This is a genomic window from Patulibacter defluvii, assembly GCF_034096925.1.
Lineage (GTDB): Bacteria > Actinomycetota > Thermoleophilia > Solirubrobacterales > Solirubrobacteraceae > Patulibacter > Patulibacter defluvii.
In genome coordinates, this window is record NZ_JAWZSQ010000030.1 from 1 (window position 1) to 53,404 (window position 53,404).

The window sequence follows — 53,404 nt, forward strand, 5'->3', positions numbered from 1 at the left end:
ACGGCCGCCCCGGCCCGACCGGCGAGGCCGGCCGCGACGGCGCGCCCGGCGCGAAGGGCGAGGTCGGTCCCGACGGCGCGACCGGTCCGGCCGGCCCCGACGGGCCGATCGGCCCGATCGGCCCCACCGGTCCTGTCGGGCCCGCCGGCGCGACGGGCGACCGCGGCGAGCGGGGCGAGCCCGGCCCGACCGGCGCCACCGGTCCCGCGGGCGCCACCGGCCCCCAGGGCGCGACCGGTCCCGCGGGCCCCTCGGGTGGCACCCGGCTGGTCGACGCCGACGACGTCGTCCTCGGCACGATCGTGGCCCTCGACCGCGTCGGGGCGACGGTCCTGACCTCGACCGGGTACCAGGTGACGATCCCCTTCACCGGCACGTTCCGCCCGGCCCAGATCTACTACACCGGCGACTGCGCCACGGCCAGCCCCGGCACGGCGTACCTGAACGACGGCAAGGGCGGCAACGTCACGCCGCCGGAGCACATCGGCGGCAAGTGGCTGGTCTACTCCGGCAGCCTCGGCAGCCTGATGCGTCCGGCGACCGTCAGCCAGGGGACGGCGGCCAACGAGGCGTTCACCTCGGCGACGATCGACAACCCCGCCTGCGGAACGAGCGCGGGCAACCGCTCCGGCTGGAAGCTGGAGCCGATCGGCAACGCCGCCGCCGGCCTGCCGGCGACGATCGCGCGGCCGCTGACCGTCCGCTGAGCGCGGGGCGGGTGGCGCGACCGCGACGGCCGCGCCACCCGCCCCGCTACCGCGGCACCGCGGTGACGACGATGTTGTCCCGGTAGTGCCCGGTGCGGCGGTCGAACGGCCCGCCGCAGGTGACCAGGACCAGCTTGCGGCTGCCGCTGCGGGTGAAGATGCTCGCGGGCAGCTGCTCCTTCGCCAGCTTGCGGACGCCGGTGACGCGGTAGCGGACCGTCCGGCCGCCGCCGCTGACCGTCACCGTGTCGCCGCGACGGGCGCTCTTGAGGCGGAAGAACGCGCCGGTGCCGCGCTTGGCGCTGTCGACGTGGCCCGCCAGCAGCACGGTTCCGGTCTTCGACGCCAGGTCGGCGCCATCGGCCCACCAGCCGGCCCGCTTGATGTCCTTCGGGACCGCCAGCGCGCCGCTGGCCAGGTCGATCCCGACCGCCCCCAGCGACGCCCGCACCCCGAGCCGGTCGATCCGGACCTGGGTCGGCGCGACCGCGCGCGGCGCCGGGGTGGCGCGGATCTCGGCCACCCGCTCGCCCTCGCCGCGACCGGTCAGGATCAGCGGCCGGCTGAGCGAGGTCTCGGCCTCCTCGGCGCAGGCGGTCTCGGTGCCGGTGACCGCCTCGCTGCCCGCGATCCGCTCGCGGTAGGTGTAGAAGCCGGCCTTCTCCAGCCGGACCTTGGGCGAGGAGACCTCGCCGTCGCCGGCGACGTCGACCGTCCCCTTCCAGTACGGGGTGCCGCTGCAGCGGATCGCGCTGCGGGACGAGAACGGCCCGAACAGCTCGGCCTCGATCCGGGCCGGGGTCTGGCCGAGGCCGGTGACCTTGATCCGGTCGAAGATCGACGAGCCGGGACGGGTGACCGCGTGCGAGACGACGGTCGTGACCTGCGGCTTGGCGCGGGCGATCGTGGTCTCGGCGGCCTCGCCACAGGCGGTCTGGACGCCGTCGTAGGCGTTGGTCCCGACGATCGCCTCGCGGTACGTGTACCAGCCGGCCTTCTGGAGCTTGACCGGCGCGGTCTTGTAGCTGCCGTCGCCGTCGGCGCTGAAGCTGCCGGTCCAGTAGGGCGTGCCCTCGCAGCGGATCGCGTCGCGGCTGGGGAACGGGCCCCACAGCTCGACCGCGACGTCGGCCCGCAGCTTGCCGAGGCCGGTGACGACCGCGGTGTCGGTGACCTCGCTGCCGACCGCCGTGTCCTGGCTGCTGATCTGGGTCGTGATCTGCGGGTGGCCGCGGACGATCGTCGTCTCGGCGGCCTCGCCGCAGGCCGTCTCGGTCGGACGCACGAACTCCGAGCCGGTCAGCCGCTCGCGGTAGGTGTAGTAGCCGGGCACCGTCAGCTGGGCCGGCTCGGTGACGTACTGGCCGTCGGCCGCCGCGGCGAAGCTGCCGGACCAGACCGGCGGGCCGTCGCAGGTCAGCTTGTCGGCCGCCGGCAGCGGGCCGTAGAGGGCGGCCGCGACGGTCGCCGACTGGCCGGCCAGGCCCTCGACCCAGACCGTGTCGGTGACCGATCCGGGGCCGTTCAGCAGCTGGTTGCTGATCTGGGTGTGGACCCGCGGCTGGACCTCCACCCGCAGCGTCTCGCTCGGCTCGGCGCAGGGGGTGGTGACCCCGAGCACGTCGTCGGTGCCGGGCACGATCAGCTGGTAGCCGTACCAGCCGGGCGCGTTCGGGGTCACCGGCGGGGTGACCGAGTCGCCGTTGCCGGCCACGTGGGTGACCTCGGCGACCGGAGCGCCCTCGCAGCGGATCGCCTCGCGGGTCCCGGCCGGGCCGTAGAGACGGACCGTGATCGGCGCCTTCCAGTCGGCCGGCGCGCCGCTGATCGTGACCTTGTCGGTGCTCTGGCCGCCGAGCAGGACCGAGGTCGGGGTGGCGGCGGTGGTCACCTTCACCTGGGCCGGGGCGACCGGCGCGGTGCGGGCGGCGGTGACCGGGGCCGACGCCGGGACCACCAGCCGCTGGCCGCTGCGGGCCGAGGCGCCCTTGGTCGGCACGTACAGCTCGGGGGCCGTGGCGGCGAGGGTCGCCTTCGCGTTCAGCCGCAGGCCGCCCTTGGCGTCGTTGGGGGTGACGTTCAGGCGGGCGACGCCGCTGCGGCCGGTGTTGATCGTCCGCGGCAGCCCGCTGGCCCCGCCCGAGCCGGCCAGGTCGACGGCGACGTTCGGCACGGTCGCGCCCGACGCCGACAGCACCCGCACGGTCGGCTTGACCGCGCGGCCGACGGTCAGCCCGCCGGAGGGCAGGTCGACCTGGACCTTGTAGGGGCCGGCGTAGCGGCGGGCGTCGCGGGCGATCCGGGCGTAGAGCGAGCCGACGCCGATCGCCTTCGGATCGACCTCGCCCGGCGCGCCGTCGCCCATCAGCCCGTGGACGTAGAGCATCACGGCCGCCTGCTGGTTGCGCTGGCGCGAGCGCCCGTGGTTCCAGAGCGCGTAGGCCATCTGGCGCAGCTTCGCGCTCGAGATCGCCTGCCGCTCCTTGCTCTTGAGGCCGGCGGTCGAGCGCCGCTGGTAGCCGAACCGCTTCGACGGATACCAGAACCGCAGGTCGATGCAGAAGGCCCCGTCGGTGACACCGTCGATCGCGCCGCGGAAGTCCCCGAACCAGCGGGTGCCGTAGCGGTAGCGGGCGTACTTGCCGACGCCGGTGGTGCCGCAGGTGTTGCGGCCGGCGCTCGCGCAGGGGTCGTTCTGGTTCGGTGGCTCGGCGGCCGACGCGACGGCGGGCAGCGTGGCGAGCGCGAGCAGGACGAGCAGGAGGGACGACAGCAGCGGACGGCGCACACACGGAGTCATACCGCAGCCGGGCCGCGAGCGGGCCGAACGCACCGCCGCCGCGGTCGTCCTATCGTCCGCGGAGCCATGAGCACGCAGACGGACTTCACCAACCTGTACGCGATCTACGCCTCGTTCAAGGCGGCGCGCGGGCACCGGCGGGTCCCGAACGGCGACCCCGCCCTGCGGGCCGAGCTGGCCGCCGAGGCCGAGGCCGCGCTGACCGGCGGCGAGGCGATCCTCCGCGGCAGCTACTCGACCGTCGGCTTCCGGGCCGAAACGGACGTCCTGCTGTGGATGATCGGGCCGAGCGCCGACGCGCTCCAGGACGCGCTGGTGGCCTTCAACCGGACCCGGCTGGGCCAGGCGCTCGACCCCTGGTGGACCTCGATCGGCGTCCACCGCGAGGCCGAGTTCAACAAGGCCCACGTCCCGGCCTACCTGGAGGGGACGCCGGCGCGGAAGTACATCTCCGTCTACCCCTTCGTCCGCTCGCTCGAGTGGTACCTGCTCGCGCCGGACGAGCGCTCGGCGATGCTGCGCGAGCACGGCATGATGGCGGCCGGATTCAAGGACGTGCGGGCGAACACGATCAGCGCCTTCGCCCTCAACGACTACGAGTGGCTGCTGGCCTTCGAGGCCGACGAGCTGACCCGGATCGTCGACCTGATGCGCGAGCTGCGCGGCGCCCGCGCCCGCGCCCACATGCGCGAGGAGCTGCCGTTCCTGACCGGCATCCGCAAGTCGCTGGCCGAGGTCGTGGCCGACCTGCCGTAGGCGGCCGTTCAGCCCGCCAGCGCCATCGCGGCCAGGGCGATGGCGTAGGGCAGGGCCATGCAGAGGGCGACGCGGGCGCGCATCGGCGACACCGTACCCGTCACCCGCGCGAGAAGGGCAACTCGGCGGTCAGCCACGAGACCAGCTGGCCCGGGTTGCGGGTCTGGATCCAGACCCGGCCGGGGCCGCGGAACTCGAAGACGAAGCCCTCGCCGCTCTTGACCGACTGGATCAGGCCCGAGGTGACCTTGCGGAGCGAGAACTCGACGCCCTCCTCGTAGGCGACCATGTGGCCGGAGTCGACGACGACCGACTCGCCGGCGCCCAGCTCGAGGACGTCGATCGCCCCGTAGGCGGCGGTCAGCAGCTGGCCGCGGCCCTCGGCCCGGACCAGGAAGCCGCCCTCGCCGCCGACCAGGTTCTTGAAGCCGCCCCACTTGGCGTCGATCGTCACGCCCTCCTCGGCCGCCAGGTAGGCGCCGCGGGCCAGGTTGACCGCCCCGTCGACGTCGAGCACCAGCAGGTCGCCGGGCAGCCGCGCCGCGACGTCGACCCAGCCGCCCTGCGCGGGCGCGGTGAAGGTGCTGACGAAGAGCGACTCGCCGCCGAGGATCCCGCGCTTGAAGGCGCCCTTCAGGCCCCCGCGCATCTTCGACTCGACCTCGACCCCGGCCGAGGTGGCCATCATCGCGCCCGACTCCGCGTTCAGGGCCTCGCCACCGGCGAGGGTCAGACGGGCGGCGGCGAAGCTCGGGGCGTGGCGGATCGCGATCTCCATGGCGCGGCACGCTACCCGAGCGACCTCGCCGGTCGCCCTACGCGCGGCCGGCGAGCGCGTCGTGGAGGACGTCGATCGACTGCTCCAGCTGCTCGATCGTCGCGTCGTCGACCTTGGCGATCCCGACCCGCGCGTTCAGCCAGGCGTTGATCTCGCGGTGCGAGGCGCGGCGGCTGCGGCCGAGCTCGGCCACCAGCCGGTGGCGGGCGTCGCGCAGCCGCTGGCGCTGCTGCCAGAGCGGCACGTCCTGGACCGCCGGCGGGGCCGCCACCGCGCCGGGAACGGGCGCCGCGGCCGTCGCCGGCGCCGCCACCGGGACGATCGGCTCCGGGGCCCGGATCGGGGTCGCGCCGCCGAACAGGTCGAGCTGCGCGGCCGGCGCCATGTCCGCCTCCAGCGCCTGCCACTCCGGGGCCAGGCCGGCCTCGTCCTCGGTCCGGTTGGCCTGCTCCAGCGCCCCGTCGTCGAGCATCGCGTCGGGATCGACGTCCGACTTGCGGCGCAGCAGCGGCACCAGCTCGCGGTCGATCTCCGCCGCGTGCGCGCGCAGCGTCGGCTCGGCCGGCAGGTAGAGCCATGAGCTCTCGATCGGCCGCCCGGGCACGGTCCGCACGAAGCGGCCGACGATCTGGCGGAAGATCATCGCCGTCTTCGCCGTCGTCGCGTAGACGCCGACCCGCAGCCGCGGGATGTCGACGCCCTCGCTGACCATGTTGACGGCGACGATCCACGGCTCGCTCGAGTCGGTGAACTCGGCCAGCCGGCGGTGGGCCTGGGGATCGGTGTGCATCACCACCACCGGCGGCGAGCCGGTGATCTGGTGGAGCGTCGCCGCCACCGCCCGCGCGTGGTCGCTGTCGGCCGTCACCACCAGCCCGCCCGCCGTCGGGTGGTTGGTCTCGCGCAGGCCGATCAGCCGCCGGTGGGCGTCGCCGAGGATCTTCGGCAGCGCCCCGGCCAGCTCGGTCGAAATCGCCGTCCGGTAGCGCTTGGCCCGCTGGTCGCTCGCCACCTGGTCGGCGAACGAGCCCTCGACCGTCTCGTCCCCGACCCGCCACGACATCGCGCCGTCGAAGGGGATGAACGTGACCGGGCGGCAGACGGCATCGCGGACCGCGTCGGCGTAGCCGTAGGCGTAGTCCGGCTGGGCGACCCCGTCGCTGTCGTAGTCGACCCCCGGGATCGGGCTGGCGTCGGAGCGGAACGGGGTGCCGGAGAGCAGCAGCCAGCGCTTCGCGCGCCCGAGCGCGAGCGTGAAGCCCTGGCCCCAGGCCAGCTCCTCCCCCAGGTGGTGCGCCTCGTCGGCGATCACCAGCGTGCTCTCCAGGCACTGGCCCGCCCATCGCTCGGCCGATTGCGCGACCCGGGCGTAGGTCACCGCGACGCCGTGGAAGCCGGCCGGCGGGGTCAGCTCGGTGGCGTCGGGAGCGAGGTTCAGCCCCAGCCGGGCGGCGGCCGCGGCCCACTGGCGGGTCAGCGGCGCGGTCGGGCAGACGAGCGCCACCCGGTCGGCCTCGCGCGCGTAGAGCAGCCGCACCGCCTGCTCCAGCGCCGGCCGGGTCTTGCCCGCCCCGGGCGCCGCGGCGACCAGGAAGGTGCCCGACGTCCAGGCCTCCATCTTGGCCAGGACCTGCTGCTGCCAGGGGCGGAGGTTGGGGGTGGCGTTCGGAGCGGACACGCGGGGGTCGGAAGCCTGCCAGAGCGGGCGCCGGAGTTCCGTGACGGCGCGCGCGCAGCGGCGTCTGATCTTGCGGGTCCGCCCGGACGGACGGGCGCCGTTCGGCGGTCCTCCCTGCACCTGACGGGAAAGCGCGGTCCGCGATCGGCGCGAGGGTTTGCGACATGGCGCCCTCCCGCTAGGGTCCGCCCCATGGTCGCCGTGATCGTGATCGTCGTGCTCGTCGCCATCGGAGTGGCGATCGGCCTCTGGTGGTCGAGGAACCGCCAGGCCCGGCCGGCCCCGCTGGCCGCCCCCAGCGACCCCCTGGCCGAGGGCCCGGGCGGGCCGCTCGACGGGCTCGGCGTCGGCGCCGTCGTCGCCCACGGCGGCCACGACTACGTCGTCCGCGGCGAGATCCGCTTCGACGAGGACGGCTACGTCTGGTCCGAGTACCACCTCGACGCCGGCGGCGACGAGCGGACCTGGCTCTCGGTCGATCTCTCCGACGGCACCGACGTGGCGCTCTGGAAGGCGGTCGACGACGCCGGCGAGCTGGAGCCCTCGGGCTCGGTCACCTACGGCGGCCGCACCTACAAGAAGGTCGAGTCGGGCAAGGCCCGCTTCACCTCGACCGGCACCACCGGCGTGCCCGAGAGCGGCGCCGCCTGGTACGTCGACTACAAGGCCGAGGGCGGCAAGCGGCTGGGCTTCGAGCGCTGGTCGCAGGAGGGCTCGTGGGAGGTCTCGACCGGCGAGGTCGTCCCCGCCCACCTGCTCGAGATCTACCCGGCCGGCCGCGCCGGCGGAGCGACCGCGTGAGCGACGGCGCGAGCAGCGGCGGGACGTCCGCCGGCGACCCGGTGGCGGCGGCGCGGGCCGCCCTCGACGCCGCGCGCGAGGCGGCCGGCGCGGCGATCACCGCCCACGCCCAGGCGCGGGCCGAGGCCACGCGGCTGCGCGAGCGGGCGGCGGCCGGCGGCGAGCTGGAGCAGCTGACCCGGACCGCCGAGGAGCAGGAGGCGCGGGCCGCCGCGCTCGAGCCGCGGATCGAGCAGCTGCGCGACCTGGCGCGGCGGGCCGAGGTCGCCTACGAGGCGCTGCGGGCCGACGACCCGTCCGACCGGCCGGCCGCCTGAGTCCGTGCTCGTCCAGCTCGACGTCCCCTTCCGCGACGCCGCCGCCGACGACCTGGCGTGGTCGCTGCTGCCGGGCGCCTCGGCCCCGGCGGCGCTCGCCTCGGCCGAGGTCGCGCTCGGCGACCTGCGGCTGCGGCTGCACGTGCTCGGCGCCTCGCACGCGGTCGAGGTGGCCGCCGGAGACCGCCGGCTGACCGAGGTCGTCGCCTATGGCGCGCCCGACGGGCGGACGCTGGCCGCGGCGCCGGCCAGCGTCGAGCGCGACGGGCTCCGCTACCGCTTCGCCGCCACCGTCGAACGGCCCGGGCGGGCGGCGGTCGCCGCCCTCGGCGCCGAGCTGCGGGCCGACGGCGGCGGTCGCGACCGGCTGCTGGCCGCGTTCCCCGGCACGCCCGACGCGCTGACCGCGCTGCGGCTGCTGCCCGACGCGGAGCCGGGCTGGGAGAGCTGGCACCTGTACCCGGAGCGCGGCGAGGTCGTCCGCACCCGCACCACCGTGACCGTGGTCGAGGAGCCGGCGCCGTGAGCGGCACGAGCAAGTCGACGACCACGCTGGTGATCGGCGCGATCGTGGCCGTGATCGCGCTCGCCGTGCTGGTGGGGACGCTCTCCTCCTGCGGCTCGTCGGTCAAGGGCTACGTCAAGGACCACTACAGCCACGTCGGCAAGCGCGGCGGGGCCGAGCTGTACCGCAGCGACAAGCGGGTCGAGAAGGTCGTCTCCGAGATCACCGACGCCTGGAAGCCGGCCGATCGGCTGACCGATCCCGGCGGCGTCTTCCTGCGCTACTCCGACACCTTCCTGGCGATCCGGCCGCGGACCGGCGGCGGGACCGACATCGAGGTCGACGACCCCGAGCGCGGCTACGCCCACTGGTACCCGTTCGTCGGCGGCTGGTTCGGTACCTACTCGGGCCGCGCCGAGGGCTTCCGCGGCGGCGGACCGGGGAGCGGCAAGTGAGCGCGCGCGGTCGGCTGGCGGCCCCGGTCGGGCTGGCGCTGGCGCTGCTGGTGGCGCTGGTCGTGGCGCTGCTGCCGGCGGTCGCCGGGGCGCAGACGACGACGGGGACGGAGCTCGGCCAGGCCGAACCCGACGTCCAGCAGCGCGGATCCCAGGCCGTCAACGTCTACGTCGCTGAGACGACCACCGGCACCCCCACCGCCCCCGAGATCACCCCCGAGCAGGCCGGCGACGGCGTGCTGATGGCTGCCGCCGACCGGGTCGAGCTGGCGTCGAGCCTGGCCGAGGCGACCAGCGAGACCGGCGTCTGCTTCGGCTACGTGGTCCAGCTGTCCGACTCCGGCGTGCCGAAGCAGGATGCCGTCTCCAGCGCCGGCCCCAACCAGCGGGTGGCGGCCGGGCCGGAGTGCTCGAAGGGCGCGATCGAGCTGCAGGTCTCGATCACCTACACCTGCGGCTCCTGCGAATCCGAGGACTCGGCCGCGTGGAGCGTCGTCTCGACCGTCCCGGGGCTGTCGAGCAGCACGGTCCGGTCGCGGCTGGAGGACCTCTCCTCGCTCTCCTCGGGCGACCTGCTCGGCGACGACGACGACAAGGCACTGCGCAACGCGACCGCCGCGCTGCCGCTGACGCTCGACCAGGCGGTGCCGGCCGAGCCCGCCACCGCGCAGGCCGCGCCCGGCGGCGACCACCTGACCGGCAAGCCCGGGTCGGACTGGCTGCGGGCCAACGGCATCGGCTTCGCGATCTCGCTGGTGGTGCTGCTGGTCGCCCTGACCGTCGTCTTCTTCGCCTGGCGGATGCGCCGCTCCCAGCGCCGCGCGCCGCGTCGCGACGCGCGCGGCCGGTTCGCGTCGACGGCCGCTGCGCCGCCGACCGCGCCGCCGACCCCGACGTCCGACGACGGGCCGGCCGACGCCGATCCGCCGTCCTCCTCGACCCCACCCAGCGCCTGATGACCGACACGCTCAACGACCTGCTCACCGGCATCGGCTCCGCCGCGGCCTACTCCGCCGTCGGGCTGCTGGTGCTGGTGGCCGGCTTCGTGACGGTCGACCTGGCGACGCCCGGCAACCTGCGCAAGCAGATCTGGGAGGACAAGAACAAGGACCTGACCGCCGTCCTGGCCTCGGGTCTGATCGCCAACAGCGTCACGATCGTGGTCGCGATCCTCTCCTCCAACGACGAGCTGGAGAAGGGCCTGGTCGACGCGGCCGGCTACGGGCTGCTCGGCGTGGTGCTGATCGGGCTGGTGTTCAAGGTCGTCGACCTGCTGACCCCGGGCGACCTGGGCGCGATGGTCGCCCACGACGATCATCATCCGGCGGTGTGGATCACCGTCGTCACCCACCTGGCGGTCGGCGCGATCGTCGCCGCCTCGATCTCGTGAGGCCGGGCGGCGCCGCCGGCGCCGCCGTCCTCCCCCGCCCGGCGGGCGCCCGATGAGGCGCGGCGCGCGGGCGCTGCTGCTGGCCGCCGCGGGCGCGTGCGCCGCCTGCGCGCTGGTCTACGAGCTGGCGCTGGTGGCGCTCGGCGGGGTCCTGGTCGGGTCGTCGGTGACCCAGACCTCGCTCGTCGTCTCGCTGTTCGTGTTCGCGCTCGGGCTCGGGGCGCTGGCGGCCAAGCCGTTGCTGCGACGGCCGCTCGGGGCGTTCGTGGCGATCGAGACCGGGGTCGCCGTGGCGGGCGGCTTCTCGGTCCTCGTCTGCTACGCCGCGTTCGCCTACGCCGGCATCTACACGCCGGCCGTGGTGCTGATGTCGCTGCTCTGCGGGACCCTGGTCGGGGCCGAGCTGCCGCTGCTGATGGAGCTGCTGCAGCGGGTCCGGCGCCAGGACGCGGCACGGGCGGTGGCCGACCTGACGGCGGCCGACTACATCGGCGCGCTGGTCGGCGGGCTGGCGTTCCCGTTCCTGCTGCTGCCGCTGCTGGGCCAGCTGCGCGGGGCGCTGGCCGCGGGGCTGCTGAACCTGGTCTGCGCGGCGGTGATCGTGCTGGTGGTCTTCCGCGGCGACCTGCGGGGACGGCAGCGGGTCGGCGCGATCGCGGTGCTGGTGGTCGGGGCGATCGCGGTCGCCGCCGGCCTGGCCTACGCGGGACGGTTCGAGGTCTCGGCCCGCCAGCAGCTCTACGACGACCCGATCGTGGTCAGCGAGCGCACGCCCTACCAGGAGATCGACATCACCGAGAGCGCCACCTTCTCGGGCACGAAGGACGTGCGGCTGTTCCTCAACGGCGACCTGCAGCTGTCGAGCCGCGACGAGTACCGCTACCACGAGGCGCTGGTCCACCCGGCCCTGTCGGCGGCGGCCGCCCTCCGCGGTCCCGGCGGCGCGGCGCCGACGCGGGTGCTGGTGCTGGGCGGCGGCGACGGGATGGCGGTCCGCGAGGTGCTCCGCCACCGGCAGGTGCGGGAGGTGCGGCTGGTCGACCTCGATCCGGCGATGACGCGGCTGGCGCGGGAGGATCCGCGGCTGCGGCGGATGAACCGCGGAGCCCTCGACGACCGGCGGGTGACGGTCACCAACGCCGACGCGTTCTCGTGGGTCCGGCGGCTGAGCGGCGACGACGCGCGCCGCTGGGACGTGGTCGTGGTCGACTTCCCCGATCCCGACGACCAGGGCCTGGCCCGGCTCTACAGCGCCGAGCTCTACGGGATGGTGCGGACCCGCGCGCTCGCTCCCGGCGGCGTGATGGTCGTCCAGTCGGGATCGCCCTACTTCGCCCCCGACGCCTTCTGGTCGGTCGGCAAGACCCTGAGTCTGGCCGGCTGGCGCGGCCGCCCGTACCACGTCGACGTCCCGACCTTCGGCGACTGGGGCTTCTGGCTGGCGGCGCCGGCGGCCGAGCGGCGGGTCGCGCCGCCGCTGACCCTGGCCGGCGCCCCCGCCGGCCTGCGCTTCCTGCGTCCCGACGTGCTCCGCGCCGCGGCGGTCTTCGCCCCCGATCGCGGCCCCCGCGACGTCCGTCCGACCACCCTCGACCGGCCGGCGATCCTGGACTACACGCGCAAGGGCTGGGCGGACTACTAGCGGCCCCGCCCGCCCTACGCCGGCGGCACCGGCGATCCGGGCGGGGAGAAGTCGGGGAAGACCTCGCGCAGCCAGGCGCTCCAGCGCGCGTCCTCCTCGCGGGCGCGGGCGACCCCGTCGTCGCCGTGCAGGTAGGCGCGGACCGAGACCGAGGTGGTGGCGTGCTGCCAGGCGTCGAGCTCGTGGAGGCCGTCGGGCCCGCGGACGACGACCCCGGTCGGCCCGACGTGCTCGACCACGCCCTCCAGCGGCGGTCGGCCGGCGGCCGCGGCGACCGGATCGCCGACCGCGACGCCCTCCAGCCCCGCCGCCCGCAGCAGCCGTGCCGCGGCGGCCGAGCGGTCCGCCCCGACGCTGCCGATCAGGAAGACGTTGGCCGTCGGCCGGTCGGCGAAGTGGGTCAGGTACAGGCGCAGGTTGACCATCCCGCGCGCCCAGCCCTCGTCGGTGCCGCCGAGCTGGTCCTCCCAGCCCTCGCCGCCGTGGAAGAAGCCGCTGGCCAGCCGCACGACGCAGTGGCCGCCCTCCTGGGCCTCGACGACGATCTCGGTCGCCCAGACCGGCGCCGCGGGATCGTCCGGGTTCCAGTCGCGCTCCTCGTAGACGAAGCGGTGGGGCGGATCCCAGGTGGTCACCGTCCCCTCGGAGGTGCCGAACGGGCCGTGATCGGTGACGATCCGCCCGCCCTCGCGCTCCTCGACCTGCGCGGCCGTGAACCAGCCGCTGATCCCGGCCGCGGTGGCGATCGCCCGCCAGGTCTGCTCGGGGCCGGTCGGGACCTCGGTCTGCACCCGCACCACGCGCTCGGTCGGGTCGTCCTGCTCGGGGCTGCTCATCGGGGCTCCTCGCCGTCGGGATCGGGATCGGGCACGGCGTCGTCGGGCATCGGGTGGGCGGCCACCAGCAGCCGGTGCCAGCGGCCCTCGCCCTCGCGCCGGTGGTACTTGGCGGCCAGCCGCACGACGGCCTCGGTCAGCTCGTCGGCGAACGCGGCCCGGTCGGCGGGCGAGGCGAAGCGGATCTCGCTGTCGAGCGCGAACGTCACCAGCCGCCGGCGCTCCCGCCGGCCCTGGCGCGCCAGGCCGCCGACCTCGCGCACCGCCCGTGCCGCGAGCGCGATCAGGAAGGCCGCCGACAGCCGGTCGGGCGTCCGCGCCGGATCGGTGGCGGCGTCGCCGAGCGCCCCCGGCGAGACCACGTAGCCGACCGCGGTCGCCACCAGCAGCCGCTCGGTCAGGCCGCCCCAGCGGCGGGTCTCCGCCACCTCGACCAGCCCGTGGGCCTCGAGCGTCCGCAGGTGGTAGTTGACCTTCTGCCGGGTCAGCCCGACCCGCTCGGCCAGCGCCGAGGCCGAGGCCGGCTCGCGCAGCGCGGCCAGCAGCCGGGTCCGCACCGGATCGAGCGCGACGACCGCGGTCGCCGGCTCGTCGATCACGTCGACGTCATGCATCCGCTCCCGATCGAACCATTGACAAACTTTCTTGTCAAGGGCGGGAGACGAGCGCGGCCCGCCGTCCCGGGTGGTCGTCGGGCAGCAGCGGACCGGCACCGAACAGCTGCTCGCGGAGGGTCCCCCGGCGCGGCTCGGCCGGCAGCCGTCCCCGCCGGCGCAGCTCCGGCACCACCTGCTCGGCGAACTCGGCGACGCTCCGCTCACGGACCATGTAGGCGACGTTGAAGCCGTCGACGTCGGCCTCCTCCACGTAGCGATCGAGCACGTCGGCGACCTGCTCCGGCGTCCCGACCGTCACGTTGCCCTCGCCGCCGAAGGCGTACATCCGCAGCAGGTCGCGGACGGTGAACCGCCGCCCCTCGGCCGCCTGCCGCCGCTTCAGGTAGTCGCCGGTGTGCTGGCTGCTGGCGCCCTCGACGACCAGCGTCGCCAGGTCCAGCGGCTCCTCCGGGTCGCGGCCGCGGACGTCGATCCCCGCCCACTGCTGGAGGATCACCACGGCCGACTGCTCGTCGTGGTGGTCGACGTAGTCCTCGTAGCGGCGCCGGGCCTCCTCCTCGGTCCCGCCCAGCACCGGGATGATCCGGGGCAGGAACTTCAGCCGCGACCCGTCGCGCCCGAGCCCGTCGGCCCGCCGGCGGACGTCGGCCACCAGGTAGCCGGTCTCCTCGATCGAGTTCGCGTTCAGGTAGACGCACTCGGCGTGGGTGGCGGCGAAGCGGCGCCCGCGGTCCGACGACCCGGCCTGGAACAGCACCGGCGTCCGCTGCGGCGAGGGCTCGGCCAGGTGCGGCGCGCGGACCCGGAACCAGGGACCCTCGTGGTCGACCTCGTGGACCAGCTCGGGGTCGACGTAGACCCCGCGCTGCGGGTCGCGCAGCACCGCCCCGTCCTCCCAGCTGGCGTTCCAGAGCGCGTAGGCCGCGGCCAGGAACGCGTCGCCGCGGTCGTAGCGGTCGTCGTGGGGCAGCTGGTCGTCGAGCCCGTGGTTGAGCGCCGCCGCCCGCACGTTGTTCGCCACCACGTTCCACCCGATCCGGCCGTCGGTCAGGTGGTCGAGGGTGGTGAACTTGCGCGCCAGCGGATACGGGTGGTCGTAGCTGATCGACGACGTGACCGTGAAGCCCAGGTGCTCGGTGACCGCCGCCATCAGCGGGATCAGGTAGGCCGGGTCGAGCCGCGGGACGCCGCCGCTGCGCAGGTGGTGGTCGCGGGCCTCGGGGCTGTCCGCGCGCAGGGCCGGAGTGTCGGCGAAGAAGATCGCGTCGAACCCGCCGGCCTCCAGCGTCCGCGCCAGCCGCTCCCAGTAGCGCGGGTCCTCGTTCAGCCGCGGCGGGAAGTCGGGGTGGTTCCAGAGCCCGCTGTCGGCGGCCGGGCCGCCCTGCTCGACGAGGGTCAGGTGGATCTGCTTGGTCGCCATGCTCGCTCCTCTCAGGACGCGGTCGCCGCGTCGGTCCGGTCGCGCCGCCAGCCCGCGCGGTCGGCGATCGCGCGGCCGGGGTGGTCGTCGCGCAGGTGGGGCCCGCCGCCGGCGAGCTTCTCGCGCAGGGTGCCGGGCCCGTACTCGCGCTGGACCAGGCCGCGGCGCTGCAGCTCGGGGACGACGTGCTCGGCGAACGCCGCGACCGTCCCGGGCTGGATCACCGACGCGATGTTGAAGCCGTCGACGCCGGTCTGCTCGACGTAGCGCTCGATCTCGTCGGCGATCGAGGTCGGACCGCCGATCGTCAGCGCGCTGGTGCCGAAGGCGAAGACGCTGGCCAGCTCGTCGACCGACCAGCCGCCGTTCGGCCGCGTCCGCCGCAGCGACTCGACCAGCCCGCGCTGGTCGGCCTTCTCCACGAACGCCAGCAGCCGGTCCTCGCCGACCTCGGCGAAGTCGAGCCCGGTCCACGCCCCGAGCAGGGTGAAGATCCCCTCGGTCGACGAGTAGCGCAGGAAGTCGTCGTAGCGCTCGCGGGCCTCCTCGTCGCTGGCGGCGGCGATCGGCGTCAGCTTCGGGAAGAAGAGCACCGACGCCGGGTCGCGCCCCAGCCGCTCGGCGCGGCCGCGGATGTCGTCGACGATGAACTTCGTCGCCGCCGCGGTCGGGGTGTTGAGGAAGATCGCCTCGGCGTGGGTGGCGGCGAATTCGCGTCCGCGCTCGGACGACCCGGCCTGGAACAGGAACGGCGTCCGCTGCGGGGTCGGGCCCAGCAGATGCGGACCGGGCAGCGAGAACCACGGCCCGACGTGGTCGATCTGGTGGACCTTGTCCGGGTCGGTGTGGACCCGGCCCTCGCGGTCGAGGACGATCGCGTCGTCCTCCCACGAGGACTCCCAGAGCGCGTAGGCCGCGGCCAGGAAGTCGTCGCCGCGGTCGTAGCGCTCCTGGGCGGGGACCTCGTCGGCGTGGCCGTGGGCGCGGGCGGCGCTGGCCAGGTTCGAGGTCACGACGTTCCAGCCGACCCGCCCGCCGGTCAGGACGTCGAGCGTCGAGAGCCGCCGCGCGACCGGGTAGGGCTGGTCGTAGGTGGTCGAGACGGTGACCGCGAACCCGAGGTGCTCGGTGACCGCCGCCATCGCCGGGATCAGGTAGGTGGGGTCGTTCAGCGGCACCTGGATCGCCTGCCGCAGGGCCGGCGCCGGGCTGGCCTGGTGGACGTCGTAGAGCCCGAGCATGTCGGCGAAGAAGATCGCGTCGAAGCGGGCCTCCTCCAGCGTCCGGGCGAGCGCCCGCCAGTGGCGCAGCGACGTGTACTCGTGGGCCCGCTCCTCGGGGTGGGCCCAGAGGCCCGGCGAGACGGTCGGGCCGTTGACGGTGACGGCGTTGAGCCGGATCCGGGCGCTCATCGCTGCGGCAGGAACTCGGTGGTGAACGCCTTGCGGACGTCGGCCGGCTTGCCGATCGCGCCCGCCTTCAGCAGCAGGTCGGCGGTCGCCTGCCAGCGCGCGGCCGTGGTCCAGCCGAAGCCGTGGGTCTCGGCGTCGCCGGTCCAGATGAACGGCTTCTGGGCCTCGCCCTCGGCCTTCAGGTCCTCGACCGTGCGGCCCTTGGCGTTGCGCGCCAGCACCGCGCTGACCTCGTCGTCGTGGTCGCGGTAGCGCTCCCAGCCCTGGACGGTCGCGGCGACCACGTCGCGGACCAGGTCGGGGTGGTCGCGGATCTCGCGCTCGGTGGTGAAGAGGACGCTGCCGTAGCCGATCCCCTCCGGGTTCTCGAGCACGTCGACGTCGACGCCCTGGGCCTTCAGCTGGGCCGGGCTCGAGGTGACGTAGCCCTGCGCGACCGCCCGCTCGTCCTTGGCGAAGGGCGCGTACGAGCCGGCGAACTGGCGGTCCTTGACGTCGTCCAGGCCGTACTTCTTCTTCTGGTACTGCCAGACCGGCGCGCCGATCTGGGTGTAGACGGTGCGGCCGTTGAGGTCGCGGTAGCTGCGGATCGGCTGGCCGCGGTGGTACAGCAGCACCGCCGGGCTCTTCTGCAGCGTCGCCGCCAGCGCCACGATCGGCACGCCCTTGTCGCGGGCCTGGAGGATGTTCTCCGCGGTCTCGAGGCCGAACTGGGCCTTGCCGCCGCCGACGATCTGGATCGACGTCGCCTGGGCGCTGCCGGGCTGGATCGTCAGCTCGATTCCGCGGTCGCGGTAGTAGCCGGCGTCCTGGGCCGCGTAGGGCCCGCCGTTCGAGGGCTGGGCGAACCAGTCGAGCGCCAGGGTCGCGCGGCGCGGTCCGCCGTCGGCCGCGCCGTCGCCGTCGTCTCCCCCGCAGGCGGCGAGGCCGAGGGCGACCCCGACGGCCAGCAGCAGGGGCAGGATGCGGTGCTTCATGGTGGTCCTTCCGGGAGGGGTCGACCGGCGGGCGCCGATCGGGGTCGGGGTCGGGCGGGCGCTCATCGCTCCACCCGCAGCTCGGACTCGTGCCACGACCCGAGCAGCAGCCGCGAGAGCCCGTTGACGAGCTGGAAGAAGGCGATGCCGAGGATCGACGCGGCGATCCCGGCGGCGAACAGGTAGGCGGTCTCCAGCCGGATCGCCGACTGGGTGATCGCGTAGCCCAGGCCGGCCTCGCCGTTGCCGATCCCGGCGATGTACTCGCCGACGATCGCGCCGACCACGGCGAGGGTGCTGGAGACGCGCAGGCCGGAGACGACGTACGGCAGCGCCGCGGGCACCCGCAGCCGCCAGAGCGTCTGCCAGCGGCCGGCGTCGTAGAGCGCGAAGAGGTCGGTCAGCCGGTGGTCGGTCGCCCGCAGCCCGGTCAGCGTGCTGGAGAGGACCGGGAAGAAGCCCATGATCGCGGCGATCACCACCACCGACGTGATCGAGGCGCCGAACCAGATCACGATCAGCGGCGCGGTCGCGACCACCGGGATCGTCTGGAGCACGATCGCGTAGGGGTAGACGCTGCGCTCCAGCGTCCGCGAGCTGGCGAGGGCGATCGCGCCGAGGATCCCGAGCGCGCCGCTGACCACGAACGCGGTCACCGCCTCGCGGGCGGTCGTCAGCAGCGAGGTCAGCAGGTCGGAGGCGTTGTCGCGGGCGGCGGCGGCGACGTCGGTCGGGGCCGGCACCAGGTACTTCGGGACGTCGCCCCAGCGGGTGATCGCCTGCCACGCGAGCAGCACCACGACCAGCACCAGCAGCGGCGGCAGCGCCCGCCGGAGGCCGCGGGCGAGCAGGCGGGGGGCGCGGCCGGCGGCGGCGCGGAGGGCGTGGCCGCCGGCCGTCGTCGTCGCGGGGGCCTCGCCGCGGGCCAGCACGTCACTCGACACGGTCGGCCTCGCTTCCCGCGCCGACCGGCAGCGCGCCGGCCTGCAACCGCTCGCCGACCGCGGCGACCGCGGCGCTGAAGGCGGGCGAGGTCCGGAAGCCGGCGTCGCGCGGATACGGCTCGGGGACGGTCAGCTCGGCGGCGATCCGGCCCGGGCGCGGCGCCATCACCGCGATCCGCGTCGACAGGTAGACCGCCTCGAAGACGTTGTGGGTGACGAAGAGGACGGTCATCTCGTCGGCCTGGCTCCAGATCCGCAGCAGCTCGCCCTGGAGCGCCTGGCGGGTGATCTCGTCGAGCGCCCCGAACGGCTCGTCCATCAGCAGCAGCCGCGGCCGCGAGACGAGCGCGCGGGCGATCGAGACCCGCATCCGCATCCCGCCCGAGAGCTGGCGGGGCAGGTCGCGGTGGTGGCCGGCGAGGTCGACCAGCTCGAGCGCGCGGTCGGCGGCGGCGCGGCGTTCGCGGCGCCCGAGTCCGCGCAGCCGCAGCGGCAGGGCGACGTTGTCGCGGACGCTGGCCCACGGCAGCAGGGTCGGCTCCTGGAAGACGTAGGCGACGTCGCCGTCGCGGCGGGCGCGCTGCGGCGGCTGGCCCATCACCGCGACCGCGCCGCGGCTGGGGTCGGCGAGGCCGGCGATCAGGCGGAAGACGGTCGACTTGCCGCAGCCGGAGGGGCCGACGAACGAGACCAGCTCGCCGGGCGCGACGGTCAGGTCGACGGCGTCGAGCGCGGCGGTGCCGTTGGCGAAGGTCTTGCCGACGCCGTCGAGGGCGACGACCGGCGGGGCGCCGTCGGGCAGGGAGGGGCGGGCAGGGGTGCGCATGCGTGGCTCGGTGTCGTCCTTCACCCAGTCCCCCGTCGGACGGCCGACGGCTGATGCACGTGCACGAGCGATCGCCGTGGGGGCGGTCGCGGAGTGGTCGTTCCCGCGGCTCCGGAAACCCGGCCCGCGGAAACTCTTATTCCTGATCCGGATTTATAGCATAGCCCCTGGGGCGGGTCGCGACGAAGTCCCTGGCCTATGCTCGACGGCGATGCTGCTCGGGATCGTCGTCGCAGTCCTGGCCGTGGTCGCGGCGGCGAGCTTCGTGCTCGCGCTGCGGCAGTCGACCCGGGCCGAGCGCAACGGCGAGCTGCCCGAGGGACGGGCCGGGATCGCCTCGCACGTCGAGCGGCTGCAGGTCGGTGCCCGCGTCGACTGCGACGACCGCGCCTGGAGCGTCCGCGGCGTCCAGCGGATCGCCGCCGCCGAGGGCGCCCGGGCCTGGGCCGCGTGGCACCTGGAGGACAAGCGCCAGCGGGCGCTGCTGGCCGTCGACGACGCCGACCCTCGCCACGTGGTGCTGTCGGTCGGCGCCGAGGACAGCGCCGCGCTCGACCCCCACGCCCGGCCGCTGCGCTGGCGCGAGCTGGAGTGGCGCCCGCTCGACGAGCTGACGGCCGCCCCGACCCCCGCCGCCGGCGAGGGTGAGCGCGCGCTCTGGCAGGACGAGGAGCCGGTGCCGCCGTCGACGACGGTCGAGCGGGTCTCGTTCGCCAACCCGGAGCTGCCCCGCCGCCGGCTGACCTTCCTGCGCGAGGCCGGCCGCGACGGCTGGGCCGTGTGGATCGGCGACCAGCTGCCGATCGCGATGGTCGACGTCTACCCGCCCTACGCCGGCGCGGAGAGTTGACACGCATTACGCACGCAGTTGGCGCATTCATATGTAGAGACTCCACGGATTCCTACGCTAGTTTCGCTTCATGACGTACGCTGGGCTGGTGCCCATGAAGCGGACCTCCCTGATCCTCGACACCGACCTGGTCGCCCAGGCCGGCGCGGCGATCGGCAGCAGCCGCACCACCGACACCGTCCGGGTGGCACTCGAGCGGGTCGTCCGCGAGGCGGCGGTCGAGCGGCTGCTGGCCTGGGAGCTGCCCGACGACGCCTTCGAGCGCTTCGCCCGTCGCCGCGACGCCGATCCGATGACCGATGTCGACGGCTGAGCCGCTCTACCTGGCCGACACCAGCGCCTGGGTCAAGACCCGCCAGCGGTCGACCCCCAGCGCCGTCCGCGAGCGGTTCGCGACCCTCGTGCGCGCCGGCCGGATCCTGATCTGCGACGTCGTGGCCCTGGAGCTGCTGCACCACGAGGACCGGCCGGAGCGGTTCCGCCAGCGGCGGGCCGACCTCGGCGTCCTGGCCCGGGCCGCGACGAACGACAGCGCCACGGCTCGTGCGGTCGAGGTGATGGAGCTGCTCGCCACTCGTGGCGGCGGCGCCCACCGCGGACCGTCGACGGCGGACTACCTGGTCGCGGCGGCCGCCGAGCTGGCCGGCGCGACCGTCCTCCACTACGACCGCGACTACGACGCGATCGCCGCCGTCACCGGGCAGCCGGTGGCCTGGCTGGCGCCGCGCGGGACGATCTAGCGCCGACGGTGGCCGGGCGGGCGGTGACCATCGTCCGGCCACCGCCCGCCCGCTCCATGGCTCAGCGCTTCCTCGCGCGGCGGGCCGGCTTGACCGTGACCGTGCGGGTCACCGTCCGCGCCTTCCCGACCTTCGGGGCGAACCGCACCCGGATCTTCACCTTCACCGCGCGACCACGGGCCAGCTTGCGCACGCTCGCCCGCTTCAACGACGCCGCGATCGTGGCGCGATCGGCCGAGCGGATCTTGCGCTTGGCCGACGCGAGGCCGCTGCCGCTCAGCTGCAGCGTGCCCGCCCCGATCCCGGAGACGCGGGCACTGATCCGCCGCTGACTGCTGGTGGTGCTGGTGATCGCGAAACCGCAACCCGGAACCGCAGCCGCGATCCGCGCCGACTGCTCACCCCCGGTATGGCCACTGAACGTCACGTCGGCGAGCTTCGCCTGCGGGCAGACGCCCTTCGCCGTCTGCAGCACCGAACCGCTGCCGGCCTTCAGGCTCATCCGGAAGCGCTTGATCGGCGCGTCCGGGATCTCGGCGAAGTCCGCGATCAGCCGCTGTGGGGTCGTCCGCGTGATCGACGAGGTCGCCCGCAGATCCAACGGCACGCCCTCGCCGTCGAGCTTCACGTACAGGCCCGGCAGCGTCTTCACCACCTTGCCGTCCTGGATCCGCTCGCCACGGACGAAGTAGATCGGGCCCTTCAACGGCTCGTGCAGCGCGGGGGTCTCGGCCTCCGCCCACCCGACCTGACTGCTCTCCGGGCACGACCGCGCCGCCGCCTGCGCCGGCTCGCAGAGTGCGCCCGGCTTGTTGGCGTTGGCCGTGTTCAACGCCACGCTCTCCGGCAGCGTCACCCGCACCTGCCGCAAGCCGGACTGGCCGGGCGTCTGCGTCAGCTCGGCCTCGACCCCGGGCGCACCGAACTTGCCGAGCTGCGAGGCGTTGCCGGTCAGCGTCATCGACAGCGTCGGACGCAACGGCACCCGATCGCAGCCCTGCGCCTGGTAGCGGACCGCGGGAGCGGCGGTCGCGCCCGCGGTGCTGGTCAGCGTCGAGCCGATCTGCATCGGCTGGCAGCTGGTCGCGTTGAACGTGAAGCCGGGCCGATCGAGCTCGATCTGGACCCGCTGCAGGTGCAGCGGCACCCCGCCGACGATCGTCGGCAGCGGATCGGAGACCACCGATGCCTTCGCGTGGTTGGCGTCGACCAGCAGCCGCGACCGCACCACGACCAGGCCGAGGTCGAACGGGCCGGCCTTCGCCGGCACCGCGATCGAGAGGCTGAACGGCGCACCCTTGTAGGGACCGCCGAGGTAGACCGGCCCACCGAGCGAGTAGGGGGACGCCCCGGTGCCGGCGGCGACCGTCGCCGTGCCGATCCGCGAACCGGCGTCGCAGCTGCCGGCGGCGGCCTGCGGCTCCGGGCAGAGCGGCACGCTGCCGAGGGCCGCGAGCAGCCCCGACGGCAGGTCGAGCCCGATCTGCGACAGATCCTGATCGCCGTCGGCCCGCTGGACGGTTACCGCGAACGGCGAGAACTGGCCGGCCAGCGGACTGGCGGTGCCGGCGGTCAGACTCGGCGCGAAGCTGCCGGTCGGGCACCCCTGGTCGATGGTGAAGGTCGCATCCGCGGTCTTCGCCAGATCGGTCCAGGCCGTGGCCGCCAGGCTGGCGCGCTTCTCGCCGCAGGTCATCGGGTTGACCAGCGCGGCCTTGTCGCCGCCGTCGAGCCGCAGCGACAGCCGCGAGAACGGCATCTGCGGGTTGTCGGCGAAGACGGTCGTCAGCTGCCCGGTCCGCGGATCGGCCTTGATCCGCCCGACCAACTTGATCCGCACCCCGCTGACCGGGTCGTGCCCGACGACGAACATCCGGTACATGTCGCCCGAGGCCGGGTCCTGCGACCGCTGCTCCGCCATGTAGACGCTGCCGGTCAGCGGATCGGGCAGCAGCGGCGTGTCGATCCGCACCTCGCCGACCCGACTGGCCGCCGGGCACGCCTCCGCGCCGTCCGCGCCCGCGCCGAGCTGCGCGTCGGTGCAGACGTCCAGGCCCCGCGCCCGGCCCGGCGAGATCGCCACGCCCTCCGGCAACGTCACCGTCGCATCACGCACCTGCGCCGTGGTCAGGTCGTCCGGACCCTCCTGCTGGGGCACGCTCAGATCGACCGTGTAGCCCGACGGCTGACCGGCGGCCTTCGTGTCGGGCTGGACCGCCAGCGTCGGCGCGAACGGCAGCTGGTCGCAGCCGCTCAGCCCGTCGCTGACCCGCACGTCCTCCCGGACCGTGTGCTCGGGCTGCTGCCAGGAGCGGAGGTCGATGGTGGCGTCCAGCGGTGTGCCGCAGCGCGTCGGCGCCCACATGAACGGCAGCCGCGGGCCGGGGCCGGGCACGCCGTAGGTCATGTTGTTCGTGGCGTCGGCCATCAACGGGCCGTCGCCGTTGTGATCAGCCGGCACGCCCCACAGCGTCAGCTCCTGGCGGAAGAGCGCCACCGCGTTGGAGACCCCGGTCGCGCCCGACGCCAGCCGGTAGCCGCCGTCGGCGGTGACCCGGGCGTCGAGGATGATCGAGATGCCCGTGATCTTGAACCCGAGCCGGGCCGCGACGCCCTTCGGCGCCTGCAGCCGGAAGACCAGCGCCCGGCTGAGCGCCCCTCCGGGCGGGCGGCTCGGTCGCGTGCTCAGCCAGACGTCGGCCGTGCCGATCATCGTCTCGCGCGGGCACTGCTCGGTGTCCTTCGCCGTCTCGAGGCAGATCGGCGTCGCCCGCAGGCTGCCGATCAGGCCCGGCGGCAGCCGCACGTCGACGTCCCGCAGCGATCCGGCGGGCATGACGTTGCCGGACCGGTCCGGCTCCGTGGTGGCCACCTGGAACCCGACCCGCAGGTCGGGGTGGGCACCGGCCTGCGACTGCGGCGTCTCGTCCGGAGCCAGCAGCTGCACCTTCGCCGTGCCCGGCTGGATGCCGAACTCGACCGCGTCGGCCGCGGCCGGGACCGCCGCGACGCCGGCGGTGGCCAGGACGGCGACGAGCCAGCGGCGGGTCGCCCGGGGGGTGATCGTGGCGCGCATCAGGCGGCCTTCCTCGTCGTCCGCTTGATCGTCAGGGTGGTTGCGGCGCTGCTGGTCGCGCCGGCCTTCGGCGTCAACCGCACCCGCATCCGCACCGCCAGCCGACCGCGACGCGCGACCGCGCGCCGGGCTTTGGTCGTCAACCGCACCGTCACCGCGTAGGTCCCGGCTCGCGACGCCTTGCGCGAGGTCCGCCGGAGACCGTTGCCGGTGATCCGGATCGTGCCCGCGACGCGGACGCGGACCCGCAGCGCGATCGCCATCGTCGTCGCGCGGCGGCTGACGACCCTCGGCTTCGGGGTCGGCGCGAAGGCCGGCGAACGCTCGCCGACGCTCAACGGCGCGTCCTGCTGGCTGCCGACGGCGGCCTGCGGCGTCGGGCCACCGCGGTCGGGCGGCGCTGGCGGCTCGCAGTCGCTGCACCCGGGCTCGGGCGGGAACCCTCCCCCGCGCCGGAAGCTGTACAGGTCGAGCACCGGATAGTCCTGGTCCTGCGGCACCAGCGACTGCGCCGTGACCACGAAGACGTCGGTCCCGTCCGGCGATGCGCCGGCGAACCGCGCATCGTCCTTCTCCGTACCCGCGGCCAGCAGCCGCACCTGCCCGTCGCGGTACTCGTAGACGCTCTTCGGTCCCTCGGGCGCCCCGGGCGCCAGCGCGGCCGTGCTCATGAAGAAGAACGATCCGTCGTCCGTGAAGCTGCTCGAGCCGGGGCCGCTACGGGCGTCGAGGAACCCGAACTCGCCCGCGGAGAACTCCGCCTCGCCGCCGGAGGACGCGCCCGGGCGGCAGGAGACGCAGGTCAGCGACCCGTCCGGCTCGTCGGTGGCGTCGTAGACGTACATCTGCCGACCGGCGTAGCCGTCGTCGAGCCCCTTGTCGCTGAGGAACGCCACGCGCTTCCCGTCGCGCGCCACCGACGCTCGCAGATCGCCGGCCGGAATCGCGTTGCGAACGACCTCTCGCGCGCCCCGGTCGTCGATCAGCCAGATGCTCCGATCGACGCCCACTTCGGACGGACCGGCGACGTAGATCCGCCGCAGATCGCGATCGGCTCCCAGCACGTCGTCGACCGGGCCGCTCGGGTAGAGGTACCGCAGGCTGTCCAGGACCGGGTCGTACTCGTAGAGCCCGGCCTCACCGTCCGGCGCGCCGTCGGTCATCGGCTGCTCGCAGCTGAACAGGGCTCGCCGCCCGTCCGGGGCGAGGCCGAGGAAGCCGCCGTCGCAGACGGTGCCCGGCGGGTCGCCGTCGCGGCGCGAGCGGTTGGCGACGACCGTGTCGGCGTCCGGCCGCAGCGCATTGCGGCGGACGTAGAGCTCGCGGCTGCGACTGCCGTCCTCGTTCGCGGCGAAGACGACCGTCTGGCCGTCGTCGCTCATGCCCTGGCGGACCGGAATCACCCCGCCGCCGAAGACGTTCCCGTCGGGGTCGACGTCGACCGGCACCGTGCGGTCGCCGTCGCGCACGTACAGGCGGGCGGTCGCCCCGCTGAGGTCGACGCCGGACAGCAGCAGTCGCTGGACATCGGCCGACGCCGCGACCAGCCGCGTGTGGCCGAGCGTCCCGTCCGGCGCCAACGTATCCGGGGACAGCCAGCTGACCGCCCCGCCCGCGCCGACCCGGTAGACCTTGGACACCGGCTGCTTGCCGCCGCGAACCGGCGGCTCCTGGTCGGGAGCCGCGGGATCGAACGGGTAGGTCGTCGTCTCGATCAGGTTGTCGAGCTGGGGGTCGGCCCCGCCGAAGTCCGGCGCCTCGGTGTTGAGCGGCGCGCGCCCGATCAGGCGCGGCTGCATCCCGACCGTGTTCCACCCGTAGGTGCCGCGACGTGCCCGGTAGAAGGCGATGCCAGTGCTGTTCTGCACGTCCGCGAACGCCCCGAGCGACCGGAACAGGACGCCGCTCCCGCCGTCGGCCACCTGCAGCACCGCGTCGGCCGACTGGCCGTGCTTCTCCGCCGGCGACACCTGCTCGACGACCCGGTCGGTCGCGGCCGCCGCCGGCGTCGGCCGCGGTCCGAGGGTGGCGGCCGCGCTCGCCGACCCGGCCGGGATCGCCGTCACGGCGCCGGCCAGCAGCAGACCCGTCCAAGCCGCCGTTGAACGGCGACGTCTCGTGCTCTTCGCCCGCATGGGCTCCCTCTCTCGCTGTTCTCTCCCGCTCCGTGCCGACACCCCCCCAATGCCGTCACCGAGCCTGTTCCAGGCAATGCGTCGTGCATGATCGCCACGACTCCGAGGGACGCTAGGACCCGAGTCCGTTTCCGGATAGGCCAGGTTGGATATGCCCAATCTGGATAGTGAGCGTTATCGGAACGGGGTGGGCGACCGTCGCCCACCCCGTTCGCGGTCAGCGCTTCTTGGCGCGGCGGGCCGGCTTGACCGTGACCGTCCGGGTCACGGTCCGCGCCTTCCCGACCGTCGGGGCGAACCGCACCCGGATCTTCACCTTCACCGCCCGACCACGGGCGAGCTTGCGCACGCTCGCCCGCTTCAACGACGCCGCGATCGTGGCGCGATCGGCCGAACGGATCTTGCGCTTGGCCGACGCGATCCCGCCGCCGCTCAGTCGCAGCGTGCCCGCCCCGATCCCGGAGACGCGGACGCTGATCCGCCGCTGACTGCTGGCCGTGCTGGCGATCGCCAGACCGCAGCCGGGAGCCGTCGTCTTGATCAGCGCGCGCTGCTCACCGCCGGTGTGGCCCTGGTAGCCGACCTCCGCCGTCTTGCCCTGTGCGCAGACCCCGCCAGCGGTCTGCAGCACCGCGCCGGGCCCGGGCTTCAGGCTCATCCGGAAGCGCTTGATCGGCGCATCCGGGATCTCGCTGAACGTCGCCACCAGCCGCTGAGGGCTCGTCCGGGTGAACGACGAGGTCGCCCGCAGGTCCAACGACACGCCCTCGCCGTCGAGCTTCAGGTACAGGCCCGGGGTGGTCTTGACGACCTTGCCGTCCTGGATCCGCTCGCCCCGGAGGAAGTAGATCGGGCCCTTCAACGGCTCGTGCAGGGCCGGCGTCTCCGCTTCCGCCCACCCAACCTGGCTGCTCTCCGGACAGGACCGCGCCGCGGCCTGGTCCGGCTCGCAGAGCGCGCCGGGCTTGTTGGCGTTGGCGGTGTTCAGGGCCAGGCTCTCGGGCAGCGTCACCCGCACCTGCCGCAGCCCGGACTGGCCGAACGCGTACGTCAGGTCCGCGTCGATACCGGGAGCCCCGAACTTGCCCAGCTGCGACCCGCTGCCGGTGACGGTCATCGCCAGCTGGGGACGCAACGGCACCCGATCGCAGCCCTGGGCCTGGTACCGCACGGCCGGCGCCGCGGTGGCGCCCGTCGCACTCGTCAGGGTCGAGCCGATCTGCATCGGCTCGCAGCTGGTCGCGTTGAACGTGAACCCCGGCCGGTCGAGGGCGATGTGAACCCGCTGCAGATGCAACGGCACCCCACCGACGATCGTCGGCAACGGATCCGAGACCACCGACGCCTTCGCGTGGTTCGCGTCCACCAGCAACCGCGACCGCACCACCACCGTGCCGAGATCGAACGGACCGGCCTTCGCCGGGACCACGATCGAGAGACTGAACGGCGCACCCTCGTAGGGGCCGCCGAGGAACACCTGGCCCCCCAGCGAGTACGGCGACGCGCCCGTCCCGGCGGCGACCGTCGCGCCCCCGATCCGCGAACCCGCGTCGCAGGTCCCGGCCGCGGCCTGCGCCTCGGGGCAGAGCGGCACGCTGCCGAGCGCCGCCAGCAGCCCCGACGGCAGATCGAGCCCGATCCGCGACAGGTCCTGATCGCCGTCAGCGCGCTGGATCGTCACGTTGAACGGGGAGAACTGGGCCGCCAACGGATTCTCGGTGCCAGCCGCCAGGCTCGGCGCGAAGCTGCCGGTCGGACAGCCCTGGTCGATCGCGAAGCTGGAGGCCGCCGTCTTCGACGCCGCCGACCAGGCGGTGGCCGCCAGATCGGCGCGCTTCTCGCCACAGGTCGTCGGATTGACCAACGCGGCCTTGTCCCCGCCGTCCAACCGCAGCGACAGCCGCGAGAACGGCAACTCCGGATTCTCCGCGAAGGTGGTCGTCAGCTGCCCGGTCCGCGGATCGGCCTTGATCCGCCCGACCAGCTTCACCCGCACACCGATGGCCGGGTCGTTGGCGACGACGAAGATCCGGTACATCTCGCCGGACGCGGGATCCTGCGACCGCTGCTGGCCCATGTAGACCGCGCCGGCCAGCGGATCCGACAGCAACGGCGAATCGATCCGCACCTCACCGACCCGACTCGCCGCCGGGCACGTCTCCTGGTCGTTAGTGCCGAGGCCGAGCTGCGCGTCGGTGCAGACGTCCAGGCCCCGTGCGCGGCCGGGCGAGATCGCCACGCCCTCCGGCAGCGTGACCGTCGCGTCCCGCACCTGCGCCGTGGTCCGGTCGTCGGGGCCCTCCTGCTGGGGCACGTCGACGTCGACCGTGTAGCCCGACGGCTGGCCCGCCTGGCGCGAATCCGGTCGGACCGACAGGGTCGGGGCGAACGGGAGCTGATCGCAGCCCGTCAGGCCGTCGCTGATCCGCACGTCCTCGCTGACGGCGCGATCCGGCTCCTGCCAAGAACTGATGCTGATCTTGCCATCCAGCGGCACATCGCACCGCGTCGGGCCCCAGATGAACGGTCGCCGCGGACCCGGGCCGGGGCCGCCGTACATCACGCCATTGAAGCCCCGGAGCGGCCCTTCGCCGTTGTGGTCCGCCGGCACGCCCCACAGGGTCAGCGTCTGGTCGTAGAACAGGGCCGCCGTGGGAATGCCGCTGACGTCCGACACCAGGCGGTAGCCACCGTCCGCCGTGACCCGGACGTCCACGACGACCACGGCGTTGAGCACCTCGAACCCGAGCCGGGCGGCCACGCCCCTCGGTGCCGGCAGCCGGTACACCAGAGCCGGCGATGCCGGTCGCGGGTTCGGCGGGATCGCCCCACGGTCCCCCGTGGCGTACCGGAGGATCGCCACACCGACCATGGTCTCCCGCGGGCACTCACCTGCGGTGGTCTCGTCCGCGACGGTGAAGCAGACCGGGGTGGCCTTCAGGCTGCCGAGCACCCCGGGCGGCAGCTCGACGCGAACGTCCTTCAGGCTCCCCGTCGGCAGGACGGACCCGGTACTGGTCGGCGGGCTGGTCGTCACGCCAAAGCCCACTCTCAGGTCGGGGTGGGCGCCGGCCTGCTGCTGCTGCGTCCCGTCGGGCGCCAGCAGCTCGACCTTCGCCGTCCCCGGCTCGATGCCGAACTCGACGGCGTCGGCCGCGGCCGGAACCGCCGCGACGCCGGCCGCGGCCAGGGCGGCGACCAGCCAACGGCGGGCCGCCCGGGGGATGATCGTGGCGCGCATCAGCCGGCCTTCCTCGTCGTCCGCTTGATCGTCAACGTCGTCGTCGCGCTGCTGACGACACCGCTCTTCGGGGTCAACCGCACCCGCAACCGCACCGACAGCCGCCCCCGTCGCGCGACCGCGCGCCGCGCCTTGGACGTCAACCGCACCGTCACCGCGTAGGTCCCGGCCCGGGACGCCTTGCGCGTCGTGCGCTGCAGACCGTTGCCGGTGATCCGCAGCGTCCCGGCGACCCGAGCGCGCACCCGGACCACGACGGCCGTGCCCTTCGCACGCCGGCTGACGACCTTCGGCTTCGGCGTCGGCGCCAGCACCGGCGACCGCTCGCCGACACTCAACGGCGCATCTTGCTGGCTGTGGATCGGCCCTTCCGGAACCGGTCCACCCTGATCCGACGGCGCAGGCGGCTCGCAACCCGCACAGACCGGATCGGGCGGGAACCCGCCGCCACGCCGGAAGCTGTACAGATCCTGCACCGGCGCGTCGTCGTCCTGCGGCAGCAACGACTGCCGGGTCAGGACGAAGACGTCGGTCCCGCCCGGGGACGCGCCCGCGAACCGGGCGTCGCCCTGCGCCGACCCGGCGACCAAGAGCCGCACCTTCCCGTCGCGGTACTCGTAGACGCTCGCCGGCCCCTCCGGCGCCCCGGGCGTCAGCGCCGCCGTGCTCATGAAGAAGAACGAGGAGCCGTCGGCCGTGAAGCTGTCGGACATCGCGCCGAAGCGCTTCTCGATCGGCTCCGGGATGTCGCCCGTGCCGAAGAACGCCTCGCCGCCCGACGACGCTCCCGCCCGGCAGGAGACGCAGGTCAGCGACCCGTCCGGCCCGTCGGTGGCGTCGTAGACGTACATCTGCGGCCCGGCGTAGCCTCCGTCGAGGCCACGGTCGCTGATGAACGCCAGCCGCTCCCCGTTGCGTGACATCGACGACCGCGCCGTCCCGGGGGTCGACAGCGCGTCCGGAACGACCATCCGCGACCCGCGGTCGTCGGTCAGCCACAGGTCGCCGGAGTCCGAGGCCGCGTAGCCCCGACGCAGCTCCCGATCGGCGCCCAAGCCGTGGCTGGCGCCCGGCCCGAGGTAGCGCAGATCGTCGGTCGCCACGCGGTACTCGTACAGCCCTCCGCTGGCGGGCGCACCGTCCGCCAGCGGCTCACCAGCGGCCAACCACAGCCGCGCACCGTCGGCCGACATCCCGACCAGCGAGCCGCTCGGGCTGGCGATCACGGTCGAGGCGTTCGGCCGCAGGGCGTCGCGCCGGACATAGAGCCCCTCCGGGCCGAAGAAGGCCACGGTCTGCCCGTCGTCGCTCATCTGCCTGATCGGGTACGCCGTGGTGGGGACGCTGACCCCCGCGCTCGACGGCAACGTCGCCCCGTCGGGGTCGACGCCGACCGGCACCGTCCGCTCGCCGTCGCGGACATACAGCGTGGAGCGGGCGTTCAACAGCACCCGTTGCCCGTCGGGCGAGACCTCGTTCACCAGCGCGTTCTCCAGCGCCCCGGAGTCGCTGGACAGCCAGCTGACCGCTCCGTGGGGGCCGGCACGATAGACGTGCGTGCGAAGGACCCCGGGGGGACGCGCTGCCTCCGGCACGTACGCGAAATAGGTGTGGAAGACCAGGCTCTCCAGCTGCGAGTCGGTGCCGTCGAACCACTGGTACGGGCTGTTGCCAACCGCGGCGACGTCGTCGATCGGGCGCGGCTGAAGGGCGAGCGTCTGCCACCCGCGGGCGCCGCGCCGCGCCCGGAAGAAGGTGCTGTTGGTGGTGCCACCCTGCGCGTCCCCGAACGGGCCCCACGAGCTGAACAGCACGCCGCCGTCCTCGCTGTCGGCGACCCGCCAGACGTGGCGGATCGGGTTGCCGCCCTTGTCGACCGGCGACACCTGCTCCAGCACCCGATCGGTCGGGGCCGCGGCGGGGGTCGGCCGCGGCTCGAGCGTCGCCGCGGCGGTCGCCGAACTCGCCGGGATCGCCGTCGCGGCGCTCACCAGCAGCAGCCCTGTCCAGGCCACCGCTGAACGGCGGCGGCTCGCGCGCATCACACGCATCCGTGTCCTCTCTCGTGCTCTCCCACCAGATGGCGGCATCGGAGCAACCTAGGCTCCGCCGGCGTGTCCGGATAGGCCAGATTGGAGCTGCCCAATCTGGATAGTGAGCGCTATCGGAACGCCCGGATCAGGCGGCCTGCTGACCGTAGGCGATCCGCCACAGCCGCAGGATCGGCGTCATCAGCCGCGCGGTCCCGCCGGCGCTGCGCACCAGCCCGCGGGTGCCCGCCGCCAGCCGCGGGTCGTGGGCCGCGTCGTGGCTGAGGTACATCGCGATCATCGCCGTCACCACCACGACGTGCCGCCGGCCCCGCGGCAGCGCCGCCGCGGCGCGGAGGGTGCGGGCGATCAGGAACCGCAGCCGCCGCGCCGTCTCGTCCGGCGTGGCGTAGTAGCCGATCGAGCTCCACTGGCCGCTGACCGCGTCCTCGGCCTGGTCGACGTAGCCGTCGAGCACCGCGCCCAGCCGCCCGGCCCAGCTGTAGGCCTCGACCACCGCCGCCATCGCCGCCGGCGTCGGCGCCGGCTCGGCCGCGAGCGCCAGCAGGCCCATCACCGGCAGCGCCGAGCTGGCCCCGGCCGCCGCCTCGCTCCAGGTCGCCTCGCGCTCGCCGGGGTACGCCGCCACGGCCAGCTCGCGCAGCCCCCGGTCGCGGCGCTCCGGATCGGGGTCGTGCTCCAGCTCGAGCGCGGCCAGCAGCCCCGCCTCCTGCCGCAGCCGCTCGCGGACGGCCGGATAGCCCGGCAGCACGGCGCAGCGCTGCTGGCAGGCGGCCACCAGCGTCGCCAGGTAGCCGCCGTCGTCCCTCCACGGGTGCTCCGCGTAGTGGTCGCGCGGCGGCGCCCCGACGTCGATCGCGTCGACCAGCGCCAGCGCCAGCGTCCGGCCGCTGCGTCCGCGGGCCGCCGCTCCCCGCTCGCTGGCGACGTCGACGAAGTTGGCGATCGTCTGGAACGCGACCAGCAGCTCGAGCAGCCGCCGGTCGCGCCGCCGCGGCAACGTCCAGAAGAGCGCGGCGCCGTCGGCGTAGTGGCGCTTGCGCTCGAGCGCCAGCAGCGCGTCGCCGCGCAGCGTCGGGTCGGGGATCCGCTCCGCCACCGCCAGCCAACGGTGGTGCTCGCGCGAGCAGGCGCCGACGCCCCACCGCAGCTGGCGACCCGCCGACCCGGCCAGCACGGCGGCCTGCCGGGGCGAGAGCGGCGCCGGCGACCCCCCGGCCCGCCCCTCGGGACGGCTAGTCGTCGCCGCTCGCTGAAGGCTGGGAGCGGGCAACGAACAATCCCGGGACGGCGACGACGAGCATCGCCACGACCGTAACAGCCACGAAGCCGAGCGCCGCGACGCCGGCCCGGACGCTGACGATGACCGGGAACCCCGAGATCACCTCGAGGCCCCGTGACAGCAGCACCTGGCCGAAGACGCCCGCGGCGGCGCCCGCCAGGCAGCCGGTGCCGAAGAGGATCCCCGACTCGACCGCCAGCGCGCGCCAGAGCGTCGCCGTGCGGTGGCCGTGGAACTTGGCCCGCGCGACCAGCCGCCGCCGCTGCCAGAGCAGGCCGGCCATCGCCGCCGCCATCGCCAGCACCGCCGCGACGAGGGTCAGCGTGGCGATCTGGCTCAGCTGGGCGAGCCCGCCGCGGCTGGCCCGCTTCTGCCGCTCCCACCGCTCGGGCACCGTCTCGACCCGCAGCGCCGACCGCGGGCCGAGCCGCTGGCGGATCCGGTCACGGACCACGGCCGGAGACGTGCCCGGCGCGGTCTGCACCAGGTAGGCGCCGATCGCCGGGCTCGCCCAGGCGCGGGCGAAGTCCTCCCCCCGGATCACGATCGCGCCGCCGGTCCAGCCGAAGTTGGTGGTGATCGCGGCCACCCGCAGCCGGGTCGGGCGCGGGGCGGGCAGCACGAACGAGTCGCCGACGTCGACGCCGAGGTCGTCGGCCAGCGCCCGCGAGAGCGTCGCCCAGCCGCCGGCACGGACCCGCGCATCGGCCTGCCGCAGGTCGCCCTCGCGCACCTGGCCGCCCGGGATCGGGTCCGGCGTCGAGCGCGGCGGGGCGATCACCCAGGCGCGGCCGGCGCCGACGTCGAGCAGGCCCGAGCGGTGCTCGGTGACCGTCGCGACGCCGGGGACCGCGGCGATCCGGCGCTCGAGCCCGGGCGCGAAGGGGATCGTGGCGAAGAGGTCGCCGGCGCCCTGCGGGGCGACCCAGACGTCGGCGATCAGGTCGAGCTCGTGGCTGACCCCGTCGAGCCCGGCCTGGAGGTTGCCGCGCGAGCCCTGGAGCGCCACGCCACCGAAGACGGCCACCGCGCCGGTGGTGGCGATCGCCAGCGAGCGCGCGTGCCAGGCCGGCTCGCGCAGCTGCGGCATCGCCATCTCCAGCGCCCGCAGGGCGATCCGCGAACGGGCGCTGACCCGGTCGAGGACGAGGGTCACCAGCCACAGCAGGCCCGGCGTCAGCAGCAGCAGCGCCCCGACCAGGGCGACCAGCGCCACCACCGCCGCGCTGGGGGCGGCGATCGTGACCGCGACCGAGGTCAGCAGCAGCGCCAGCCCGGCCGCCGGGACCACCCCGGCCCGCGAGCGGCGGCGGCGGCCGTCGGTCGGCAGCGACGGGTCGTGGAGCCGGTGGGCGAGCAGCACCCGCCAGACCGGGGCCAGCACCCCGACGAACGCCGCCAGGTAGCCGCCGGCGACCGCGAAGGCGACGGAGGTCCAGGTGACCACGCGGGTGTGGCCGACCGGGAACGCACCGCCGAGGAACGAGACGTCGGAGCCCTCGCTGCTGCGCGACAGCAGCTCGCCGAGGCCGAGGCCGGCCACCACCGCCACCGTCCCCAGCACCAGCGCGTCGAAGGCCAGCAGCGCGATCACCTGGCCGGGCCGGAAGCCGGCGATCCGGCGGTCGCGGGCCAGCCGAGCCCGAGCCTCGACGGTCACCAGCAGGGCGCAGATCGCGAACAGCCAGCCGACCAGCGCGCTGACGACGCTGGCGATCGACGTCGCCTGGCTGGTCGGCTTCGCGGCGACGGCGAAGAGGTCGGCGTCGTGCGAGGTCGAGCGGACGTCGAGGCCGGCCGGCAGGTTCTCGCTCAGGGTCCGGCGGACCGCGTCGAGCCGTTCGGGGTCGGCCTGGATCAGGATCCGCGTCGCCCGCCCCTCCATCCCCGCGAGCCGTTGCAGGTAGGCGATCGGCGAGAGCGCGATCGCGTTGTCGGTCAGCCGCCCGATCTGGCTGCGGTCGACGACCGCCATCGGGACGACGGTCGTGCGGCCGCCGATCTGCAGCCGGCCGTCGTCGCCGAACCGGATCCCGGTCCGGCGCGAGATCGGTCCCGGCAGCGCGACGGTCTCCTGCTGCGCCGCCTCGCCACGGGTGAAGCCCTCCAGCAGCGAGCCCTTCAGCTGGACCACCCGCGGGTCGGCGCCGAAGATCGTGACCGGAGCCTGGCCGCGCGGCCCGACCACGTTCGCCTGGACCTGGAGGATCGGCGCCGCGATCCGCACGCCGGGCAGCTTCCGCAGCCGCGCGCCGAGCGCGACCGGCAGCCCGCGGGGCCCGCGGGCGACGACCTGCAGCTGGCTGTTGCCGACGATCCCGTCGCTCAGCTGCCGGACCGGGCCGGAGAGGCTGGTGTTGGCGACCGAGCTGGAGTAGAGCAGCGCGACGCCGACCGCGATCCCCGCGATCGCCAGCAGCTCCTGGAGCCAGCGGATCCGGAGCCGGTCGCGGTAGTCCGCCAGCAGCGCCGAGAACCGCAGCCGGCGGCGGGCGGGCAGCGGATCGAGGTCCGGGTCGGGGCCGCTCACTGGCGCAGGGGGAGCACGGGGTCGTGGTCGTCGGCCGCGACGAGCCGCCCGTCGCGCAGCACGTGGACGCGGTCGGCGTAGTCGACCGCGTGGCCGTCGTGGGTCACCAGCAGCGTGGCCATCCCGCGGTCCTTGGTCAACCGCCGCAGCAGCGCCAGCGTCTCGCGCTTGCGCTCGGAGTCGAGCGCGCCGGTCGGCTCGTCGGCCAGCACCACCCGCGGCTCGGTCGAGAGCGCGCGGGCGATCATCACCCGCTGCCGCTCGCCCATCGAGAGCTGGTCGGGACGGTGCCGCAGGCGGTCCGCCAGGCCCAGCTCCTCGAGCAGCGGCTGCACCCGCCGGCGGGCCTCGCGGCGCCCGAGGCCCATCCCGATCAGCTTGGCGCCGGCGTTGTCGACCGCCGTCGCGCCGCCGAGCAGGTCGATCTGCTGCGGCACGAAGCCGAGCTGGAGCATCCGGTAGTCGGCCGCCTCGCGCTCGCCGAGGCCGGTCACGACGCGACCGTCGACGACTACTCGCCCGCGGTCGGGGGCCGTCAGCGCGGCCGCGATCAGCAGCAGCGTCGACTTGCCCGAGCCGGACGGCCCGTAGAGCGCCACCAGCTCGCCCGCGGCGACGTCGAGGCTGACGTCGTCGACCGCCCGCACGACCGACTCGCCGGCGCGGTACTGCTTGACGAGCCCGTCGAAGCGCAGCAGCGGAGGTCGCTCCGCCGCCGGCGGCTGCGCGCTCAAGCGCGACGCCGATCGTCGCGCGGGAGCGGGACCACGTTCGAGGGCGCGTCGGCTTGCTGGCTGCCGACCAGCTCGCCGGCGCCGAGCGACCAGTACGCGTCGAGGCCGCGGACCTCCTTCTCGACCGCGGCCGTCAGCAGGACCCCGATCCCGAACCGCTCGGCCAGGCCCCGCAGCAGCCGCACCAGGTCGGCCCGTTCGAGCACGTCGAGCCCGATCGCCGCGTCGTCGATCAGCAGCGCCCGCGGCCGCCGCGCGATCCCGTGCGCGATCGCCACCCGCGCCCGCTCGGTGTCCGACAGCGAGGCCCAGCGGGCGTCGAGCAGGTCGGGGACGCCGACCAGCTGCAGCGCCTGGGCGGCGATCCGGTCGCCCTGGCGGCGGCTGGCGCGGTCCATCAGGTCGGCCCCGATCCAGCGGCGGACGGTCAGGGCGGTGCTCTGCGGGCCGAGCCGCATAGGGATGAAGGCGATCTGCTCGCGGAGGACGTCGGCCAGCTGGCGGCGGTTCAGGTGAGCCAGGTCGAGGCCCTGGACCAGGGCCCGGCCGCGGTCGGGCGCGCGCAGGCCGCAGGCGACCTCCAGCAGGGTGGTCTTGCCGCAGCGGCTGGGGCCGCAGACCGCAGCCAGCTCGCCGGCGGCCAGCTCCAGCGAGACGTCGTGGAGTGCGTCGACCGGCCGATCGCCGCGCCAGTAGCGGACGCCGACGCCGTCGAGCTGCAGCAGCGTCATCAGCCCGAGCGCCAGTTGGGGTCGGTGCGCAGCTTCTCCAGCACGATCCGCATCTCGCGCAGCCGCTCGACGCGGCTCTCCAGCTCGCCGGCGTCGTGGTTGGCCAGCAGCATCTCGCAGACCATGAACCAGCGGTCGGGGCCGCTGCCCGCCGACCGCCGCCGCAGCTGCTCGAGCCGCCGCAGCGTCGCGGCCTCGGCGTTGCGGACGGCGTGGATCAGCAGCGGCAGGTCCTGCGGCCGCGACACCGCCAGCCGCACGCGGAGGTCGTCGTGCGAGGTCGGGGCGCCGGTCAGGAACCGCTCCAGCTCGGCGTGGCCCTCGTCTGTGGCGCGGTAGAAGCGCCGCCGCCGCTCGTGCGGGCTGGCGGATGGGTCGGGCGCCCGCTCCTCGATCAGCCCGTCCTCCTCGAGGCCGCGGATCGCGTGGTAGAGCGACGACCGGGGAACGGCGTCCGGATCCTCGGCCAGGGCCCGCAGCTGCTCGTGCAGGCGGTGGCTGTAGCTCGGCTCCCGCGCGAGGAGCCCCAGGACCGCGCTCTTGAGGGGCAACGTCATCAGACACTCACAACGCCCATTGGGGTCCGCCAGCATATGTGATCGATCACACGGATGGCGAACATGGCGTACGCACGGTGCCGATTCCGCGCCGACCGTCGACGTAGCGGACCTCGATCCGGAACGGGAACCCGCGCCGCCGATCGCAGCGGACCGGCAGCCCCAGGCCGCCCGGCCGGTAGTAGACCGTCCGCCCCCGGCGACGGGCGCTGTAGCTGATGTCGGGGCCGCCGATCGTGACCGCGAACCGCCGCAGCGCGATGTCGGCGTCGAACAGCGGCGACGGCGTCGGTCGCCGCACTCGCAGCCGCAGCCGCAGGCCGTACGGCGCCGGCGCGGTCGAGAGGTAGCCGGCGTAGTAGAAGGTCGACACCATCGGCCGATCGGTGTCGACGGCGATCATGATCCCCGGCCGGCCGTGGTCCTCGACCGCGTTGAAGAGCGTCAGCCGGCCGGCGCCGTTCGCCGGCGGGTCGAAGGGGTTCATGCGGACCACGGCGGTCGCCGCGCCGGTGCCGAGCACGGCGTTGCGCGGGCACGGCGAGCGGCCGTCGACCCGGCCGACGATCACGTCCTCGAAGTTGCGCGCCGGCACCTTGCAGGGCGCGATCCCGAGCTTGCTGCTGGCCAGGTCGACCCCGTCCGGGAGGAAGATCCGCACGTCGGCGACCGGCGGCCGGCTGGCGGGGATCGCGATCGACACGCGCAGCGGCGCGCGGCCGCCGAGACGCGCCCCCGTCCCCCATTTCGCCGCGATCCGTGGCTGCGGCGCCGACGTGGCCCCCGCGCCGCTCGCGGTCGGTGCGATCGCCGCCGCGACGACGGTCGCCGCGGTCAGTAGCGGAGTGATCCGACGACCCTGAGCGAGGCGGCCCACGTGCGGCGGTTCACGATCCCGTCGAAGCGTCCCGAGCCGCTGGCGCGGCGGTAGGCGCCGGTCCCGCCGGTGACCCGCACGCTGCCGTCGAACTTCGTCCGCACGTCGCTCGAGCGGGCGCGGCCGTTGAAGCGGAACTTGATCGTCCCGCGCCGGTTGCGGACCGTCGCCGTGCCGGTCAGCTTGAGGCTGCTGATCCGCAGGTTCGAGCGCACCGACCCGTTGACGTTCCCGCGCGCGGTCCCGCTGTGGACCATGTCGGAGCCCGACTTGCGCACCAGCTTCAGCGCGACCGTCTCGGTCATCTTCCCGCCCGCGGCGACCGGGGCGGGGGCGGCGATCGACGCCGGGGCGGGCGTCAGGAGCGCCGCGCAGGCGCCCGTGGCCAGGGCGATCGCGAGCGGCGCACGGCGTCGCGCCGCGGCGCGTTGGGCGAGACCGGGGGGCATGGCGCGAACGTACCAGACGCCCTCTCCAGGGATGCCGGTTGCCCTGGCGCCAGGTCCAAATTGGACATGTCCAGCCTGCGCTTTTCATGCACAACCACGGAGCCTAGGGTGACCGCACCCCGGCTGGCGACCCCCCGTGTCGCCAGCCGGGCCCTCCCCCCTTCCCGAAGGAGCGTGATGGTCGTGTCAAGGCGACGAATCGGAATGTCGCGTCGAGAGGTCCTGTCCGCCGGAGCGGCAGCCGGCGCCGCGGGCGTCGCCCTGGGGCCGGCGGCGGCCCAGGCCGCGGCCGCCCACCCGGTCGACCGGATCGTGCTGCAGGTGGCCTCGGCGGTGGCAGTGTTCCCGTACCCGGTCGAGACCCACGAGGCCCAGTCGGCCAAGGCCCGGCTGCGCCCGGACCGCGTCCGGCAGGCGTGGGCGCGCTGCTCGCGCACCCGCACCGCCCAGGCCGAGCGCGGCGCCAAGCTGCTGCTCGAGCGCGGCCTCGGCGGCGCCAAGACCAAGCGGCTGCTGGCCGAGCTGCGCGGGATCGCCGCCAACGCCAGCGACCGCGACCTGGCCGACCTGCGGGCGCTGGTCGCCGTCGCCGGCGCGGTCCTCGTCGACAAGGTCGACCCGGCCAACGACACGCTGCCCTCGATCTGGCTGCGGGGGCTGGCGATCATGCACGAGCGGGACGTCGCTCCGACCGTGGGGGCCGCCGCATGAGCCCGATCGACGAGACCACCCGCCAGCGGCTCGCGCGGGCCGGCGAGGCGCTGCTGGAGCGCTTCGGCCACGACCGCAACATCACCGGGGTCGGCGTCGGCTACCGCCGGCGGGGCGGCCTGACCACCGACGAGCCGGTGGTGACGGTGATGGTGCGCAAGAAGCGGCGACCGTCGCTGCTGTCGCGCGCGCGGCTGATCCCGCGACGGATCGAGGTCGACGGCCAGTCGTGCGCCACCGACGTGCTCCAGGCCCAGGCCGTGCCGTTCGCCGACACGGACGGCATCGGGGGGCCGCAGGCCGGCAAGCTGCGGCCGCTGAAGGCCGGGCGCAGCGTCTCCAACAAGACCATCAGCCGGGAGCGGGCGGGCACGATCGGGTGCTTCGTGCGCGACAACACCGACGGCACGATCAACATCCTGACGGCCAACCACGTCATCGCCGTCAACGACAAGGCCCCGACTCAGGATCCCGTTCTCCAGCCGGGCCTGCTCGACGCGCCGCTCGATCCGGGCTACAACGCCAGCGATCCCAACACCCTCGACCAGTTCAAGGTCGGCAAGCTGAAGCGCTACGTCCCGATCGTCGGCGGTGCGACGGCGGTCGACGTCGCCCTCGCGCAACTCGACCCCGGCGTCGCCTACGTCGCCGAGAGCGAAGGCATCGGGTCGATCACCACGACCGAGAAGGCGGCCGGGATGATCGTCGCCGGCGACGGCTTCGGCAACGTCTGGCTCGCGTCGATGGCCAACACCCTCTCGGCCATCAACGGCACGATCATGGTCCGCTCCGGCAACGCCAACGTCGTCGGCACCAGCAGCCACGTCGCGCCGTCCAACATCGCCAAGGGCACCGTCGTCCGCAAGTCCGGCCGCAGCACCGGCGTCACGACCGGGGTGGTGATGAGCGACGGTGCCACCGAATCGATCTCGGTCAACGCTCCCGGCATCGGCGTCGTCACCTACACCAACCTGATCTGGACCCAGTGGCTCGGAGCCCCAGGAGACTCCGGCGCCGTCGCCACCACCGGCGGCGTCCTCAACCAGGTCGACTCCAGCGGCCTGGAGAACCCCGTCCCGCAGCCCCGGATCACCAAGCTGATCCGGGACCGCTTCGACTCCTGCGAGGTGCTCGGCGCGATCCAGGGCGCGTTCGACGTCCCGATCACCGGCGATCGGGTGCTCTCCGACCGCGTCCGCGACGACTTCCTGGCCCAGAGCATCGGCGGGCGGTTCCTGATCACCCTCTGCTACCTGAACACCAACCTGATCCAGACCCGCCTGGCCCAGCCCCAGAGCGCTCAGGACCAGGCCTACGCCCAGGCCTGGTACGACGAGTACCAGCCGGCGATCGCCGAGGTGATGAGCGCCCCCGACCCGGAGAACACCCGGCGGCTGGACGTCGGCGAGGGCTACGCCTACGACGGGCTGATCAACATGCTGAAGAACAGCGGGGTCCTGACCGCCGGCGAGGCGACGGCCGCGATGAACTTCAAGCAGGCCAACGAGAACACGCTCTACATGTACACCCGCGGGGACCTGAACTGGTGGCTCAACCAGCCGGACACCCTGCAGCAGCTGGTCACCACGGCGAAGGCGATGCCGTCGCTGACGCTGGTCGGCCAGGCGAAGACCCTCAGCGGCCTTGACTGAGGACCCCTCGGCGACGGGATCGGCCGCGGTCGATCCCGTCGCCTTCGGCGAGCGGATCAGCGCGCAGCTGCGCGCGCTGGCCGCCAGCCTCGGGCCGCTGGAGCCGGTCGCCCGCGGCCTGATCGACCGGCCCGGAAAGCGGATGCGGTCGCTGATGCTGGCCCACTGCGCGTCGCTCGGCCGTCCGCGCACGGACGACGTCGTGCGGGCCGCCGCGGTCGTCGAGCTGCTGCAGATCGCCTCGCTGCTGCACGACGACGTCGTCGACCAGTCGCCGACCCGCCGCTTCGCGCCCGCCGCCCACGTGGCCCACGGGTCGGAGCTGGCGCTGCTGGGCGGGGTCGCATGCTTCGGCCTGGCCGGCACCGAGGCCGCCGAGCTGGGCCCGACCAGCAACGTCCTGACCAGCCGCGCCGTCGCCGAGCTGGCCCGCGGCGAGATGCTCGACGTCGAGCGGGCGTTCGACGTCGCCCTCGACGTCGACGACTACGTCGCGCTGGTCGCCGCCAAGACCGCCGCGCTCTTCCGCCTCAGCTGCGAGCTGGGCGCCGAGCAGGGCCGCTGCGACGCCGCCACGCGGCAGGCGCTGGCGACCTTCGGCAGCGAGCTGGGGATCGGCTTCCAGATCCTCGACGACTGCCTCGACCTGGAGGGCGCCGGCTCCGGCAAGCCGGTCGGCCGCGACCTGGCGCTCGGCCTCTACGGGGCGCCGCTGCTGTGCGCGCTGGCCGCCGCCGGCGACGACGACGACCGCGAGCTGGCCGGCGTCCTGCGCTCGCCGAGCTTCGGCGACGACGACCTGCCGCGCGTCCACGCGCTGGTGCTGCGCCACGACGGGATCGCGGCCGCCCGGCGGATGGCCGCCGAGCGGATCGCCCGCGCGCTCGCCGCCCTCGACGAGATCGCGCCCGGTCCGGGACGGGACGGTCTCGAGACGATCGCCCGGCCGCTGACGGAGGATCCGCGATGAGAGGCTCACCCGAGGGCGATCCGCCGCTGCTCGACGTGGTGATCGTCGGCGCCGGAGCGGCCGGCTGCTCGGCCGCGGCCCGGCTGGCGGCGGCGGGGCTGGAGGTCGTCCTCGTCGACGGCCGCCGCGAGCCGCCGCCGGACGCCGACCTGCTGCTGAGCGCGGCCGCGGTCGCCGCCCTGCGCGAGACGCCGGGCCTGGAACGGCTCGGCGCCCACGACCGGATCGACGCGATCGACTTGCGGATCCCGGGCCGGCCGGCGCGCGCCATCCCCGAGATCGGCGCCTTCGCGATCGGCCGCGACGCCCTCCACGACGCGCTGTTCCACGCCGCGACGATGAGCGAAGGCGTGCGGCTCCGGGCCGACACGGCGACCGCGATCGTGCGCGGCGACGAGCGCTGGGAGGTCACCACCGCCGAGACGCGGACGCCGATCTGGGCCCGTCACCTGATCGTCGCCAGCGGCGGTGCGCCCGCCGCCGGCGTGGCGCCCGCCGATGCCGTCGCGACCCGCGACCTGCGGGCGACCGCCGTCCGCTGCGGCGGCGACGTCCCGGCCGGCGCCGGCATGGTGCTGCTGATCGTCCCGCCCGATCCCGAGGCGCTGCACGGCACCGCGCTCAGCGTCTGGGCGGTCCCCGGGCCGCTGGAGGGCACCGTCACCGTCCGCGTCGCCGCCGGCAACCTCGACCGCGACGAGTCCGACGAGCGGCTGCTGGAGCGCGGCCTCGACGCGCTCCGCGCCGAGGTCCCCGAGCTGGGGCCGCTGACGCCGCTCCGTCCGGCCTGGTCGGGCCCGCTCGACAGCGGCTTCACCCGCCAGCGGGTCGAGCAGGCCGACGGGCTCCTGATCGGCGACGCGGCCGGGCTGGTCAACCCGTTCAGCGGCGAGGGACTGAGCTACGCGCTCGAGAGCGCGGCGCTCGCGGCCCGGGCGATCCTCAGCCACCGCGACGATCCCGCCGCCGCCCAGCAGGCCTACGCGCGGCGGGTGGCGTTCTCGTTCCTCGGCAACTTCGAGACCTCGCAGCGGGCGGTCCGCCGCGACCACCTGACCTGGCGGATGCTCTCCGACGCCGCCGACAGCGGGCATCCGTTCCTGGCCAAGGGCCGGCGGGCGATCCTGCTGCCCGAGGGCCTGGCCGGCGCCACCGATCCGCTACGGACCCGGCTCGACCCGGAGCTGGCGGCGGTCGCGGGGCCGTTCCTGCTCGCCTGCGACGAGGTGCTGATCTCGACGATCCGCAACGACTGGCCGTTCCTGGCCCGGATGGCGATCACCGGCACCACCGGCGAGGACGAGCGGCTGCGGCCGGCGCTGATGATGCTCGGCGCGGCGCTGGCCGCCGGCGCGACGCTCGACGCCCGCTACGCGACCCTCGCCGGCGGGCTCGAGCTGGCGATGCTCGGCGCGCTCGGCTTCCTCGGCACCACGCCCGACGACGGACCGGGACGGGGCCTCGACTGGGCCGAGACCAGCGCCGTCGTCGGCGGCGACTTCCTGCTCGGGCAGGCCGCCCGACTGGTCGCGACCTTCGGCCCGGAGGTCTCGCGCAGCTTCTCCGAGTGGCTGATCGACCTCGCCACGCTGCGCGCGCGGCGGGTCGACGGCGACCCGACCGTCTCGGCGGCCGACGTCAGCGCCACGCTCCACGAGTTCCCGGCCCGGATCGGGGCCGAGCTGGCGGGCGCCGACGACGCCGCGGCGACCGCCCTGCGCGACTTCGGCGGCGTCTGCGGCGAGGCGTTCCTGCACGCCGACGAGGTGCTGGGCCTGACCGGCGACCGCACCCGGCTCGACACGACGTTCGACTTCATGACCGCCAACCGGATGGCGACCGACGGCGACGACGACCGGCTGGAGCGGGCCCGCGAGATGACCCGCGACGCCGAGTCGCGCGCGCGAGCGGCGCTGGCGACGCTGCCCGAGAACCCCGGTCGGCGGCTGCTGGAGGCGTTCGCGGCCGGGGTCTGCGAACCGGGCCGAGCGGCCGCTCAGCCCTCGTAGACGTCGCCGGCGCCGGCCAGCGCCTCGACCTCGATCTCGACCTTCAGCCGCGGATCGACGAGCGCCGCGACGCCGAGGGTCGAGATCACCGGGCGGACGTCGCCCAGCGCCTCGTTGTGGGCGGTCAGGACCGCGTCGCCGTTGGCCGGCAGGTCGACGACGAACAGCCGCACCCGCACGACGTCGGCCAGCTGGGCGCCGGCCTGCTCGAGCGCGGTCGCGATCGTCTCGATCGCCACCCGCGCCTGGTCGCCGGCGTCGGCGGGGATCGGCTCGTCGTCGCCGCGGGCGGCGGTCGTGCCCGAGACGAGCACCCGATCGCCGACGCGGATCGCGCGCGAGTAGCCGACGGCGGTCTCCCACGGACCCCCCGAGTGGATCCGCTGGACGCGCTCCTGGTCGCGACTCATGGTCCTTGACCCTAGAGCCTCGCCCCCGCCCCTCGCGCTGCCGCCCGCGGCTCAGATCCGGCCGCGGAAGGTGTCGCAGGAGCCCGGATCGCCGGACTCGTAGCCGGCGGTGAACCAGCGCACGCGCTGCTCCGACGAGCCGTGCGTCCACGAGTCCGGGGTCACCGCGCCCTGGAACCGCTCCTGGATCCGGTCGTCGCCGATCGCCGAGGCGGCGTTCAGCGCGTCGGCCACGTCCTCCTGGGCGAGCGGCTCCAGGTAGCCGGTGCGGGCCGCGTTGTGGGCCCAGGCGCCGGCGTAGCAGTCGGCCTGCAGCTCCGACCGGACCGCGCGGCTCTGCGGGCCCTCGCGGTCGTTGCCGATCCGGTCGAGCGTGCCCTCCAGGTCCTGGACGTGGTGGCCGTACTCGTGGGCCAGCACGTAGGCCTGCGCGGCGGGACCGGCGGTGGCGCCGAACTTCTCGCGCAGGTCGGCGAAGAAGCCGAGGTCGATGTAGACCTTGCGGTCGCCCGGGCAGTAGAAGGGCCCGGAGGCCGAGCTGGCCGCGCCACAGGCGGTGCGGACCTGGTCCTGGAAGAAGACGGTCCGCGCCGGCTCGTAGCCGCGGTAGGCGTCGGCCCAGTAGGCCTGGATGCTGTTGACGTAGCCGACGATCCGGCAGTCGTCGTCGCCGTTGGCGTCGGCGCCGGTGCGGCACTGCTCGAGCGCCCCGGTCGACGGTGGGCGGGTCCCGACCGACTGGTCCTGGAGGCTGCCGAGCGCGTCGAGGCCGCTCGTCCCGCCGCCGGAGAGGACCAGCACCAGGGCGACGATCACGCCGACGATCCCGGTCCCGCCGCCGAGCGCGACGCGGCCGCCGGGCAGCCGTGAACCGCCGCCGCCGCGGACGTCCTCGATCTGCGAGGAGTCGAGCTTGCTCTGATCGCGGAAGCGCACCACGGCGGGCAGCCTACGCGGTACGCGGGCGGACGGGAAGCTCAGGAGCCGGTCGGCGCGATCCCGCCGGCCCGCGGCGGCGTCCGCACCAGTCGCAGCCCGTCGCGCGTCGGCACCGCCGGCGGGTCGGTCGACGCCTGGTAGTCGCGCCAGGCGGCGGCGCCGCGATCGCGGAAGGCGCCCTCGACCCGCTCGCGGTAGCCGGCGCGGACGACCGCCCGCTGCGCCTGCCGGCCCTGTTCGTAGCGCTCGCGCCCGGCCGCGCTGGCGACGTAGGTCCAGACCGGCAGAGCGGGGCCGTCGCCCGGCGGCGGCCAGGCCTCGCCCGGATCGGCCGTGAACAACTCGCCGACGGCCACCCGCTCGTAGTTCAGCTCGCGGACGTCGAAGACGGCCAGCCGCTCGTCGTCGACCGGGACCGCGATCCCGTTGACGGTCGTCCCCGGCACCCGGTCGAGCGTCACGTAGGTCACCCACAGGTCGGGCCGGCGGCCGGTCGCCTCGTCGACCACGTGCTTGGGGTCGTTGACGCGGTCGCGGTTGCGCATCGTCACCGTCCAGCGACGCCGGTGATCGTCCAACCGGCCCCAGACCGGCGCCACCGGCCGCTCGACCCCGGCCGTCAGCGGCAGCGCGTCGGCCACCAGCGATCCGTATCCGAAGACGTAGCCGCGCAGCACCCGCCGATCCTCGCAGCGCGGCCCGACGGCCCGCCGGCGTCAGGCGGCCCGCAGCCGCGCGCGGAGCCCGATCGCGCCCAGCAGCGCGCCGTAGACCAGCACCGCCGCGACCGCCGTCGCCGCGATCACCAGCCCGCCCGCGAGCACCGCCCCGTCGCTGCCGCCGCCGACCGCCGCCGCCCCGGTCGGCGAGGCCGCGACCCCGATCGGCAGCAGCCCGAGCACCCCGAGCGCCGCGTGCAGCGGCCCGACGTCGGCGACCCCGACCGGCACCCCGCAGAGGGCCAGCGCCGCCACCGCCCGCAGCGCCATCAGCAGCTGGACCGCGCCGAGCAGCAGCACGAACCGCCCTCGCCGTCCGCGGTCGGCGAGGATCGCCAGGCCCCGCGCCGCCGGCCGGTGGCCGAGCCGCACGAACAGCAGCCGGACCAGCGCCACCAGCCCGATCGCCGCCGCCACCGCCACCGTCGCCCGCCACCAGGAGCCGCCGCCGGCCACCACCGAGGCCAGCAGCAGCAGCGCGCAGAGGACCGCCTCGACGACCGCGACCGGCGCGTCGGTGGCCACGATCTGGAGCGGCCGCGGCGCCTGCTCGGGCGCCAGCCGCCGCAGCACCACCGCCCGCACCGGCAGCGCCAGGTGCGCGGCCAGCGATCCCGAGAGGAAGGCCGCCGCGTTCGCCCCGTGGACCACCCGCCGCGGCAGCACCACGCCGCCGATCGCCGCCAGCGCGCCCCGCCAGGCCTCGCTGCGGAGGGCCAGGGTCAGCAGGTGGACGGCGGTCAGCGCGGCGAAGCCGGCCGGCGGGACCCGCCCGAGCGCGACCGCCACGTGCGGCCAGCGGACGGCGACGACCGCCGCGACGCCGCCGACCGCCGCCGCCAGCACGACCCAGCGGAGCGCGTTCGAGGTCGCGATCCGCCGCAGCGCTATTCGGTGGAGATGGAGGGGCCGCCCCGACGGGACGGTGGGAGTGTGGGAGTCGGCCGCAGCTGAACTGGGAAGCGCGGCCGAGACGCCCGAGGGGACGGCCTCCATCTCGCGCTCCATGGTCGCGGGGCGCGGCGGCCCGGGGGTGAACGTCCGGTGACGAACGCCACCGCGGCGGCGGCGGACGCCCACGCGCCAGGCTCGGCGGCGTTCAGGATCCTCTCAGGAAGACGTCAGTACGCTCCCGCGCTCTATGGATGCGTTCCAGGCGATGGTCCTCGGCGTCGTGCAGGGCCTGACGGAGTTCCTGCCGATCTCCTCCAGCGCGCACCTGCGGATCACCGCGGGGATCGCCGGCTGGGACGACCCCGGCGCGGCCTTCACCGCCGTGATCCAGATCGGGACCGAGCTGGCCGTGCTGCTCTACTTCCGCCACGACATCGCCCGGATCCTGCGCGCCTGGTGGGGCTCGCTGCGGGGCGGCGTCGGCGGCGTGCGCGAGCGCTGGGCGGTCGATCCGGACGCCCGGATGGGCTGGCTGATCATCATCGGCACGATCCCGATCGGGCTGCTGGGGATCCTGCTCCAGGACTCGATCAAGACCGCCTTCCGCGACCTCCACCTGATCGCGGCGACGCTGATCGTCTTCGGCCTGCTGCTAGGGCTGGCCGACCGCGTCGCCCGCAACCGCCGGACGCTCGACGAGCTGACCCCGCGCGATGGCCTGCTCTACGGCCTGGCCCAGTCGCTGGCGCTGATCCCGGGCGTCTCGCGCTCCGGCGGCACGATCACCGCCGGCCTGCTGCTCGGCTACCGGCGCGAGGCCGCGGCCCGCTACGCGTTCCTGCTGGCGGTGCCGGCGGTGCTCGCCTCCGGCCTCTACGAGCTGAAGGACATCGGCGGCGAGAACAGCCCCTCGTGGGGGCCGACGATCCTGGCCACGATCATCTCGTTCGCGATCGGGTTCGTCGTGATCGCGTGGCTGATGCGGTTCATCAGCACCCGCAGCTTCCGCCCGTTCGTGATCTACCGGGTCGCGCTCGGCCTGCTGCTGCTGCTCCTGATCGCCACCGGCGCGGTCGACCCGAACGCCGCCGCGTCGATCTAGTCGCACGCGGCCCCGTCGTCCGAGGGGGGCTGGGACGACGGGGCGCGTGGCGTCGGGCGCGCCGGTGCGATCGCTGGATGGGACCTGCCGGCAAGGCGCCCGCCCGGCTCGGGGGAACGCGGGTCGCCTCGTGCCGCTCGAACGTACCACCGTTCGTATGGGGCGTTGGCGGCTGTTTCACCCCAAATCGGCCGTGGCGACGGGCTCGATCAGGGGGCGGGCGGCAGCACCTCGACCCGGATCCGACGGGTCTCCAGCAGGTCGACCCAGGTCCGCCGGACCCGGTCCCGCAGGTGCTCGCCGGCCAACCGCACGACGCCGTCGAGACCAGCCGCCGAGGCCCCGCCGCTCATCCGCCACGCCGACCACTGGCGCAGGAAGCTGGTCGTGCGCTCGTCGTCGGGCGCGGCGGCCGGCAGCACCGAGACCCGCAGCGTCTTGCGCGACGGCCGCTCGCAGGCGATCAGGCCCGCCCGTTCGAGGTCGGCCAGCAGCCCGGTGACCGTCGAGCGGTGGTCGCCCGGGGCCAGCTCCAGCAGCGGCGCGAAGCCCCCCGCGAGCGCGGCGACCGTGGTGTCGAAGGCGCTCGCCCGCCCGCCGCTGTGGTCGAGCAGCTGCAGCCAGAGCCCGGTCGCCCGTGACGCCCGTCGCAGCGCGTTGGTCCCGACGCCGCCGCCGAGCAGCAGCGCCGCGGCCTCGTAGCCGGCCAGCAGGATCGGGCTGCCCTCGCCCGGCGGCGTCTCGAACCGCAGGTCGTGGGCCGTGACCCAGCCGCGGACGCCGTGCGGCCCGTCCTCGGCGACGTTGAGCGCGGTCGAGAGCGGCGGCAGCGCGGCCGGCCCGACCTCGTAGAGCCCGTCGCGGTCGACGAAGCCGGGATCGGGATCGGCGATCGTCGCCCGCAGGCGGCCGAAGCGGGCCAGCTGCCGGAACCGCTGGCCGCCGAAGCCCTCGGCGCCGGTCCGCCAGGCCAGCCGCTGCAGCCGCCGCGCGACCTGCCACATCTCCGGGCGCTCCTCGGCCTCGTCCATTCGCGCCCGCGCCAGCTCGAGCACCTCCGGGGTCGGGGAGGGTGGGCGCAGGACGACGATCCGCGAGCCGCTGCGCTCGACCGCTCCGACCTCCTCCATCGCCTCCAGCGCCTCCTCGAACCCGACCATCGGCTCGCCGGCGCAGAGCTCGTCGTAGCGGCGCTCGACCTCGGGCATCCGCCGCGGCAGGATCGCGTGGTAGCCGCCGGTCCGCTCGATCAGCAGCATGTGGAGGCCCGCCACGCCGGCGATCGTCGCGCTCGGCCGGTCGTCGGCGTGCAGCAGCGCGACGGTGTCGACCGACGAGATCAGCAGCGGCCAGTGCCGGGCCGCCGGCTCGCTGATCGGGCCGTCGCGGGCGTCGGCCGGCTGCGGCTGGTACTCCAGCTCGTCGAGCGCCAGGCCGCCCCGCCAGCTCCAGGTGTCGCGCAGGATCCGCCGCATGCCTCCCACGTCCCCCCGAACGCAGAACGACAGCCTACTGGCGGTAGCGGCGACGGCGGCGGCGAGCGTCGTTGGCGGGTCGTCGCGCTCCTGGCGCGCCGCCGCTGGATCAGCGGCGGCCGACCGGCCCGCCGAGCGCGCCCTGCAGGCGGACGCAGAGGGCGTCCAGCTGCAGCTCCTCGCTGGCGTTCAGGGTCAGGCTGCGGCGGGTCTCGTCGACCAGCTCGACGCAGCGCAGCGCGCGGTGGGGGTCAGTCGGGCGGGCCGCGTCCTCGCGCAGCGCCTCCAGCCGATCGACGTGGTGGACGTGCTGCTCGGCGCCGACGGCGAGGCTGGCGACGTCGCGGAACCAGAGCCCGCAGACCCGCAACGCCAGGTCGAGCGCGATCGTCCGCTCGCGACGGGCGGCGCGGCGGCCGTCTTCCTTCGCCTCCCGCTCGGCCCGCTTGCGTTCACGGTCGGGCAGCTGCTCGGCGGCGGCGACGGCCGCCTCGACGTGCGCCGCCTCGGCCGCCTTGCCGCGCTGGATCGCCGCGTCGGCCATCGTCCGCCAGGGCGGCATCCCGCCCCCGCCGCCGAGCGCGTGGCGGGCGACCATCTCGGCCGCCGTCCGCAGCAGCTGGCCGTCGGGGCCGGCCAGGGTCGCCGCCACCCGCGCGTCGCCGAGCCCGAGCCGCGCGCAGGCCAGCGCCGTCCGCTCGTCCAGCCCCAGGGTCGAGGCCAGCCGCGCCGCCTGCTGCTGCTCGGGCGCCGCGTCGAAGCGAACCGTCTGGCAGCGCGAGCGGATCGTCGGCAGCAGCTCGCCCGGGCGGTCGGTGAGCAGGATCAGGACCACGTACTCGGGCGGCTCCTCGAGCGTCTTCAGCAACCGGTTGGCGGCGTTGTCGTTGAGCGCCTCGGCCCGCTCCAGGACGAAGACCCGGCGGCGGGCCTCGAACGGCCGCCGGCTGACCGCCTGGACCACCGTCTCGTCGATGTCCTCGCGCCGCATCACCGCGGCGCCGGTCGGGGTCACCCAGGTCAGGTCGGGGTGGGCGCCGCGGGCGACGCGGGCCGCGGCGTCGGCCGGATCGGGCGCACCCTCGGACAGCAGCTCGGCGGCCAGCGCCCGCGCGACCGTCCGCTTGCCGCTCCCGGCCGGTCCCTGGAACAGGTACGCGTGCGAGGGCCGGGCGGCGGCGGTCCCGTCGTCCACGAACGCCCCCCGCAGCACCGCGCGGGCGTGCGGCTGGTGCTCGGTGGCGGCCAGGACGGACACGCCGGCGATCGTACGCGGTCGTGCCCGGCGACGGCTCGCGTGGCGGTCCGCCCCCGCACGCCGGGGGTCATCCGCCACGCGAGCCGGGGAGCCCACTAGCGTCCCCGCCGTGCTCATCACCATCGAAGGCCTCGACGGCGCCGGCAAGACCACGCTCGCCGTCGCGCTGGAGGCGGCGCTGGCCGCCCGCGGCCTGCCGGTGGTCCGCCTGCGGGAACCGGGCGGCGTGGTCCTGAGCGAGCGGATCCGGGCGCTGGTCGCCGACCCCGCGCTGACCGTCGACCCGCGGGCCGAGGCGCTGCTGTTCGCCGCCGCCCGCGCCCAGCTCTGCGCCGAGCGGCTGCGGCCGCTGCTCGACGAGGGCCGCTGGGTGCTGCTCGACCGCTTCGTCGACAGCTCGCTCGCGTACCAGGGCGGCGGCCGCGAGCTGGGCGTCGACGCGGTCGCCGCGATCAACGAGCTCGCCGTCGCCGGCTGCCGGCCGGCACGGACCCTGCTGCTGCGGCTGGACCCGGCGCTCGGGCGCTCGCGGCTGGCCGAGCGGGGCGAGGAGCAGGACCGGATGGAGCGCGAGCGGGCCCCGTTCTTCGCCCGCGTCGCCGCCGCCTACGACGCGCTCGCGGCGGCCGAGCCGGACCGCTTCCGGGTGCTCGACGCGACGGCCGCGCCGGACGCGGTGCTGGCCGCCGCGCTCGCCGGGCTCGCCGACCTGCTGCCCCCGGCCTAGGAAATCGGTCGCCTGCCGTCGGGGGCCCCGCGGCTGGATGGTTGATTCCGCGGGATCGTGGATGCGGGGTGCGTTCTGGGCGGATGCGGGCCGTCGCCGGGTGCCGAGAGCCAGGCCGGTGGCCGGAGCCGAGGTGCCCGGTGGCGGTTCCGCGCCGTCCGGGACGTGCATCCGCGCCGCGAGAACGGGGAATCAACCATCTAGACTCGCGCGGGTGGTCGAGGAGGACCCAGCGACTCCGTCGTTCTCGTGCGAGCGGTTCGAGGCCGTTCCAGCGGGCGCGGGGACGGTCCTGCTGCGCGTCGAGGGACGCTGGAGCGCCGCCCGCCGCGGGCGCCTCGGCGTCCCCGCGCTGCTGATCGACGACGGCCGCCGCACCCACCGCCTCTCCCCCCTCCCCGCGCCCGGCGACAGCGCCCCGCTGGCCGGGCCGCAGCCGTCGACCTGGCGGGTCGCGTTCAGCGGTCCCGAGCCGCTGGTCGCCGACGAGACGGTGGCCTTCGCGCTCGACCTGGGCGGCGACCTGCTGGTCGACCTGCCCCGCCCCCGGGCGCGGGCGGTGCCGCCACCGGCCCCCGCCACCGCGGTCGAGGAGCCGCCGGCCGCGGAGCCCGCCCCGGCCGCCCGCTCGCGGACCGTGTCGCGTCCGCCGGCCCAGCCGCCGCTGGCCCCGCAGCGCGAGCTGGAGGCGGAGCGCGGACGCCGGCTGGTCGCCGAGCGGACGGCCGAGGAGCACCGGCAGGCGGTCCGCGACCTGGAACGGCGGCTGGCCGAGGAGCGCGAGGCGCGGGCCCGGGCCGAGGGCCGCGGCGCCGACGCCGAGGCCCGCGCCCGCGAGGCCGAGCGGGCTCGCGAGCAGCTGCGGGAGGAAACGGCGCCACAGGTCGCGCGCTGGCGCGACGAGCTGGCGGAGGCAACGTCCCGCGCGCGGGAAGCGGAAGCGCGGGCGGCCGACGCGGTCCGCGAGCGGGACGCGATCGACGAGCGGATCGCGGGGATCGAGCGGGCGCGGGACGTGGCGCTGCGCGACCTGGCGCGGGCCGAGGCCGAGCGCGAGGAGGCCCACGCCGCGACCGCCGCCGAGCGGACCGCCGCGGTCGAGCTGCTGGAGACCGAGCGCCAGAGCGCCCGCGAACGGGCCGCGGCCGCCGAGCAGCGGGCCCGCGAGGCGGAGCTGGAGAGCGAGCGGACGGCGGCGGCGCTGGGCGCGCTCAACGCCGAGCTGACCGACCTGCGGCGGCAGCTGGAGCGGGCCGGCGCGGTCCACGACGAGCAGCGCACGGCCGAGCGCGACGCCACCCGCGAGGCCCGCGCCGCGGCGGAAGCCGAGGCGGCCGCGCGCACCGAGCTGGAGCGGCGGCTGACGGCGGCCGAGCAGGCGGCGCGGGCCGCCGAGCGCGAGCGGACCCTGGCCGAGGAGCGCGCGAGCGCCCAGACCGCGCGGCTGGAGACGACCCGCCGCGACCTGCGGGCGGCGCTCCGCTCGCTGACCCTCGACCGCGACCGCGGTGAGCGGCGCCAGCAGGACGAGCACGCCGCGCAGGCGACGCTGGCCGGCGAGGTCGAGCGGCTTCGGCAGCAGCTGACGGCGGCCCGCGAGCAGGAGGCGCGGGAGGCGTCGGCGGCCGCCGCGCTGCGGGCCCAGCTGGCCGACCTCGAGGCCGAGCCGGAGCGGCGGACGGCGGCCGAGCGGGTGGCCGAGGCGGCGCTGGCCGCGCGGGCCGAGATCGAGCGCCAGGTCGTCGAGCAGGCCGAGCGGGTGGAGGCCGCCGAGCAGCGGGTCGCCGACGCCGAGCGACGAGCGGCCGAGGCGGCGCGGGCGCTGGCCGCGGCGGGGGCGGCGGCGCACGAGCAGCAGGCGACGCTGGCCGACGCGGCGGCCGAGCGCGAGGCGCTGGAGCAGGAGCTGGCGCGGACCCGGGCGGCGTTCGCGGAAGCCCGCGGTCAGGCCGAGGAGCAGCGCCAGGCGCACGAGCGGCTGGCCGAGCAGGCGGCGGCCGCCGACGCCGCGCGGGCCGCGGCCCAGGCGCGGCTGGAGGCGGTCGAGCACGAACGGCAGGCGCTGCGGGACCAGGCGTCGGCGGCGGCCCAGGACGCCGACGGGGCGCGGGTCGTCAGCCAGCGGACGCAGGAGCAGCTGGCCGCGTACGAGCAGCGGATCGCGGCGGCGGAGGCGCGGGCCGCGGCGGCCGAGCGAACTGCGGCGGCCGCCGAGGAGGAGCGGCTGCGGGCGGACGAGCAGCACGCCGCCGCCGAGCGCGCGGCGCAGGCGGCGCTCGATCGGGCGGCGGCGCAGCAGGCGGCGATCGACGAGGCGCAGGCGACCGAGGAGCGGCTGCGGGCGCAGCTGGCCGAGCAGGCCGAGGAGGCGGCGCGGCAGCGGGCCGACGAGCGGGCGGCGCGCGAGCGGGCGGCGGCGGAGGC

The 53,404-nt window shown here is 75.2% G+C and carries 44 protein-coding genes and 1 pseudogene; 19 read left to right on the top strand and 26 right to left on the bottom strand.

Annotated features, from left to right (window positions below):
• Positions 1-707, top strand: a pseudogene (locus SH587_RS21870) (hypothetical protein); the annotation flags it as partial.
• A gap of 46 nt (positions 708-753) precedes the next feature.
• Here SH587_RS21870 and SH587_RS21875 read toward each other — a convergent pair.
• On the bottom strand, positions 754-3,495 hold the full coding sequence (locus SH587_RS21875; protein WP_320672783.1) for a class F sortase: 2,742 nt from the start codon (positions 3,493-3,495) through the stop codon (positions 754-756).
• 78 nt (positions 3,496-3,573) lie between these two features.
• Between SH587_RS21875 and hemQ the strand changes: the two genes are divergently transcribed.
• Positions 3,574-4,263: a hydrogen peroxide-dependent heme synthase gene (gene hemQ / locus SH587_RS21880; protein WP_320672784.1), complete on the top strand. Its 690-nt coding sequence runs from the start codon at positions 3,574-3,576 to the stop codon at positions 4,261-4,263.
• 100 nt (positions 4,264-4,363) lie between these two features.
• Here hemQ and SH587_RS21885 read toward each other — a convergent pair whose 3' ends face one another.
• Positions 4,364-5,041, bottom strand: a complete 678-nt coding sequence (locus SH587_RS21885) for a TIGR00266 family protein (protein WP_320672785.1) — start codon at positions 5,039-5,041, stop codon at positions 4,364-4,366.
• A gap of 37 nt (positions 5,042-5,078) precedes the next feature.
• Positions 5,079-6,719, bottom strand: coding sequence for a DEAD/DEAH box helicase (locus SH587_RS21890; RefSeq protein WP_320672786.1), 1,641 nt, complete (start codon positions 6,717-6,719; stop codon positions 5,079-5,081).
• Between the two features lie 192 nt (positions 6,720-6,911).
• On the opposite strand from SH587_RS21890, the gene SH587_RS21895 reads away from it, so the two are divergent.
• The 7 genes from SH587_RS21895 to SH587_RS21925 are packed head-to-tail and all read left to right on the top strand — an operon-like array spanning position 6,912 to position 11,829.
• Complete coding sequence (locus tag SH587_RS21895; protein WP_320672787.1) at positions 6,912-7,520, top strand: DUF4178 domain-containing protein; 609 nt, start codon at positions 6,912-6,914, stop codon at positions 7,518-7,520.
• Positions 7,517-7,837, top strand: coding sequence for a hypothetical protein (locus SH587_RS21900; RefSeq protein ID WP_320672788.1), 321 nt, complete (start codon positions 7,517-7,519; stop codon positions 7,835-7,837). Before SH587_RS21895 ends, SH587_RS21900 begins: the two co-directional genes overlap by 4 nt.
• 4 nt (positions 7,838-7,841) lie before the next feature.
• A complete protein-coding gene (locus tag SH587_RS21905; RefSeq protein ID WP_320672789.1) occupies positions 7,842-8,363 on the top strand; it encodes a DUF2617 family protein in 522 nt (173 codons plus the stop codon).
• Entirely contained in the window at positions 8,360-8,797 is a 438-nt protein-coding gene (locus tag SH587_RS21910) for a DUF4247 domain-containing protein (protein WP_320672790.1), read from the top strand. Before SH587_RS21905 ends, SH587_RS21910 begins: the two co-directional genes overlap by 4 nt.
• On the top strand, positions 8,794-9,753 hold the full coding sequence (locus SH587_RS21915) for a hypothetical protein (RefSeq protein WP_320672791.1): 960 nt from the start codon (positions 8,794-8,796) through the stop codon (positions 9,751-9,753). The genes SH587_RS21910 and SH587_RS21915 overlap by 4 nt, the downstream gene beginning before the upstream one ends.
• Entirely contained in the window at positions 9,753-10,187 is a 435-nt protein-coding gene (locus SH587_RS21920; RefSeq protein ID WP_320672792.1) for a DUF350 domain-containing protein, read from the top strand. The genes SH587_RS21915 and SH587_RS21920 overlap by 1 nt, the downstream gene beginning before the upstream one ends.
• Before the next feature lie 52 nt (positions 10,188-10,239).
• Positions 10,240-11,829 (top strand): polyamine aminopropyltransferase, encoded by a 1,590-nt coding sequence (locus SH587_RS21925; RefSeq protein WP_320672793.1) that lies wholly within the window; start codon positions 10,240-10,242, stop codon positions 11,827-11,829.
• Between the two features lie 14 nt (positions 11,830-11,843).
• On the opposite strand, the gene SH587_RS21930 is transcribed toward SH587_RS21925, so the two are convergent.
• The 7 genes from SH587_RS21930 to SH587_RS21960 form a co-directional block, all read right to left on the bottom strand.
• Positions 11,844-12,665, bottom strand: a complete 822-nt coding sequence (locus SH587_RS21930; RefSeq protein ID WP_320672794.1) for an SRPBCC family protein — start codon at positions 12,663-12,665, stop codon at positions 11,844-11,846.
• Positions 12,662-13,279, bottom strand: a complete 618-nt coding sequence (locus SH587_RS21935; RefSeq protein WP_320672795.1) for an ArsR/SmtB family transcription factor — start codon at positions 13,277-13,279, stop codon at positions 12,662-12,664. Before SH587_RS21935 ends, SH587_RS21930 begins: the two co-directional genes overlap by 4 nt.
• A gap of 34 nt (positions 13,280-13,313) precedes the next feature.
• Positions 13,314-14,702 (bottom strand): NtaA/DmoA family FMN-dependent monooxygenase, encoded by a 1,389-nt coding sequence (locus tag SH587_RS21940; protein WP_320672796.1) that lies wholly within the window; start codon positions 14,700-14,702, stop codon positions 13,314-13,316.
• 11 nt (positions 14,703-14,713) lie between these two features.
• On the bottom strand, positions 14,714-16,114 hold the full coding sequence (locus tag SH587_RS21945; protein WP_320672797.1) for an LLM class flavin-dependent oxidoreductase: 1,401 nt from the start codon (positions 16,112-16,114) through the stop codon (positions 14,714-14,716).
• A complete protein-coding gene (locus SH587_RS21950) occupies positions 16,111-17,091 on the bottom strand; it encodes an ABC transporter substrate-binding protein (protein WP_320672798.1) in 981 nt (326 codons plus the stop codon). The genes SH587_RS21945 and SH587_RS21950 overlap by 4 nt, the downstream gene beginning before the upstream one ends.
• Before the next feature lie 62 nt (positions 17,092-17,153).
• The gene (locus SH587_RS21955) at positions 17,154-18,035 is read right to left on the bottom strand and encodes an ABC transporter permease (protein ID WP_320672799.1); all 882 of its coding nucleotides are present in this window, start codon (positions 18,033-18,035) and stop codon (positions 17,154-17,156) included.
• Positions 18,025-18,861, bottom strand: a complete 837-nt coding sequence (locus SH587_RS21960; protein ID WP_320672800.1) for an ABC transporter ATP-binding protein — start codon at positions 18,859-18,861, stop codon at positions 18,025-18,027. The genes SH587_RS21955 and SH587_RS21960 overlap by 11 nt, the downstream gene beginning before the upstream one ends.
• Positions 18,862-19,072: 211 nt before the next feature.
• Between SH587_RS21960 and SH587_RS21965 the strand changes: the two genes are divergently transcribed.
• From SH587_RS21965 to SH587_RS21975, 3 genes are all read left to right on the top strand, one after another.
• Entirely contained in the window at positions 19,073-19,711 is a 639-nt protein-coding gene (locus SH587_RS21965; RefSeq protein WP_320672801.1) for a DUF4178 domain-containing protein, read from the top strand.
• 94 nt (positions 19,712-19,805) lie between these two features.
• Positions 19,806-20,024 carry a hypothetical protein gene (locus tag SH587_RS21970; protein ID WP_320672802.1) on the top strand — a complete coding sequence of 73 codons (219 nt, stop codon included), beginning with the start codon at positions 19,806-19,808 and terminating at the stop codon, positions 20,022-20,024.
• Positions 20,011-20,451, top strand: a complete 441-nt coding sequence (locus tag SH587_RS21975; protein ID WP_320672803.1) for a PIN domain-containing protein — start codon at positions 20,011-20,013, stop codon at positions 20,449-20,451. Before SH587_RS21970 ends, SH587_RS21975 begins: the two co-directional genes overlap by 14 nt.
• A 61-nt stretch (positions 20,452-20,512) precedes the next feature.
• Here SH587_RS21975 and SH587_RS21980 read toward each other — a convergent pair whose 3' ends face one another.
• From SH587_RS21980 to SH587_RS22025, 10 genes are all read right to left on the bottom strand, one after another.
• Positions 20,513-23,527, bottom strand: coding sequence for a hypothetical protein (locus SH587_RS21980; RefSeq protein WP_320672804.1), 3,015 nt, complete (start codon positions 23,525-23,527; stop codon positions 20,513-20,515).
• The gene (locus SH587_RS21985; protein ID WP_320672805.1) at positions 23,527-25,662 is read right to left on the bottom strand and encodes a hypothetical protein; all 2,136 of its coding nucleotides are present in this window, start codon (positions 25,660-25,662) and stop codon (positions 23,527-23,529) included. The genes SH587_RS21980 and SH587_RS21985 overlap by 1 nt, the downstream gene beginning before the upstream one ends.
• 217 nt (positions 25,663-25,879) lie before the next feature.
• A complete protein-coding gene (locus tag SH587_RS21990) occupies positions 25,880-29,317 on the bottom strand; it encodes a hypothetical protein (protein ID WP_320672806.1) in 3,438 nt (1,145 codons plus the stop codon).
• 1,764 nt (positions 29,318-31,081) lie between these two features.
• Entirely contained in the window at positions 31,082-32,131 is a 1,050-nt protein-coding gene (locus tag SH587_RS21995; protein ID WP_320672807.1) for a DUF2600 family protein, read from the bottom strand.
• 58 nt (positions 32,132-32,189) lie between these two features.
• A complete protein-coding gene (locus SH587_RS22000; RefSeq protein ID WP_320672808.1) occupies positions 32,190-34,766 on the bottom strand; it encodes an FtsX-like permease family protein in 2,577 nt (858 codons plus the stop codon).
• Entirely contained in the window at positions 34,763-35,500 is a 738-nt protein-coding gene (locus SH587_RS22005) for an ABC transporter ATP-binding protein (RefSeq protein WP_320672809.1), read from the bottom strand. Before SH587_RS22005 ends, SH587_RS22000 begins: the two co-directional genes overlap by 4 nt.
• Positions 35,497-36,231, bottom strand: a complete 735-nt coding sequence (locus tag SH587_RS22010; protein WP_320672810.1) for an ATP-binding cassette domain-containing protein — start codon at positions 36,229-36,231, stop codon at positions 35,497-35,499. Before SH587_RS22010 ends, SH587_RS22005 begins: the two co-directional genes overlap by 4 nt.
• Positions 36,231-36,788, bottom strand: a complete 558-nt coding sequence (locus tag SH587_RS22015; RefSeq protein ID WP_320672811.1) for a PadR family transcriptional regulator — start codon at positions 36,786-36,788, stop codon at positions 36,231-36,233. Before SH587_RS22015 ends, SH587_RS22010 begins: the two co-directional genes overlap by 1 nt.
• 46 nt (positions 36,789-36,834) lie before the next feature.
• Positions 36,835-37,491 (bottom strand): hypothetical protein, encoded by a 657-nt coding sequence (locus SH587_RS22020; RefSeq protein ID WP_320672812.1) that lies wholly within the window; start codon positions 37,489-37,491, stop codon positions 36,835-36,837.
• Positions 37,492-37,622: 131 nt separating this feature from the next.
• Positions 37,623-38,114 carry a hypothetical protein gene (locus SH587_RS22025; RefSeq protein WP_320672813.1) on the bottom strand — a complete coding sequence of 164 codons (492 nt, stop codon included), beginning with the start codon at positions 38,112-38,114 and terminating at the stop codon, positions 37,623-37,625.
• Positions 38,115-38,318: 204 nt separating this feature from the next.
• Here SH587_RS22025 and SH587_RS22030 point away from each other — a divergent pair, with 204 nt between their 5' ends.
• Genes SH587_RS22030 through SH587_RS22045 form a run of 4 tightly spaced genes read left to right on the top strand, consistent with a single transcriptional unit; the run spans position 38,319 to position 43,456 of the window.
• A complete protein-coding gene (locus SH587_RS22030) occupies positions 38,319-38,825 on the top strand; it encodes a hypothetical protein (RefSeq protein WP_320672814.1) in 507 nt (168 codons plus the stop codon).
• Entirely contained in the window at positions 38,822-40,477 is a 1,656-nt protein-coding gene (locus SH587_RS22035; RefSeq protein WP_320672815.1) for a chymotrypsin family serine protease, read from the top strand. The genes SH587_RS22030 and SH587_RS22035 overlap by 4 nt, the downstream gene beginning before the upstream one ends.
• Positions 40,470-41,447, top strand: coding sequence for a polyprenyl synthetase family protein (locus SH587_RS22040; RefSeq protein ID WP_320672816.1), 978 nt, complete (start codon positions 40,470-40,472; stop codon positions 41,445-41,447). The genes SH587_RS22035 and SH587_RS22040 overlap by 8 nt, the downstream gene beginning before the upstream one ends.
• Entirely contained in the window at positions 41,444-43,456 is a 2,013-nt protein-coding gene (locus SH587_RS22045) for an FAD-dependent oxidoreductase (protein WP_320672817.1), read from the top strand. Before SH587_RS22040 ends, SH587_RS22045 begins: the two co-directional genes overlap by 4 nt.
• Here SH587_RS22045 and SH587_RS22050 read toward each other — a convergent pair.
• Genes SH587_RS22050 through SH587_RS22065 form a run of 4 tightly spaced genes read right to left on the bottom strand, consistent with a single transcriptional unit; the run spans position 43,444 to position 46,520 of the window.
• Positions 43,444-43,866, bottom strand: a complete 423-nt coding sequence (locus tag SH587_RS22050; RefSeq protein WP_320672818.1) for a RidA family protein — start codon at positions 43,864-43,866, stop codon at positions 43,444-43,446. The two genes, SH587_RS22045 and SH587_RS22050, sit on opposite strands and share 13 nt — an antisense overlap.
• A 51-nt stretch (positions 43,867-43,917) precedes the next feature.
• Positions 43,918-44,802, bottom strand: a complete 885-nt coding sequence (ypfJ, locus tag SH587_RS22055; protein WP_375341802.1) for a KPN_02809 family neutral zinc metallopeptidase — start codon at positions 44,800-44,802, stop codon at positions 43,918-43,920.
• A 41-nt stretch (positions 44,803-44,843) separates the two neighbouring features.
• Positions 44,844-45,482: a gamma-glutamylcyclotransferase family protein gene (locus tag SH587_RS22060; RefSeq protein WP_320672820.1), complete on the bottom strand. Its 639-nt coding sequence runs from the start codon at positions 45,480-45,482 to the stop codon at positions 44,844-44,846.
• A 39-nt stretch (positions 45,483-45,521) separates the two neighbouring features.
• The gene (locus SH587_RS22065) at positions 45,522-46,520 is read right to left on the bottom strand and encodes a hypothetical protein (RefSeq protein ID WP_320672821.1); all 999 of its coding nucleotides are present in this window, start codon (positions 46,518-46,520) and stop codon (positions 45,522-45,524) included.
• 145 nt (positions 46,521-46,665) lie between these two features.
• Between SH587_RS22065 and SH587_RS22070 the strand changes: the two genes are divergently transcribed.
• The gene (locus tag SH587_RS22070) at positions 46,666-47,520 is read left to right on the top strand and encodes an undecaprenyl-diphosphate phosphatase (RefSeq protein WP_320672822.1); all 855 of its coding nucleotides are present in this window, start codon (positions 46,666-46,668) and stop codon (positions 47,518-47,520) included.
• Positions 47,521-47,729: 209 nt separating this feature from the next.
• Here the strand turns inward: SH587_RS22070 and SH587_RS22075 are convergent, their stop codons facing one another.
• Both SH587_RS22075 and SH587_RS22080 read right to left on the bottom strand, forming a co-directional pair.
• A complete protein-coding gene (locus tag SH587_RS22075; RefSeq protein WP_320672823.1) occupies positions 47,730-48,995 on the bottom strand; it encodes a hypothetical protein in 1,266 nt (421 codons plus the stop codon).
• 109 nt (positions 48,996-49,104) lie between these two features.
• Positions 49,105-50,253 carry a DNA polymerase III subunit gene (locus tag SH587_RS22080; RefSeq protein WP_320672824.1) on the bottom strand — a complete coding sequence of 383 codons (1,149 nt, stop codon included), beginning with the start codon at positions 50,251-50,253 and terminating at the stop codon, positions 49,105-49,107.
• Positions 50,254-50,362: 109 nt separating this feature from the next.
• Between SH587_RS22080 and tmk the strand changes: the two genes are divergently transcribed.
• Both tmk and SH587_RS22090 read left to right on the top strand, forming a co-directional pair.
• A complete protein-coding gene (gene tmk, locus SH587_RS22085) occupies positions 50,363-50,980 on the top strand; it encodes a dTMP kinase (protein ID WP_320672825.1) in 618 nt (205 codons plus the stop codon).
• Positions 50,981-51,194: 214 nt separating this feature from the next.
• Positions 51,195-53,404: coiled-coil domain-containing protein (locus SH587_RS22090; protein ID WP_375341801.1), on the top strand; the 2,210-nt coding region annotated here is incomplete at its 3' end.

Coding starts and splice junctions, on each gene's coding strand:
- hemQ (WP_320672784.1), top strand. CDS start 3,574: ATGAGCACGCAGACGGACTTCACCAACCTGTACGCGATCTACGCCTCG.
- SH587_RS21885 (WP_320672785.1), bottom strand. CDS start 5,041: ATGGAGATCGCGATCCGCCACGCCCCGAGCTTCGCCGCCGCCCGTCTG.
- SH587_RS21895 (WP_320672787.1), top strand. CDS start 6,912: ATGGTCGCCGTGATCGTGATCGTCGTGCTCGTCGCCATCGGAGTGGCG.
- SH587_RS21920 (WP_320672792.1), top strand. CDS start 9,753: ATGACCGACACGCTCAACGACCTGCTCACCGGCATCGGCTCCGCCGCG.
- SH587_RS21925 (WP_320672793.1), top strand. CDS start 10,240: ATGAGGCGCGGCGCGCGGGCGCTGCTGCTGGCCGCCGCGGGCGCGTGC.
- SH587_RS21930 (WP_320672794.1), bottom strand. CDS start 12,665: ATGAGCAGCCCCGAGCAGGACGACCCGACCGAGCGCGTGGTGCGGGTG.
- SH587_RS21935 (WP_320672795.1), bottom strand. CDS start 13,279: ATGCATGACGTCGACGTGATCGACGAGCCGGCGACCGCGGTCGTCGCG.
- SH587_RS21940 (WP_320672796.1), bottom strand. CDS start 14,702: ATGGCGACCAAGCAGATCCACCTGACCCTCGTCGAGCAGGGCGGCCCG.
- SH587_RS21945 (WP_320672797.1), bottom strand. CDS start 16,114: ATGAGCGCCCGGATCCGGCTCAACGCCGTCACCGTCAACGGCCCGACC.
- SH587_RS21950 (WP_320672798.1), bottom strand. CDS start 17,091: ATGAAGCACCGCATCCTGCCCCTGCTGCTGGCCGTCGGGGTCGCCCTC.
- SH587_RS21960 (WP_320672800.1), bottom strand. CDS start 18,861: ATGCGCACCCCTGCCCGCCCCTCCCTGCCCGACGGCGCCCCGCCGGTC.
- SH587_RS21965 (WP_320672801.1), top strand. CDS start 19,073: ATGCTGCTCGGGATCGTCGTCGCAGTCCTGGCCGTGGTCGCGGCGGCG.
- SH587_RS21970 (WP_320672802.1), top strand. CDS start 19,806: ATGAAGCGGACCTCCCTGATCCTCGACACCGACCTGGTCGCCCAGGCC.
- SH587_RS21975 (WP_320672803.1), top strand. CDS start 20,011: ATGTCGACGGCTGAGCCGCTCTACCTGGCCGACACCAGCGCCTGGGTC.
- SH587_RS21980 (WP_320672804.1), bottom strand. CDS start 23,527: ATGCGCGCCACGATCACCCCCCGGGCGACCCGCCGCTGGCTCGTCGCC.
- SH587_RS21985 (WP_320672805.1), bottom strand. CDS start 25,662: ATGCGGGCGAAGAGCACGAGACGTCGCCGTTCAACGGCGGCTTGGACG.
- SH587_RS22010 (WP_320672810.1), bottom strand. CDS start 36,231: ATGACGCTGCTGCAGCTCGACGGCGTCGGCGTCCGCTACTGGCGCGGC.
- SH587_RS22015 (WP_320672811.1), bottom strand. CDS start 36,788: ATGACGTTGCCCCTCAAGAGCGCGGTCCTGGGGCTCCTCGCGCGGGAG.
- SH587_RS22025 (WP_320672813.1), bottom strand. CDS start 38,114: ATGCCCCCCGGTCTCGCCCAACGCGCCGCGGCGCGACGCCGTGCGCCG.
- SH587_RS22030 (WP_320672814.1), top strand. CDS start 38,319: ATGTCGCGTCGAGAGGTCCTGTCCGCCGGAGCGGCAGCCGGCGCCGCG.
- SH587_RS22035 (WP_320672815.1), top strand. CDS start 38,822: ATGAGCCCGATCGACGAGACCACCCGCCAGCGGCTCGCGCGGGCCGGC.
- SH587_RS22045 (WP_320672817.1), top strand. CDS start 41,444: ATGAGAGGCTCACCCGAGGGCGATCCGCCGCTGCTCGACGTGGTGATC.
- SH587_RS22050 (WP_320672818.1), bottom strand. CDS start 43,866: ATGAGTCGCGACCAGGAGCGCGTCCAGCGGATCCACTCGGGGGGTCCG.
- SH587_RS22065 (WP_320672821.1), bottom strand. CDS start 46,520: ATGGAGGCCGTCCCCTCGGGCGTCTCGGCCGCGCTTCCCAGTTCAGCT.
- SH587_RS22070 (WP_320672822.1), top strand. CDS start 46,666: ATGGATGCGTTCCAGGCGATGGTCCTCGGCGTCGTGCAGGGCCTGACG.
- SH587_RS22075 (WP_320672823.1), bottom strand. CDS start 48,995: ATGCGGCGGATCCTGCGCGACACCTGGAGCTGGCGGGGCGGCCTGGCG.